Raw genomic sequence first — 57,671 nt, forward strand, 5'->3', positions numbered from 1 at the left:
GACTTGATCCACATCGACGGCCTCCACGACGCCGCCGCGCGTCCAGACGACCGCCTTGAGCCGCAGCATGCCTTTCCAGGGCAGGGGGTTGTCCAGCCGCGGCCTGACCACGCGTGGGCATCCGGGCACCTCGGCGGCGAACTGCGGCACCAGGCCGACGGTGTCGCGGCGTTGTCCGTCCGGCACGAAACGCATGCCGGCGGGCGGGCGCAGCGGCACCTTGCGTGGCGCGTCCCGCGTGGCACGCACGTACTCGGCCAAGCGCGTAGTGGCGGTGTTGACCAGCGTGGGCATCAGCTCGCCCTCGGCCAGCGCACGGCGCAGGTCGGGCGCGGCATTCGGGCAGCGCGCCAGCCAGGCGCGCTTGGCGTCGTCGGGCCGGGGCTGGATGCCCGCGGCTTCCAGCGCGTCGATGGTGGCCGTGATGGAGGCCGCCTTCGTCTTGGCCAGGTGGGCCAGACGGCGCAGGTAGGGCAGCATCTGCAGCTGGCGCTCCACCGTCAGGCTGCCCGGCTGGCAGGCCGGCAGCGTCATCGGCAGCGCAAAGCTGGCCAGCATCCACGCGGTCTCGCCGTCGGCGTTGGCGACGTCCATCGACAGCCTGACGCCGGGGTCGCTCAGCAATGCCTCGACGATGAGCGCGTAGCTCTGGCCGGCCGCGAGCATCAGCGGCGTGCGGCCGCGCGGGTCCGCCTCGGTGAGGGACAGGTGGCCGGGCGACGAGCCGATGAGCGCCTTGATCTGCGCTGCGGCGTCGCGCTCGGCGTCTTCCGGAGAGCGCTTGGGGTCGGGTTTTTGCAGCAGCTGCCGTTGTTCCAGCCCCAGGGCGTCGATGATCTGCCGCGGCGTGCCGGCAGGCTGTGCCTGCACGGCGGTGCCCAGCATCAGGGCCAGTGCCAGCAGCAGCCGGGGGCGCGCGGCGCGTCGGGGTGGAGTCATCTCAGACATCGCGGGCGTTGAGGCATCACTGGACGCGGAACACGAACTCTTGCTCGAAGACATGCTCGCCCTCGCACTGGTAGGCCGCCAGCGTGCGGATGAGCAGGCTGCGGAAATGGTCGATGACGATGGCGGGCGTGCCGGCGTCCGTCTGCACGGCGAGATCGACGACTTCCACGATGCCGCCACGGGTGGCGATGCGGGCCAGCAGGCGCAGGCTGCCGGTCCAGTCGAGCGAGCCCGCCAGCGTGGGCGGCGCCATGCGGGGGCAGGTCATGTCCCCCACCGCCAGCACGCGCCCGGGCGCGGCGATGAACCGCATGTCCGGCGGCGGCCGCTGGGGCAGTGTCGCGAGGCCGGCGCGGTAGGCCTTGTTGAACGCCATCTGGCGTTGCAGCGCGTCGTTGACGAGCGGGCTCAGCAGGTCGGCGCCGCCCAGCGCCTGCCGCAGTTCGGGCGACGCGTTGGGGCAGCGGGCGAGCCAGGCCTGTCGGGCCGCGTCGGGTGCGCGCTCGGCCCCGGCGTCTTCCAGCGCCTGCTGGATGCGGGCGATGGGCGACTTCCTGTCCGCGATCAGCTGGGACATGCGCCGCAGGTAGGGCGTCAGCAGCGCGTGGCGCTCCAGCGTCAGCAGGCCGGGCTGGCAGGCCATCAGCGTCATCGATGGGGCGGTGCTGGCGATCATCCAGGCGGTCTCGCCGGCCGCGTTGCGGGCGTCGATGCGCAGCCGCACGACGGGGTCGGTCAGCAGCGCCTCGACGACCGCCGCATAGCCGCCGCTGACGGCCAGCATCAGCGGCGTGCGGCCCAGTGAGTCGGTGGCCACCAGCGCGTCGTCGCCCACCGAGCGGCGCGCCAGCGCCGTGATCTGCGCCGCCACCGCCGCCTCGGCGCCGTCGGGCGTCAGGCCGCTGCGGCGGTCTTCCAGCGCCTGGCGGACCTGCACGCCCAGCCGGTCGATGAGCTGCGCGGGCGTGGCGGGCGCCGTGGCCTGGCCCCAGGCCGGCGCCGCCGTCGCCGCGATCAGCAGGGCGAGAGCGGCAAGCGGGCGGGGCAGGCGGAGCGACATCGGCATCGGCGACGGGCGGCAGTGGAGCTGGCGCGCAGTGTCACCGAAGTCGCGTCGTTACCTGTTGCGGGTTCTCAGCAGGCGCGCGGCGATGCGCAGCTCGGCCCAGCTAGGCGCCGGCGCATCTGCCGCGTAGCGCGAGCGTTCCAGCTTCTCCAGCCATTGCGCCGCGGGTTCGCCGCGCTGGCCGTGCTGGCGGCGCAGCGCACGCGCCCAGGCGGCGGGGCTTTCGTGCGGCGGCAGCGCCACGCCGGCGCGGGCCAGCAGCGCGGTGATGCGCGCGCGCTGGCGGCTCCAGGCGTCGTGCGGGCGGCTGCTCCAGCGCAGCCAGGCCATGGCCGCCAGCGTGAACGCGAGGATGACGCCGGCCAGCGCCTGGCCCAGCCCGGTCCAGTCGGGGCGCTCGAAGCCCAGCTTCTTCAGCAGGTCGAACTGGTTCTGGCGCGAGTAGTTCAGCACCAGCTGCTGCCAGCGGTTGTTCACCGTCTCCCAGCCGTTGCGCAGCGCGCGCCACAGGTCCGGGTTGATCTGGCCCAGCACGTTGTAGGCGCCCGGCTGTGGTTGCAGCGCCAGGCCTTGCGCGACGCGGTTGGGCGCGACGGCGGCGGTGGGGTCGCTGCGCAGCCAGCCGCGGCCCTCCACCCAGAACTCGGCCCAGGCGTGCGCATTGGCGTTGCGCACGACGAGGTAGCCGTCCTGCGGCTCGGCGTCCCAGCCCTGGAAGCCGGTGACGATGCGCGCCGGCACGCCCATCGCGCGCATCAGCACGACGAAGGCCGACGCGAAGTGCTCGCAGAAGCCCAGCCGGCGGTCCAGCCAGAACTCGTCGATGACGTGCGGCGTCTCCTCGCCGTAGCGGCCGGGGGACAGGGTGTAGGTGAAGTCGGCGCTGCGCACATGGTCCAGCAGTGCGGTGGCCAGTGCCTCGGCGCGCGGGCCGGGTTCCAGGCTGGCGAAGCGTGGCTGGCCGGCCAGCTCGCGGGCCCAGGCCAGGCTGCGCGGGTTGCCGGCGGGCAGGTCGGTCAGCGTGGCCTGCTGCAGCCGGTTGAGCTTGAGGCCGGAGCGCCAGTCCAGCCCGGCCGTGGCGTTCAGCCGCAGCCGTTCGGTGATGGGGCGGGGCGCCACCCACTGCAGCTCGGGCCCGCGGGCCAGCGTCAGGTCTGGCAGCGGCAGCTCGGTGCCGGGGCCGCCGGGCGCCATCTCCAGCAGCGGCAGCACGGGGATGCGCAGCGGCTCCATCGTGACCTCGTAGCGCAGCACGGCGCCGTCGACGGCCAGGTCGTCCCGGCCGCGCAGCCAGCTCTGGCTGGTGCGGGTGTCGGGGGCGCGCCAGGTCTTGCCGTCGAAGCGGGTCAGCACCGGGCCGCGGAAGTAGCGCTGGTCCGGCGGCGGCACGGCGCCGTCGAACTTCAGCCGCATCGCGATGCCGTCGTCGTTGGCGATCTCGCTCATCGCGCCGAAATCCAGCTGGTTGGACAGCCCGGTCTTGCCGATGGTCTCGGTGGGCACGCCCCACAGCGGCGCGATGCGTGGGAACAGCACGAACAGCAGCACCATGACCGGCAGGCCCAGCGCCGTCGTGCCGGCCGCGCGGCGCGCCGCGATGGCGATGCTGGGCACGCCCGTGGGCATCTGCGCCAGAACGACCGCCGCCAGCAGCCCCCACAGCGACAGCAGCGCGCCTGCTGCCGTCAGCAGCGACTGCGAGTACAGGAACTGTGTCAGCACGAGGAAGAAGCCGAGGAAGAACACGACGAAGGCGTCGCGGCGCGCGCGCAGCTCCAGGGTCTTCAGCGCCATCAGCACTGCCAGCAGCGTGATGCCGGCCTCGCGGCCCACCAGCGTTCGGAAGGTCAGCCAGGTCAGGGCAGCGTAGACCGCGGCAATGCCCACCAGCCACCAGCGGCTGGGCAGCGGCCGCCCGCGCCACGCGATCTGGGCCCGCCACAGCAGCACCAGGCCGGTCAACCCGGTGGCCCACAGCGGCAGGTGGCTGGCGTGCGGCGCCATGACGGCGGTGATGACGGCCAGCAGGAACAGGCTGTCGCGCGTGTCGCGCGGCAGCCGTGCCCACCAGGCCTGGAAGGCGCTCATGCGCCGAACCCCGCCAGCAGTTGCAGGCAGGCCACGCGGTGCGTCGCGCCGAGCGACGGCGCCAGCTCGCGGCCGGCCAGCCGCAGGCCGTAGGGCTGGCCCAGCCGCTCGGCGGCGAGCACCCAGGCGGCCAGGCGGGACAACCGGGCTTCGATGTCGCGGCCGGTGGTGTCGCGCCAGTCCAGCCACAGGTCGCGCGCCAGCGGCGCCTCGGTCTCGCGCACCCACAGCGGCAGGCCCTGGTCCAGCGCCAGCGCGGACTTGCGCCACAGGATCTGCTTCATCGAGTCGCCGCGGCGGTAGGTACGCACGCCGGAGAAGTCCGTGCCGCTGGCGCAGGCATGCGCCGCCGTGGTCTCGGCAGCACCGGCCTCGGCCTGCGCGGGGAAGGGCGCCGGCACGGCCTCGGCGCGCGGGTACACCCAGACCTGGCTGGCGGGCCGCCAGTAGCTCCAGGCGCGGAAGAACCCCAGCGGGAAGCGCGTGGCGATGACGAGCCGCGGCAGCGCGCGCAGGCCGCGCTGCGGCGCCGGCAGGCGCAGCGTCAGCACCGCGTGGCCCAGCGCCGGCACGTCCACCCACGCGGGTTCGGTCAGGCCCGTGTCCAGCTGCGCGCTGACGGCGATGCCGAAGCGGTCCTTGCCCGGGTTGTGCAGGCGCAGCTCCAGCGCGTACTCGTCGCCGGCGTGCACGCCGTCGGGCGCGCGCAGGTCCATCTGCAGGCCGCGCAGGTTGGCGTGCGTCGTGTGCATGGACGCCAGGCCCGCGCCGGTCAGCGCGAACGTCAGCGCATAGCCCAGGCTCAGCTGCTCGTTGATGGACGCCAGCAGCAGCACGGCCAGCGTGCCGCAGAAGGCCAGGCCGGCCAGCGTTGGCACGATGTAGACATTGCGCTGGGTGGTGATGTGCGTGTCGGCCTGGGGCTGGCGGGCCTGCCACCAGGCCTGCCAGCGGGCGCGCATCGTGCGGGCGAGCATCGCGGGCGGGTCAGGGCAGGGGGATGGCTTCGATCATCGCCCGCACCTGCTCCCGCGCGCCGCGCCCGGCGCCGGCGCGCGGCTGCAGCCGGTGCGCGATGGTCTGCGGCAGGATGGCCTGCAGGTCGTCGGGCGACACGTAGTCGCGCCCCTGCAGCAGTGCCCGCGCGCGGCCGGCGCGCAGCACGGCCAGGCCGGCGCGGGGGGACAGGCCCTCGACGAACCACTGCCCCGAGCGCGTTGCGGCGAGCAGTGCCTGCAGGTAGTCCAGCAGCGGCGGCGCGGCGTGCACCGCCTTCACAGCGGCCTGTACCTGCAAGAGGTCGGCCGGGGTCATCACCGGCTGCAGCTCGCGCAGCTGCTCGCGGCTGTCGCCGCCCATCAGCAGCTCGCGCTCGGCGGCGGCGTCCGGGTAGCCCAGCGAGATGCACATCAGGAAGCGGTCCAGCTGCGATTCCGGCAGCGGGAAGGTGCCCAGCTGCTCGCTGGGGTTCTGCGTCGCGATGACGAAGAAGGGCTGCGGCAGCGGGTGGCTGACGCCCTCGATGCTGACTTGGTGCTCCTCCATCGCCTCCAGCAGCGCGCTCTGCGTCTTGGGGCCGGCGCGGTTGATTTCGTCGGCCAGCAGCACCTGCGCGAACACCGGGCCGGGGTGGAAGACGAAGCCGTTCTTCTCGCGCTCGTAGACGCTGACGCCCAGCAGGTCGCTGGGCAGCAGGTCGGCCGTGAACTGCAGCCGCGAGAACTTCAGCCCCAGCGAAATGGCCAGCGCATGCGCCAGCGTCGTCTTGCCGACGCCGGGCAGGTCCTCGATGAGCAGGTGGCCGCCGGCCATCAGGCAGGCCAGTGAATCGGCGATCTGCGCGGGTTTGCCCTTGATGACCGTGCTAATCTGGTTTTGCAGAGCCTGCAGTTGGCCTGCCAGCGTTCGTGATGGCGTCATGGCGCAGACCATAGCAAGAGACAACGGCAAATGCCCACCGCGTATTTCAATCCCCCCGAATGCCGCCGCCACGACATGGGCGACGGCCACCCCGAGTGCCCGGCGCGGCTGGCCGCCATCGACGACTGGCTGATCGCCTCGGGCGTGGACCAGGCGCTGGAGCACTTCGATGCCAGCCCCGTCGACCTGAAGGCCGTGGAGCGCGCCCACACGCATGGCTACGTGGCCGAGATCGGCGAGCTGCTGCGCGGCTGCGCCGAACGCGGCGAGCGCTGCGCGGTGGACCCCGACACCTCCGCCAACGCCCACACCTGGGCCGCCGTGCAGATGGCCGCGGGCGCGGCGGTGCAGGCCACCGACCTCGTCATCGACGGCCGGGCCGACAACGCCTTCTGCGCCGTGCGCCCGCCGGGCCACCACGCGACGCGCGACCAGAGCATGGGCTTTTGCTTCTTCAACAACGTGGCCATCGCGGCGCGGCATGCGCTGGACGAGCGCGGCCTGCAGCGCGTGGCCATCGTGGACTTCGACGTCCACCACGGCAACGGCACCGAGGACATCATCGCGGGCGATGACCGCGTGCTGATGGTCAGCCTGTTCCAGCACCCGCTGTACCCGTACAGCGGCGCCGTGCCCAAGGGCACCAACATGGTCAACGTGCCGCTGCCGGCCTACACGCGCGGCGGCGAGGTGCGCGAGATCATCGAGGCCATGTGGCTGCCGGCGCTGGAGCGCTTCAAGCCGCAGATGATCTTCATCTCCGCCGGCTTCGACGCCCACCGCGAGGACGACCTGGGTCAGCTGGGCCTGGTGGAAGCGGACTACGAGTGGATCACGCTGCGGCTGAAGGACGTGGCCGCGCGCCATGCCAAGGGCCGCATCGTGTCGGTGCTGGAGGGCGGCTACCACCTCGGCGCGCTGGCGCGCAGTGTGGGTGTGCATCTGCGGGCGCTGGCCGACCTGTAATCTTTTTTCCAGATGATCGGCGCCGCACCGGGTGGGCGGCCGCCCCTGACATGAATTCAATGCATCAACCTCTGAGCCTGAACGAGCTGCAGGCCTTGCTGGGCCGTGTGTTCAGCACCGACGCACTGGCCGAGTGGGCGTTGCTGCTGGGCTGCCTGGCGTTGTCGGGGCTGCTCAGCTGGGCCGCCTCGCGTGCGGCCACTCGGCGCGAGCACAGCGTGCTGTTCGGCGAGCGCGTCATCGACGGCGCGCTGTTCCCGTTGTTGGCGCTGGCGCTGGCCTTCGGCGCCCGTCGCCTGCTGCCGCTGTGGGGCCTGGCGCCGGCGCTGTTCAAGCTGGCGCTGCCGGTGCTGGTGTCGCTGGCGGTCATCCGCGTCATCGCCCGCGTGTTGCGCGCGGCCTGGCCGGACTCGGCGCCCATCCGCCTCGTGGAGCGCATCGGCTCGTGGATCATGTGGCTGGGCGCCGTGCTGTGGATCACGGGCCTGCTGCCCGTCATCCTGGACGAGCTGGACGACATTGGCTGGAAGTTCGGCACCGTCAAGCTGACGCTGCGCAACATGATCGAGGGCGGCCTGACGGCAGCGCTGGTGCTGGTGGTGGCGCTGTGGATCTCGGCGGCCATCGAGTCGCGGCTGCTGCAGCGCGAGTCCATGGATCTGTCCATGCGCAAGATCGCCGCCAGCGCCATCCGCGCGCTGCTGCTGTTCGTGGGCCTGCTGTTCGCGCTGTCGGCCGCGGGCATCGACCTGACGGCGCTGGGCGTGCTGGGCGGCGCGTTGGGCGTGGGCCTGGGCTTCGGCCTGCAGAAGCTGGCGGCCAACTATGTGTCGGGTTTCGTCATCCTGGCCGAGCGGAGCCTGCGCATTGGCGACATGGTGAAGGTGGACGGCTTCGAGGGCCGCGTGACCGACATCAAGACGCGCTACACGGTGATCCGGTCGCTGGGCGGCAAGGAAGCCATCGTGCCCAACGAGATGCTGATCACGCAGCGCGTGGAGAACTCCTCGCTGGCCGACCCGCGGGTGCTGCTGTCCACGACGGTGCAGGTGGACTACGACTGCAAGGTCGACGACGTCATGAACACGCTGGCGGCCGCCATCGCCGGTGTGCCGCGCGTGCTGAGCGACCCGGGGCCGTCGGTCCAGCTGAGCCGGTTTGCCGATAGCGGGCTGGAGCTGAGCGTCTTCTTCTGGATCATGGATCCCGAGAACGGCAGCGGCGGCGTGCGGTCGGACGTGAACCTCACGATCTGGCGCACGCTCAAGGACCTGGGCGTGGACATTCCTTACCCGCAGCAGGTGCAGAGGCAGCCCAAGGGGGCGTCCGCGGCAGCGGCGCCGTGAGCGGTCAGAAGTCCGCGTCCAGCACGACGCGGTAACGCGCCTTGCCGCTGCGCAGGTGATCCAGCGCGTCGTTGACGCGGCTCATCGGGAAGCGCTCCACCTGCGGCAGGATCTGGTGCCGCGCCGAGAACTCCAGCATCGTCGCCAGCACCGACGGCGGTGGCGTGGGCGAGGCCGACAGGCCCTTCTGCCAGCTCAGCAGGCCGCCGCTCCTGACGCTCAGCGCGTCGGTCACGACGCCCACCAGGTGCATGCGGCCCTTGGGCGCCAGCGTGCCGATCAGTGCATCCCAGTTCAATGCGGCGCCCACGGTGATGAGCAGGAAGTCCAGGCTGCCGGCCGCGGCCTTCAGCTCTGCCTTGTCGACGCTGGACACGGTCTTGTGCGCGCCGAGCGCGAGTGCCTCGTCGCGCTTGCTCGCCGACGATGTGAAGGCCGTCACCTCGCAGCCCCAGGCGCGTGCGAACTTGACGGCCAGGTGGCCCAGCCCGCCGATGCCGACGACGCCGACGCGGTCGGTCGGCTTGATGGCGTGCAGCACGAACGGCAGGAAAACCGTGCCGCCGCCGCACATCAGCGGGCCGGCGGCGGCCGGGTCCAGCGCGTCGGGCAGCGGGATGGCCCAGGCCCAGTGCGCGCGCAGCCGGTCGGCAAAGCCGCCGTGCCGGCCGATCAGCGTGGGCTGGCGCTGGCCGCACAGGTGCTGCTCGCCGCCGATGCAGAAGCCGCAGTGCATGCAGCTGCCGGTGTGCCAGCCCACGCCGACGCGCTGGCCCAGCTGCCGCCCCTTGGCACGCGGGCCCAGCGCGGTGATGCGGCCGACCACCTCGTGGCCCGGCACGACGGGATAGCTGGCCGGGAACCACTCGCTGTCGATCATCGCGAGGTCGGAGTGGCAGATGCCGCAGTGCTCGACGGTGATCTCGACGTCCTCGTCGCCCAGCGGGCCGGGGTCGAAGTCGAAGCGTTGCAGCGGGCCGCCGGCGGTGTGGGCGGCGTAGGCGCGAAAAGAGGACATGGGCGGGCTCCTGGCACGGACCGACGTCGGCCGTCTCGCCCCCATTGTGGGGCGTCGCCAGGGGCCACGCGGGTCAGCGCGCGTCGCTGCCGGTCAGGCCCAGCAGGCCTTCGCGCGTGGTGTCGCGCACCTTGGGGCCGATCCAGACCTTCATCATCATCGGGAAGAAGGCCTCGCCCTGGATGGTCTCGCCGATCTTCTGGCCGTTCAGCGTGAACTCGGTGCCGGCGGTGCCGGGCAGGTAGTCGATGACGACCTTGTCACCCTTGTTGATGCGCGGGATGGTGCTGAACACCGTGCCGAGCTGCGCCGTCGAGATGATGTTGGCGCGGAACTCCTCGGTGCTGACGTTCTGGCGGATGCGGTCCAGCAGCGCGTTGGACAGGTCGCGCGCGCTGACGGTGCGGACCATGTAGAACTGGATGCGCTTGGGGCCCTTGACGGTGGTCGCCGCCTCGGTCGTCTTCTGCTTGCTGGGCAGGTAGAAGGCCACGATGGACGAGCGCGTGGACAGGATGCTGGACGACGCCACGCCGTTGAGCACCAGGTTCTGGCCGCCGACCGTGGTGGTGTCCGGGAAGCTGTAGCCGTCCACCTGTACGTCGGACGCGGCCGCGATGCCGGCATGCAGCGCCAGCGCGGACAGGGCTGAGCCGGCCAGCAGCAGGCGGCGGGAGAGGCGGGGGAGCGAGTGCGGCATGGTCATCCTTCTTGCTTGGGTGATGCGCGGCGGGCTTGTGGAATGACGAGCGATCGCCGGGTCGTCTCGGGGCGGCAGTGTCACCCGTCGCGCCACTTCAGGTGTGCATCGGCGGCCGCGAAATCGGAAGTAGTTCAGGGTTTACCCGATTTTGTGAACGGTCGTGCGGAAATGGCAGGCATGCCCGCTGGCAACATGCCGGCCACTGTCGCCCGGGGCCCGCTCCACCGGCGCCGACGCCTGCATTCACTACGAAAGACTCCATGAACAAGCGCATTTCCGCGATGCTGGCCGCCGTGGCCTGCCTGTCTGCCGGCGGGGCCTCGGCCACCGAGAACGGCCAGCTCCGTGCCCTGCTGGGCGCGCCGAGCTACGAGCTGACGACGCCCCAGTTCCCGGGCGCCTACGGTCAGATCTGGCTGCAGCACTACAGCGCCAACAAGCTGCGCGGCAATGACGGCAAGGCGCCGGTGACCGACACGACGACGCCGCTGGGTACGCTGCCGGTGCGCGCCGACGGCGAGATCGAGGCCACGGTGCTGGTGCCGCGTTTCACCTACATCACCGAGACGCTGGTGCAGGAAGGCCGGCTGGGCTTCTCGGCCACGCTGCCGCTGGTGCATCAGCGCAACGATGTGACGCTGAGCACCACGCTGCCGGCCGGCCTGCCCGCCGGCACGGTGGCTGCGGTCAACGGCCTGCTGGCCCAGGGCTCGGCCCAGCGCAGCGGCAGCAAGAGCGGCCAGGGCGACCTGGACGTCACCGCCTTCGTCGACTGGCAGGGTGACGACGGCCGCACGGCGCTGGGCGTCAGCGTCGTGGCGCCGACGGGCAGCTATGTCGCCGGCCGCGCGGTCAACCCCGGTGCCGGCAAGTTCTGGACGGTGCGCCCGCTGCTGATCGCGTCGCGCGTGTGGGACAACGGCCTGGAGCTGGGCCTGCGCGCGACCTACTCGGTCAACACCCGCAACTCCGACACCCAGGTCCGTTCGGGCCAGTACCTGCATGCCGACTGGGCCGGCATGTACCGCATCGACGACAGCTGGCGCGCCGGCCTGCAGGGCTATGTGGTGCGCCAGTTCACCGGCGACAGCGGCCCGGGCGTGGCCAGCCATGGCAACAAGGCGCGCGTCTATTCCATCGGCCCCATGGTGGCCTACCAGTCGGAAAGCGGTGTCTGGGCGCTGGATCTCAAGGTCATGCAGGAGTTCGGCGTGCGCAACCGCCCGCAGGGCCAGCTCGCCTGGGTGCGCCTGAACCTGCGGCTGGACTGAGCGTTGCCGCGGCAGCCGCCCAGGCGCTGGCGTGCGCCGGGCGGCGGCTGATCAGCCCGCCGTGACCGGAATGGCGATGCCCTTGCCACTGGCGATGCGCTCTTTCCACTCGGCGGGGCCGGTGATGTGGGCGCTGGTGCCGGTGGCGTCCACGGCCACCGTGACGGGCATGTCCACCACGTCGAACTCGTAGATGGCCTCCATGCCCAGGTCGGCGAAGCCCACCACCTTGGCGCCCTTGATCGCCTTGCTGACGAGGTAGGCGGAGCCGCCCACCGCCATCAGGTAGGCGCTCTTGTGGTTCTTGATCGACTCGATGGCGACCGGGCCGCGCTCGGCCTTGCCCACCATGGCGATGAGGCCGGTCTTGGCCAACATCATGTCGGTGAACTTGTCCATGCGCGTGGCGGTGGTCGGGCCGGCCGGGCCCACCACCTCGTCTCGCACGGGGTCGACCGGGCCGACGTAGTAAATGACGCGGTTGGTGAAGTCCACGGGCAGTTGCTCACCCTTGGCCAGCATGTCCTGGATGCGCTTGTGGGCGGCGTCGCGGCCGGTCAGCATCTTGCCGTTCAGCAGCAGCGTCTGGCCGGGCGTCCAACTGGCCACCTCGGCCGGTGTCAGCGCGTTCAGGTCGACGCGCTTGCTCTTGTTGTAGTCGGGGGCCCAGTTGACGTCGGGCCACAGGTCCAGGCTGGGCGGCTCGATGTAGCTGGGGCCGCTGCCGTCCAGCACGAAGTGCGCATGCCGCGTGGCCGCGCAGTTGGGGATCATCGCGATGGGCTTGCTGGCCGCGTGCGTCGGGAAGGTCTTGATCTTCACGTCGAGAACCGTCGTCAGGCCGCCCAGGCCCTGGGCGCCGATGCCCAGGGCATTGACCTTCTGGTACAGCTCGATGCGCAGTTCCTCGAGCTTGTTCTGCGGGCCGCGCTGCAGCAGCTCGTACATGTCGATGTCTTCCATCAGCGCCTGCTTGGCCAGCAGCGCGGCCTTCTCGGCCGTGCCGCCGACGCCGATGCCCAGCATGCCCGGCGGGCACCAGCCGGCACCCATGGTGGGCACGGTCTTGAGCACCCAGTCGACGATGTCGTCGCTGGGGTTGAGCATGTAGACCTTGCTCTTGTTCTCGGAGCCGCCGCCCTTGGCCGCGACGATGACGTCCACCGTATTGCCGGGGACGACTTCCATCTGCACGACGGCGGGCGTGTTGTCCTTGGTGTTCTTGCGCGCAAAGATGGGGTCGTCCAGCACGGACGCGCGCAGCTTGTTGTCGGGGTTGTTGTAGCCCTGGCGCACGCCTTCGTTGATGGCGTCCTCGATGCTGCCGGCGAAGCCTTCCCAGCGCACGTCCATGCCGATCTTCAGGAAGACGTTGACGATGCCGGTGTCCTGGCAGATGGGGCGGCGGCCTTCCGCGCACATGCGGCTGTTGGTCAGGATCTGCGCGATGGCGTCCTTGGCGGCCGGGCTCTGCTCGCTCTCGTAGGCGCGGGCCAGGTGGGCGATGTAGTCGGCGGGGTGGTAGTAGCTGATGTACTGCAGCGCCGCGGCGATGCTGTCGATGAGGTCTTGCTGGCGGATCGTGGTCATGGCGGGCCTGGGGCGGCGGGAGGGATGGGCGGAATTATCGACGGCCCTGACGGCCGCCGGGGTTCACGGGGTGACTATGCTGACCGCATCGTCCAACGAGAAGCTGACATGAACACTCGCATCGAACGCGACACCTTCGGCCCCATCGAGGTGCCGGCCGACAGGCTGTGGGGCGCGCAGACGCAGCGCTCGCTGCAGAACTTCGACATCTCCGGCGAGCGCCAGGCGCCGGAGCTGATCCGCGCGCTGGCTCGCGTCAAGCGCGCGTCGGCCGTCGTCAACCAGGCGCTGGGCCTGCAGGACGCGAAGAAGACCGAGGCCATCGTGCAGGCGGCCGACGAGGTCATCGCCGGTCTGCATGCCGACGAGTTTCCGCTGGTGGTCTGGCAGACCGGCTCGGGCACGCAGACCAACATGAACGTCAACGAGGTGCTGGCCAACCGCGCCAGCGAGCTGCTGGGCGGCGAGCGCGGCGAGGGGCGGCTGGTGCACCCCAACGATGACGTGAACCGCAGCCAGAGCAGCAACGACGTGTTCCCGACCGCCATGCACGTGGCCGCCGTGCAGGCGCTGACGGAGCGGCTGCTGCCGCCGCTGCGCGCGCTGCGCACGACGCTGCAGCAGAAGGCCGAGGCCTATGACGACATCGTCAAGATCGGCCGCACGCACCTGCAGGACGCGACACCGCTGACGCTGGGGCAGGAGATCTCGGGCTGGGTGGCGCAACTGGCGCATGGGGAGCGCCACGTGCTGGCCGCGCTGCCGCATCTGTACGAGCTGGCGCTGGGTGGCACGGCGGTGGGCACCGGGCTGAACGCGCCCAAGGGCTATGCGGAAGCCGTGGCGGCCGAGCTGGCACGGCTGACGGGTCAACCCTTTGTGACGGCACCGAACAAGTTCGAGGCCATGGCGTCGTGCGACGCGCTGGTTCACGCGCACGGCGCGCTGAAGACGCTCGCGGCCAGCATGACCAAGATCGCCAACGACGTGCGCTGGCTGGCCAGCGGCCCGCGCAGCGGCATCGGCGAGATCAGCATCCCGGAGAACGAGCCGGGCTCGTCCATCATGCCCGGCAAGGTCAACCCGACGCAGAGCGAGGCGGTGACGATGCTGGCCGCGCAGGTGATGGGCAACGACGTGGCCATCAACATCGGCGGCGCGTCGGGCAACTTCGAGCTGAACGTGTTCCGCCCGATGGTCATCCACAACGTCCTGCAGAGCGCGCGCCTGCTGGCGGACGGCATGGCGAGCTTCAACACCCACTGCGCCGTGGGCATCACGCCCAACGAGGCGCGCATTGCCGAACTGGTGGAGCGCTCCCTGATGCTGGTGACGGCGCTGAACACCCACATCGGCTACGACCGCGCCGCGCAGATTGCCAAGAAGGCGCACAAGGACGGCAGCAGCCTGCGCGAGGCCGCGCTGGCGCTGGGCCACGTGACGGCCGAGCAGTTCGACGCCTGGGTGGTGCCGGGGCAGATGGTGGGGCGCTGAGCCCCCCCGCGCCCCGTCAGGCGGTCTTCATGAAGTAGACGTCACCTCGGTAGCTGTTGGCGATGACGACCCCCTTGAGCTCCGGCACGTACTGCAGCGAATTCTGGATGCCGTTGGTGCGCGCGGCGGGCAAGCTGCCCTTGACGGTCGGCGCCGCCACCTGGAAGTCGGACGCCCGGACGGTCAGCAGCTTGATGCTGGCGCCCTCGTTGTAGGCGATGACGAAGGTGTCGTTGATCTCGTCGTAGACGACGCCGGGGTAGCCCGTGACGAGCAGCGCGTCGGCGCCCAGGCCGCCGAACGTGACCTGCTGCGTGTTGCCGTTCAGGTCCATCACCACGGGCTTGATCGGCGAGTAGCCGCCCACCACCAGCATGCGGTTGCGCTGCGTGTCGATGGCGGCACCGGCGTACCACGGGGCGCGGGTCGTGCCCGACAGCTTGTCCCAGCGATTGGTGGTGGCCGTCCAGCGGTACCAGCCGTCGCCGTAGTTGCGCGAGTAATAGACGTCGCCGGTCAGCGGGTGTCGCACGCACAGGCAGGCGAGGAAGTCCCCGTTGCCGGGGAACTTGGCGATGTAGTCGGGTGCATCCCAGTCACCCTTGCTCACATCGAAGCTGTAGGAGCGGCTGGAGCCGCCGTAAGCATGGGTCGCCGGCGCAGCCGGGAAGCTGCCCTCCGAGCCGCCGCTGGCAAACACCACCATGCGGTTGAGCCGGTCGATGAACTGCGTGGCGTAGTAGGTGTGGGTGGGTGAGGGGCGGTTGTCCAGGAAGAACTGGACGCTGTTGACGATGTCGGCGTTGGAGGACGGCGCGCGCAACTGTTCCCAGGCGGGCTGGTCGGCCAGCAGGTTCAGCGCGTCCACCTCGTTGCCCGCGTAGTCGTTGTGGCCGCCGGCGGCGCCCAGCATGTAGACGCTGCCCTTGCGCTTCAGCGAGGCCCCGCACCAGGCATCGATCTTGGCGCTGGGGCCGGTCGCGCCCAGCGGGCGCGGGCTGGGTTCGACGCTGGACAGCGCCGTGCCGGCAATGGGCGTCCATTGCCAGGTGGGCAGCCCGCGCGCCCAGGCGGGCAGCGTCGCGACCGGCGGTGTCGGCGCCTGCGCGGGCGACCCGCCTGCAGCTGAGGCCGGCGGTGTGGGGGCCGGCGGCGGGGGCGGTGGTGCTGCCGGCGGCGGCGGGGGAGGTGGTGGGGGCGGTGGCGGAGCGGGCGACGCCGGCGGGGACGGTGTCGGCGTGGGCACGACGACCTGGCCTGAAGTCGACAACGCCTTGACGCCCCACACGGGAGAACCATTGAACGTCGTGATCAGCGAGCTCCAGTTGCTGGCACCTGTGAGGCGTGCATACGCCTCGGCGGCGCCGGGTACGGCATGCCGCACCGCATAGGAGATGGCCGGCAGCAGATTGCCCCAGTAGCTGGTGCCGTCGGGGAAGTAGGAGCCGCGCAGGTCGCCGGCGGTGCCGGGGTTGGCGGTGCCCAGTGAGGCCTTGTAGAGCGCGCCCCAGTTCTCCGGCCACGGGCCCGTGCCGCCGGACCAGTCGGGGAAGTCCACCAGCGCGACGGCCATCGTGTAGACGGCCGCATCGCGGTACAGCCATTCGGTGCTGCTGGTGCCACCGAGCCGGCCGATGACGCTGCGCGCCTTCCAGGCGAAGAAGGCCGACAGCTTGCCGAGGGCGTCGGCACTCACGCCGGGCTGCAACGCCAGCGCGTAGCCGAACGCGGCCGTGTAGAAGTCCTGCTGCCACGGGGCCTCGGTGACGCGCCCGTCGCTGTTGCTGCCGTAGGCGTCGCCATACGGCGCGACGATGCCGAACGGGTTGTTGGGCTTGGCCACATAGGTGGCGTGGTTGAACTCGATGTTGCTGGTCAGCGAGGCGATGAACTCCGCGCGCAGCATGTCGTCGTCCGGCGTCGCCACGCTGGCCTGCGCGAGCGTGCGCACGGCCCAGGCCGCGCCGCGCACGGTGGCTGCACCCGACGACGACAGGAACACGCCCTGGCTGAAGCGCCGCTGGTCGTCCACCTGGCCCAGGAAGTTGTACGTGGCGGCGAACTGCACTTCCTCCATGCAGTACCACAGGCCCGTCGCGAGGTAGGCCATGTAGCCCACGGACGGGTGGTGCGGAATGTCCCAGCCCGGGGCGCCGGTGCCGCTGGCGCCAGGCGGGAACTGCAGCTTGGTCGACGCGTTGACGCTGAGGTTGGGGTAGTCGCTGAAGCGCAGCGGCCGGTTGGTTTTCTCGTCGCGGAAGTGCAGCGCATAGCGGCCGGCACTGAAGGCATTGCGCACGACGCCCTTGTAGGGCGCCATCGCGTCGTCGCAGGTCAGGAAGCAGACGTCCCATTCCGGCAGCAGCCCGATGGCCGCCTGGTAGCCCGTCTGTCCCATGCTGCCGGAGTAGCCGCCCTGCTGCAGCGGCGTGAACGAGGCCGGCAGTGCCCGGTAGGCGCCGGACGTCGTGCCGGTCTTGCCGTGATAGCTGGGCACCAGTTCGCTGGCCTGCAGCATCTGGGTGTCCTGACGCGCAACAACGTCGACATCGTTGGCGAGCCAGTAGGACAGCGCCGTACCCTCCAGCAGCGGCGTGCGGCAGCGGCTGGGCAGGTCGATGGCGCGGGAGAAGCGCTGCTTGCCGCCCAGTGTGAAGCTGTAGGTGGCGTTGCGGCTGGCCGGGGCGGCCACGGCCAGGTAGCCGTTCTCCACCCACGGCAGCACCTCGAGGGCGCCACTGGCGTACAGCCGCACCTCCAGCCAGGCCACCAGGTGCGGGTCGGTGCCGACAGGCTTGCGGTAGATCCAGCTCGACATCTGCGGGCCGGCCACCCACGCCAGGAACGGTGCGTCCCAGTCGTTGCCCGACCAACTGGCCTTGCCCCAGCTGCCGGCGTCGACGGCGGCGGTCACGCCGGTGGCCTTGAGATGACTCACGGCCAGGGCGGCGGGCGACGGCGCGGCCGCGGTGCTGGCGCTCAGCCCCAGCTTGGTCGGTGTGCCAGCGGTCACGGCAACGGCGCCGGACACGATCGCGAACTTCACGGAGCCGTCGGACCAGCGGTTCTTGACGACGACCTGGACGCCGGCCGTCGACGCGACTGCTGTCGAACCGGACGGGATGCTGCCCTTGGGCAGCGACAGCCCCAGCGTGAAAGGCGCCTGCGTCAGTGTCGTGGCCGAGTGCACCCAGAACTGGATAGGCCCGGCGCTGGCTGATGCCGCGGCACCAGACGAAGCACCCGCGGCACCGGCGCCCGCGTTGGCCGGGGCCGACGCAGCCGGTGACGGGGCGGATGCGGCCGGCGCAGCGGCGGATGCGGCACCGTCGGCTGCAGTTGCCGACGCCGTGGCCGCGGCGCCGGGAGCGCCGCCGCCACAGCCGGGCAGCGCGACCACACCCACGGTGGCGGCCCAGCGGCGTAGGAACTCTCGGCGATCTTGGTCTGACATGATGATGGATGGCCCTTTGGGAGGACGGGGCTGTGAGCGCGGCCGGATTGTGGCCGTCGGCTCGCCCCGTCGGCGGGCGGCATCATCGCCGGGCGTGCGGCGGATCACGCTTCACAGCGTGCTTACCCACGGTAACCGCGTGCAACGGATGTGAGCGGCGGGCGGCTTGCCGGATCGGCCGGCAAGCGTGGCACGTCAGTGCGCCTTGTCCTCGTGGTGCGCCAGCAGCCGGTCCGTGTAGGCAATGGCCATGGCCGACAGCAGGAAGGCGACGTGGATCAGCGTCTGCCACATCAGCGTCTTCTCGGTGTAGTTGTCGGCGTTGATGAACGTCTTCAGCAGGTGGATGGAGCTGATGCCGATGATGGCCGTGGCCAGCTTCACCTTCAGCACCGACGCGTTCACGTGGCTGAGCCACTCCGGCTGGTCAGGGTGGCCGCCCAGGTCCATGCGCGACACGAAGGTCTCGTACCCGCCCACGATGACCATGATCAGTAGATTGGAGATCATGACGACGTCGATCAGCCCCAGCACCACCAGCATCAGGATGGTCTCGTTGAGCTTGGCGATGGGCTCGTAGCCGATGATCGTGCCGGCGGCGTCCTTGATGGCGGTGCTCTTATAACCAATGCTCTTGACCAGCATCTCCAGCGCGCCCTGGTTGCCGAAGGCGGCCTCGATGAGGTGCACCAGCTCGGTCCAGAACTGGAACACGTAGACGGCCTGGGCCAGGATGAGGCCCAGGTACAGCGGCAGCTGCAGCCAGCGGCTGGCGAAGATCAGGCGGGGCAGGGGGCGGAGCTGGGGATCGTTGGGCATGGGGTAGGACCGAGCAGAATTGCCGGAAATTCTAGGTGGCGTGAATGACGTCACGCCGTCAGGGCATCGTCAGACGCCCGAAGCACAGTCCGCGCCAAGCAACTCCAGGAGACAGACGATGAGCACGCTGAACACCTACGCCCCCAGCCCCGAGTGGGTGGCCAACGCGCATGTGAAGGGCGAGGCCGGCTACGCGGCGCTGGTGGCGGAGGCCGACAAGGACTACGCCGGCTACTGGGCCCGCCTGGCCCGCGAGCTGCTGAGCTGGCAGACGCCGTTCACGAAGACGCTGAACGACAGCGAGGCGCCGTTTTTCAAGTGGTTCGAGGACGGCAAGCTCAACGTTTCCTACAACTGCCTGGACCGCCATGTCGAGGCCGGCAAGGGCGACAAGACGGCGCTGATCTTTGAAGCCGACGACGGCGCCGTGACCCGCGTCACCTATGCCGAGCTGCTCGCCAGGGTCGGCCAGCTCGCCAACGCGCTGAAGGCCCGCGGCATCCAGAAGGGCGACCGGGTCGTCATCTACATGCCCATGTCGGTCGAGGGCGTCGTGGCCATGCAGGCCTGCGCCCGCATCGGCGCGACGCACTCGGTCGTGTTCGGCGGCTTCTCCGCGCAGAGCCTGCGCGACCGCGTGCAGGATGCCGGCGCCGTCGCGCTGATCTGCGCCGACGAGCAGCAGCGCGGCGGCAAGGCACTGCCGCTGAAATCGATCGTCGACGAGGCGCTGGCCGACAACAGCTGCCCGACTTTGCGCGACGTCATCGTCTACAAGCGCACCGGCGGCAACATCGGCTGGGTGGAGGGGCGTGACCTGTGGCTGCACGAGCTGACCGCCGCGCAGCCGACGACCTGCGCGCCCGAGTGGGTCGAGTCCGAACATCCGCTGTTCCTGCTCTACACGTCCGGCTCCACCGGCAAGCCCAAGGGCGTGCAGCACAGCACTGGCGGCTACCTGCTGCATGCGGCGCTGACGACCAAGTGGACCTTCGACCTGAAGGACGACGACATCTTCTGGTGCACCGCCGACATCGGCTGGGTCACCGGCCACACCTACATCACCTACGGCCCGCTCGCGCTGGGTGGCACCGAGATCGTCTTCGAGGGCGTGCCCACGTATCCGGACGCCGGCCGCTTCTGGCAGATGATCCAGAAGCACAAGGTCACGATCTTCTACACGGCGCCGACGGCCATCCGCTCGCTGATCAAGGCGGCCGAGAGCAACGAGGCAGTGCACCCGAAGAAGTACGACCTGAGCAGCCTGCGTCTGCTGGGCTCGGTGGGCGAGCCCATCAACCCGGCCGCCTGGGAGTGGTACCACCAGCACGTGGGCGGCGGCCGCTGCCCCATCGTCGACACCTTCTGGCAGACCGAGACCGGCGGCCACATGATCACGCCGCTGCCCGGCGTGACCACACTCGTGCCCGGCTCCTGCACGCTGCCCTTCCCGGGCATCACGACAGCCATCGTCGACGAGACCGGCAACGACGTGCCCAACGGCCAGGGCGGCATCCTGGTGGTCAAGAAGCCGTGGCCGTCCATGATCCGCACGATCTGGGGTGACCCGGAGCGCTTCAAGAAGAGCTACTACCCGGCCGAGCTCAAGGGCTACTACCTGGCCGGCGACGGCGCGATCCGGGACGCGGAGACGGGCTACTTCACGATCACCGGCCGCATCGACGACGTGCTGAACGTGTCGGGCCACCGCATGGGCACGATGGAGATCGAGTCGGCGCTGGTCAGCTGCACGGAGCTGGTGGCCGAGGCCGCAGTGGTGGGCCGCCCGGACGACACCACCGGCGAGGCCATCTGCGCCTTCGTCGTGCTGAAGCGGCCGCGCCCCACGGGCGACGAGGCCAAGGCCATCGCCAAGCAGCTGCGCGACCACGTGGCCAAGGAGATCGGCCCCATCGCCAAGCCCAAGGACATCCGCTTCGGCGACAACCTGCCCAAGACGCGCTCCGGCAAGATCATGCGCCGGCTGCTGCGCTCGGTGGCCAAGGGCGAGAGCGTCACGCAGGACACCAGCACCTTGGAGAACCCCGCCATCCTGGAGCAGCTGGGCCAGGCTTACTGATCCGCATCGCCCAGAAAAAAGGCCGCCCGAGGGCGGCCTTCTTTGTTGCCTGCGCGAATCAGCCGCGTTGGCGGCGGCGGGCGATGAAGCCCACCAGGCCCATGCCGCCCAGCATCAGCGCATACGTGCTCGGCTCAGGCACGGGCGCCACATTGAGCGCCTGGTTCAGATGGATCTTCAGGAACTCGGTGTTGTCCGAGCCCAGATTGCGGCCGCCGACACCGGGGTAGTTGTTGTCGTTGGCCACCAGCAGCGTGTTCGCGTCCAGGATCAGCACGCTCTCGATGGTCGTGAACGGGAAGGTGAACGCGTTGCTGCCGTCGCCGTTGAGGTCGTGCGGGTCGGCGATGTTCATCAGGTCGACCACTTCGGTCTTGATGACGTTGCCGCTGGCGTCGACCTTGTTCAGGTCGATCTGGAAGATCTTCTTGAACGGCGTGCCGCTGGTGGCCGTGGCGCCGTTGCGCTCGATGATGAGGAACTCGTGGTCGTTGATGGCCGTCATGTCGCCGATGTTGGTGCCGGCGGTGTCGAGCTTGTAGTTCCACTGCTGGCCCGTGTAGGCCTCGGTGGTCACGTCGAAGGCGTTGATGCGCAGCGTCTTGGCCGGGTCGCCGGTGACGGTGCCTTCCAGCAGCGTGTAGAGGCGGTCGCCGTTCGGGTTGATGGCCATGCCCTCGAAGCCGCTGGAGCGGCCCAGCGTGGCCAGCGCGCTGCCGTTGGCAACGGCCTCATTCTGCGGCGACAGCACGCCCGTCATGCCGATCTCGCGGCGCAGCACCTCGCCCTTGGCGTTGGTCTTGACCAGGTAGGGGCCGAACTCGTCGCCGAACCACAGGTTGCCGTTCTTGTCCTTGCGCACGGACTCGATGTCCAGGTCGGCGCCGGTCAGCAGGCGGTCGTTGCGGATGCTGCTGTCCACCAGCGGGTTGGCGGCGTTGTTGTAGTAGCGCTTGTAGTCGGCCTGGATCTTCAGCGACAGCAGGTTGTTCGGGTCCGACAGCGTGATGTAGCTGCCCGCGTTGAAGCCGCCCATGGCCGAGCCGCTGTTGTAGTTGGCGGCCGACACGGTGCCGGTGCCGCCGGTGGCGGTCTTGAAGTTGGGCGTCACGGCGTACAGGCGCAGCAGCGCGTCGGCCGAGTTCTCCTTGGTGCCGAAGCCGTTGTCGGGCATGAAGTAGTACGTGCCGGCAGTCGGGCCGGCCAGCACGGCCGAGAAGCCCTGCACCGGCTGCTTGTTCAGCAGCGGCAGCGTGTTGCCGCCGGCGCTGTTGGCGAACTGGCCGGCCGTGGGGCCTTCGGCAAACGTGTTGGCGGGCATCAGCGCCCAGCCTTCCAGCGTGGCGGATGCGGCGTGGGCCGTGTGGGCGGCGGACAGGGCGGCCAGCGTGGCCGCCAGCGAGGCGCGAAGGGCGAATCGGGTCATGAACTTGAAGAGTGGGGCGCAGAACGGCCTGCGCCGCCATTCTTCAAAGCGGCCATGAATCGCCCATGAAGCGCTCGCGCGCGGCTTGAGCCCTTCGGCTCATGCCGCGCCAACGAAGACAGGCCCCGCAGGGCCTGTCGTCGAGCAGGGCGGGGGGCCTTACTTGATCGTCAGCACCCACTTGGCCAGCGTCTCGGCTTCGGCCGGCGTGACGGCGTTGGCCGGCATGGGCATGGGGCCCCAGACGCCCGAGCCGCCCTTCTGGATCTTCTCGGCGAGCTTCTTGTAGGCGTCTTTTTCCTTGGCGTACTTGGCGGCCACGTCCTTGTACGACGGGCCCACCAGCTTCTTGTCCAGCGCATGGCAGGCCATGCAGTTCTTCTTCTGCGCCAGTTCCTGGTTGGCAAAGGCGGCGGCGGGGGCGATCAGGGCGAGGCCGAGAAGCAGGGCTTTCATGAGAACCTTTCGGTGACGTGGACTACAGTGACTGCGAAAGATACCTGAAGGAGATGCCGCATGGCGTTCGTGTTGATCGGTGTGCTCTTGATCGTGCTCAAGCTGGGTGGATTTGCACAGTTCCACAAGGACGAGTTCTGGGCCTGGGCCATCGTGCTGTCGCCGTTCCCGCTGGCGGTGCTGTGGTGGTGGTTCTCGGACTCGACGGGCCTCACGCAGAAGAAGGCGATGGACGCACTGGACGCCAAGAAGGCGGCAAGGCGCGAGCAGCAGATGGAGGCGCTGGCGCAATTCCGGCCGGGTGCCAAGAAGAAGCGCTAGTCAGCGTGCCATGCCTGAAGTCACGGCGGGCAAACCCCAGCATCCGCTCCGGGCGCCACGACGTTGAGGCCGCGTCCCTTCCGGAGAAACCGATGATCCCCCGAATGCTTCCCCTCGCGCTGGCCCTGCTGGCGGGCGCCGCGCAGGCCGACCTGCTGCAGGACCCGCAGTGGCAGGCCTGGCTGGATGCCGGCCGCACCGCCGAGCTGTCCCGCGCGGCCCAGGCGCAGATGAAGGCCCGCCCGGACGACGACCAGGCCGCCGTCGCGTTGGCCCTGGTGGCCGTGGACGACAACGACGCCGCGCGGCTGGAGGCCGCCATCGCGCCGCTGCAGGCCTGCGCCGACAAGCGCCCGCAGGCCGCCTGCAGCTATGCGCTGGGCCGCATCTACGGCCAGCAGGCCATGAGCGCCAGCGTCTTCAAGATGCCGGGCCTGGCCAGCAAGACCAAGGACCAGTTCGTCAAGGCCGTGCAGCTGGACCCGCAGCTCTACGAGGCGCGCAGCGCGCTGGCGCAGTTCTATCTGATCGCGCCCGGCTTTGCCGGCGGCAGCGAGGCCAAGGCGCGCGAGCTGGCCAGCGAGGTGCAGTCCCGCCAGCCCGAGCAGGCCCGGCTGCTGCGCTTCCTCGTTGCGGCGCAGGCCAAGGACTGGGCCGGCGCCGAGCGCGAGCTGCAGGCCGTGAAGCCGGGCGACGACCGCACGCTGCAGCGCGAGCTGCGCAATGGCTGGATGCGGCTGGGCGCCGAGTTCATCGAGCAGAAGTCGCTGCCCCAGGCGCGCGGCGTTTTCGAGCGGGTGCAGCGCGAGCACCCGCAGCACGCTGCCGGCCCTTACGGCCTGGCCCGCGTGGCGCTGGACGGCCACCAGCCCGACGAGGCGCTGCGCCTGCTGGAGCGCTGCCGTTCTCTGGAAGGCGCCGACCGTTATCCGCTGGACTACCGCGCCGGCCAGGCACTGCAGGCCAAGGGCGACAAGGCCGCGGCCCGGGCGGCGCTGGAGCGGGTGCTGCAGAACAAGCGCTCCAGCCCGCGCGTCGTTGAGGACGCGAAGAAGCGCCTGGCCGAGCTGGCCTGAGCGGGCGGCCCGAAGCGGCTGGCTATGATGCCGGCCGCTTTCTCTTCGTGCCGAGCTCATGCTGGTTCATCCCCAGTTCGACCCCATCGCCCTCCGTCTCGGCCCGCTGGCCGTGCACTGGTACGGCATCACCTACCTGATCGCCTTCGGGCTGTTCCTGTGGCTGGCCGGCCGGCGCGTGCGCCTGCCGCAGCATGCCGCCGTCGGCTGGACGCGCCAGGACGTCGACGACGTGCTGTTCTACGGCGTGCTGGGCGTCGTGCTGGGCGGGCGGCTGGGCTACTGCTTCTTCTACAAGCCCGACTACTACATCCACCACCTCGCCGAGGTGCTGGAGGTCTGGAAGGGCGGCATGTCCTTCCACGGCGGGCTGCTGGGCGTGCTGTTTGCGCTGTGGATCTTCGGCCGCCGCCGCGGCCGCAGCTTCTTCGAGGTGTCGGACCTGATCGCGCCCTGCGTGCCCACCGGCATCATGGCCGTGCGGCTGGGCAACTTCATCAACGGCGAGCTGTGGGGCCGCCAGGCACCGGCCGACCTGCCGTGGGCCATGATCTTCCCGCAGGCCAATGACGGCGGCCTCGCCCGCCATCCGTCGCAGCTGTACCAGGCCGCCGGCGAGGGCCTGCTGCTGTTCGTCATCCTGTGGCTGTATGCGCGCAAGCCGCGGGCGACGGGGCAGATCTCGGGCGTCTTCATGATGGGCTATGGCGCGCTGCGCTTTGCGGCCGAATACTTCCGCGAGCCCGACGACTTCCTCGGCTACCGCGCGCTGGGCTGGAGCCAGGGCCAGTGGCTGAGCCTGCCGATGATCCTCGTGGGCATCGCCATCTTCGCGTGGGCGACGAAGCGCAACCAGAGGCCCGCATGAGGCAGATCTTCTTCGACACGGAAACCACCGGCCTGGAGGCCGAACGGGGCGACCGCATCATCGAGATCGGCTGCGTGGAGATGGTCAACCGGCAGCTGACCGGCAACAACCTGCACCTCTACATCAACCCCGAGCGAGCCAGCCACGAGGACGCGCTGCGCGTGCACGGGCTGACCGAGCAGTTCCTGGCCGACAAACCCAAGTTCGCCGAGATCGTCGACCATCTGCTGGCCTTCCTGGCCGGCGCGGAGCTGGTCATCCACAACGCGCCGTTCGACATCGGCTTCGTCAACGCGGAGCTGAAGCGCCTGAAGCGCGGCGTGCTGACCGACCATGTGGCCAGCGTGCGCGACACGCTGCTGATGGCGCGTGACCTGTTCCCCGGCAAGGCCAACTCGCTGGACGCGCTGTGCCGCCGCCTGGAGGTGGACAACACCAAGCGCGTGCTGCACGGCGCGCTGCTGGACGCCGAGCTGCTGGCCGACGTCTACATCCGCCTGACGCGCGGGCAGGACGCGCTGCTGATGGACGACCACGGCGATTCGTCCGGCGGCGGCGACGTGGATGCCCTGGTCGAGGCGGCGGACCTGAGCCGCTTCGAGCTGCCCGTGCTGCTGGCCGACGCCGCCGAGGCGGAGGCCCACGCCAAGATGCTGGTGGACCTGGACAAGGCCGCCGGCGGCGCATGCAAATGGCGAGTTCTCGAACCCGCACAAACCGTGGCATAATCGTGGGCTTCCCGAAAGCCGATGCGTTTTCAAGGGCGGTTAGCTCAGCGGTAGAGCACTGCCTTCACACGGCAGGGGTCGCAGGTTCGAACCCTGCACCGCCCACCAGGATCTCCTGGTTCCTTGAAAGCGCCGCGCCAGATTTCGGGCGGTTAGCTCAGCGGTAGAGCACTGCCTTCACACGGCAGGGGTCGCAGGTTCGAACCCTGCACCGCCCACCAGAACCAACCCCCTCGGCCTCGCGGCGAGGGGGTTTTTCTTTGCCTGTTGCGCGGCGGCTCAGTAGTGCAGCCAGGCCGCGCCGCCCAGCGCCACGCCTACGGCGCCGACGGCCAGCGTCGCCACCTCCATCCAGCGCCGCTTGGTCAGCAGCGTGATGGCGGCCAGTGCGATGGAGATCTGCAGCGCCGTCGTGGCCTGGGCCCAGCGGTGATGCATGTGCATCTGTTCGCCGCTCTTCTCGTCGAACTCGCGCGACTCGTGTTCGAGCTTCTCGGCCTCGACCTTGATGTCGTTCTTTTCCTTCTCGTAGCGCGCGATCTTGTCGCGGTACTTGGCGCGCTGCTCCTCGCTGGGCGTCATGTCCAGCGCCAGCTCGGCCAGGCTCTGCTTGCTGCTCTTGGCCTGGTAGTAGTTCCACTTGTTGGCCGCCTCGGTCTTGCGGATGGCGGCGTCGTTCTTGTAGAGCGCGGCGTTGGCCTGCGTGGCCCCGCCCATGTACGAGAAGAACGCGCCGACGGTGGCGAGGATGGCCGTGATGACGGCCAGCTGGCCGGCGAGGCCCTTGGGCTCATGCTGGGCCGCGTGCTCCAGCTCGTGGTCGTGCGGGCCGTGGACGTGAAAACCGCCTGAAGACATCTCAGTTCTCTCTGCGAAAGTAATCGACGAAATCGAAGCGCACACCCGCGGCGCTGGTGCGCGTCTCGCGGGCTGCTTCGGTGAATTGATCGCGCGGCCAGGCGGGGAAATGCCGGTCCGCGTCGGGGAAGGCGGCGTCCACCTCGGTCAGCGCGAGCTTGGCGGCGAGTGGCAGCGCCAGCGCGTAGATCTCGCCGCCGCCGATGACACAGACCTCGGGCTCGGCGCAGGCGGCCAGCGCCGCGTCCAGGCTGGCGAAGACCTCGGCACCGGGCAGGGCGGTCGCGCTGCGGCTGACGACGAGGTTGCGCCGGCCGGGCAGCGGGCGGAACTTCGCCGGGATCGAGTCCCAGGTCTTGCGGCCCATGACGACCGGCTTGCCGACGGTCAGCGCCTTGAAGCGCGCCATGTCTTCGGGCAGGTGCCACAGCAGCGCGTTGTCGCGGCCGATGGCGCCGTCCCTGGCCACGGCGGCCACCAACGTGATCGTGCTCATACGGCGACCGGCGCCTTGATGGCGGGGTGCGGGTCGTAGCCGCTGAGCTCGAAGTCCTCGAACTCGTAGTCGAAGATCGACGCCGGCCGACGCTTGAGCGTCATGGTCGGGTAGGGCCGGGGCTCACGGGCCAGCTGGGTTTGCACCTGCTCCACGTGGTTGTCGTAGATGTGTTTACGGAACCAAAAGAGAACGTTCAATTTTTTCTCCTTCTCCCTGGAATGATTGAGCGTTTTCGTGTGCTTGACAGCTTGCTCTTTCGAACCATAAATTCAATCAACTTAAGGAGCTGCGGTCGATGAGCATGGACGTGTATCTCGGTGCGCGACCCAAGGGTCTCCAGGAGTACGCCAAGGCGTTGCTCACCATCATCCCCTTTGACGAAACGAGGCGGAAGCTCGACGTGCTGTCCATGCCAGGCACGTCCCTCACGCTGGAACTTGCCGGGGCGCCGCAACCCATCCTCTGCGTGAGCGACAGCAAGGGATTCATTGTACGAACCGCTTCTTCGTGGCTGAGCCACGTTGGGCGCCAAGTGGGCCTGACCTACTCCGCTGGCACCTCGCTTCAGTACGGCCGGACTATGACCTACCTCGTCCGCTGGATTGAGGCCCATCCGCCTCTGCCTGGTCTTAGCGTCGATCAGAACATCATTGCGCTGAATAGGGACGCCGTTATCGACTGGCTCAAGTACATGAAAAAACTCGGCGCCAAGAGCAATAGGACGCTCAAGGCGCGCGAGGCCTGCTTGTATGAGTTCCTGGACTGGCTTTGCACCGACGATGCGCGCCAACTGCGAGATATGGAGAAGTCGCCTCGTGGTAGGGACGGGAAGATGGGATACGTCACGAAAGGTGGCAGTCCGAAAAGCCCCAAGGCCATTGATGCCAGCGTCGTTATCGCAGTGCTCAAAGGGTTTCACAACGAATGCGAGCGGTGCATGTTTCATGCGCAGTACGACATGGGGCTTCGAATCACTGAGTTGATTGAACTTACGGTAAAAGATTTGCCGAGTTCCTCAATGTACGACTCCTCGCTTGAATTCATTCCCATTTGCATCAGTGGGCTGAAAGGGCGGGCTGGCACGACCAAGGAACGCATTACTCTTATCTCCAGGGCTACGTTGCGCCGTATTTGTGCGTACCACAATACTGCGGAATATGAACTCGCTGAAGGTTGGGACTTCAATGATCCTGACAAGCCGGTGTTTTTGACCGCGAATCAATTCAAGTGGCAGGCCCGCAACGCCACGAAGCAGTTTAATGCTGCAGCCGACCGCGCGGGACTGCCGAAAAATATCCGTCCTCATTGGCTGCGGCATGGTACTGCCTTTTCTGTCCTTTCTTCTGATGCTGGCAAGGACTATATGGACCGGATGCTAATTGTCCAGCAGATGCTTGGGCATAGTGATTTGAAAACCACTGAGATTTATACCCAAATCTCACCTGCCATGCTGGACAAGTTGACCAAGGCTGGCCATCGACTTAACCGTCTGGAGGAGGCTGAAACGATTCGGAGTGAATCGTGGTTAGCACCCTTAAGACACAAGGAAAGTCGAGGCCACATTGGAAAACATCGTTCGAATCACGCGCCCCCCTGAGCCTACGCTCCGAAATCCGTATGCCCAGTTAATATGGATATTCTTCCGTGTTGAAAGAGAGCAAGACGAGCCGTACGCGGCGAATTTTCGATACGCAAAGAATAAGTATCTTGAGTACGTAGTCCAGACTGGCTCCGGGTACACAGAGCTTTCAGTAGACCCGCGCTTTTACTTGCACCTGCACTGGGAGGCCGATGCCCTGATTCGATTCAATCAGTGGCTCGATAAACAAAAGCTCGCTAGCAAGACGAGATACAGCCTCTACAAGAGCGTTAGGCGCGTCATGGACGTCGCCTACTCAATGAGTTTGATTGATGCGAACGTGTACCACTCGCCGATGCATAAGGGAGTGCGCGAGACCGATAGCCGCGCCTCGTACACCGAGGATCAGCAGGAAGCAATCACGGCGGCGCTGTCAAAGTGGACCAACGTCGCGCGCAGCGTGGTCAATGGCTACACACGCACCGGTGAAGGAATTCCTTACCGGAAGAAGAACACTCTTGCGTCAGTAGAGCTCGATGGTGTCGAGTACGAACCGTCGGAACTGGCTCGTCGGTACGGTGTGCCGCGTGGCAAGCTTCAGAGCCGTCTGAAGGCTGGCTGGAGCACATCCGAGGCACTGGGTCTTACGCCGCGCAAGCGGGCGTCCAGTGGGGTTGCCACGCAGCTGGTCATTGAGGGAGCTAGCTACCCAAGCGTGAACGAGGCCGCGCGAGCCTACGGCGTTGACGCCGGGGTGGTGGCCCTTCGGCTACGCAAGGGGCTCACCCCGGAGCAGGCAGTCGGCATCGCGCCGATGTATGTGCATCAGTCCGACGAGCGCGCCTTGCTGTGGTCTTTCGAGAACGAGTACGGGTGCGATGCGCGCGCAATGCTGGAGGACTTCCGACGTAGAGACCTGAACACGGTAGCAACCGACACTCGCCTACGAAGGCTGTTCTGCCGGTGGGGTGTATGGCCCTATGTCGATGACCGTCTGGTGATGCCCCTTGCGGCTGAGTTCTGCTTGCTTACCGGTCTTAACGTCGAGTCGCTGAAGAAGCTGGACGTTGACTGCTACCAAGCCGAGCACGCATTGACGGGTAAGGCGGTAATAACTTTTCAGAAGAAGCGCGCCTCCAGCCACACTAGGTCGGAAGAACAGTCGCTTCACCTTGATCTGCTGGATGTTGAACTGGCCAAAGACGACAACCTCGAGGTGGAGGAGAAATTCATCGAAGAGGGCTCTGTTGTTCGTGTGGAACGGCTGTTTCGGCTTATCTTGGCGATCACTGCTCCTATCAGAGAGTACGCGCCTAGCGAACTGCAGCAACGGCTTTTCATTTTCGAAGATGTGGAGGCGTCAAGGACTGTTGGAAAAACCGTCATTGTTGGGATCGACCCTAAAGGGAAGGCTGCTACTTGGTATGGCCGATTTGCGAACGAAGAAGGCCTCAAGAAGAGCTTTGGGGACAACTTTAAGTTCAATTTGGCGCGGTGTCGCCCGACGCTGGTCACAAACATGGTTCTGGCCGGGGCTGACATTTTTCAGGTTCAAGCCGCAATCTCACATGCGAATATTGGCACGACCGCGATTTACCTGGACGAACATCGCCTTCAACCGGTGTTCAATTCAATAGTTTCCGGCGCTCTTGAGGGCATAACCCGGCGTTCGATTGAATATCAAGCAGGTAAAAAGGGGGCGGCTGGAGCCGGAGCAATCCGCAACGTGGCTGATCCAGACGCCTTCCACGAGACGCTTTCGGGTTGCGGTTGTTACGACCCATATTCACCAAGCGAGATGGTTCGCAAGGTAACACGCCATAAAGAAGGAGGGGTCTGTCGGCACTGGAATATGTGTCTATTCTGCGATCAGGCGGTTGTGACTGAGAACTCGTTGCCAAAAATTATTGTCTATCGGCGAAGAGTGTCGGCGGTGCTTGAGCAGGGTTCACCTTCCATTGAGCCTCGTCGAAAGCTCCTTGAGGATGTCGTGAAACTCATCGACCGCGTGCTGGAGGAGAACGCCGTGTTCCCTGCGGACGTGTTGGCCGAAGCCAAGATCAAGGCTGTGCAGCTCGATGATATTTTGGTCGATCAACTCATTTATCAAGGGATTTGAGTCATGACAACCGCGAATGCACTGCCTTCTCTTAAAGCTGTTATGGCTGGGGTGGCCATTTTTCCCGCCGATGCGCCGATTTGGCTGGGGAAAATCGGAGACCCAGTTTGGCCATTCTACAAGGAAGGGGATGAGCTATATCAAGGGCCCTCGACAAGCTCCATCGCTTGGTTGGACTACATCTATGGCAAGGGATATACTTTCGAGCATGTAAATTCGATGCATCGCGGACGGTATACGTATTGCCTGACGAGTGAAATCGTCTCTGATTTGAAAGTTGCCGCTGCGATCTACGCTAAATTCCCTCGGCTAGTCAAGCATGCAAAATCGGCGAAAGAGGGGGTCGATCCGCGAACCGTCAAAGCTCGTACTGACGAGCTTGCCAAGGTTTTTTCTTCCGCAATCGCCATTTCTCAAGCGCGCTACGGGCGAACGATTACAAAGTTGTCCGAAATTTCGCTCGGCTTGCTCAAGGAAGCCATCGCCCAATATCCGGGGCGCGGAGCCGCACTGAAGCGTGCCTTGAAGCTGATTTCGGACCCCGTTGTTCAGTCCAATCTTTCAGAGCCGCTGCGGTGGCAGCTAGTTGACATTGAGAAGGGCAGCATCCCGTGGCCGAAGACGATTGACGGTCCCGGTATTGCGACGCTCACTGATGTTCATTTCCTGTTCATTCAGGATCAGTGTATTCAATACATTCTTCGGTTCAAGGCGATGTTGGGCCTGACCATTCATTGCACAGATGTGCCTCGAAAGCCTGAATGGATCGAAGAAATTGATCTTGACGCTTACGCGGAGGCTGTTGACGCTTATTTGAATAATAAGGTTGGCGCATCTGGTCTCCAAGCGCGTTTCGGCATTGGTCAGCGCGATCTCGAGGCATTCATTTGCGATGCGCAAAATGCCGCAATCTTATTGATTCTGCTCTTGACGGGGATGAGGAGCTCCGAAACGAAGTTTTTGTATAGTGATGCCCTTGACTTCAATAATGGGTATTGGTTCTTGAAGTCGAAGGTGGTGAAGGGGCGTTCGAAGTCAGCTCCGGTTGCCGAAGGTTGGCTCGCCATTGACATCACAAGGGACGCATTCGATGTCCTCGAATACTTTTGCGCGTGCACGGGCAACAAGTACCTGTTCTCCAGCCCGTTCGAGCGCTTTGCGAAGGACGGCCGCGGCTACGCATTGGGCTCCTTGAACATCAAGCTGTGCCGGTGGCTGGAGCGCATTGATGTTGGAGGCGTCTACGCTGACTGGACGTTCTCGGTTCATCAGTGCCGCGAAACACTCGTCTTCCAACTTGCCAAGCAGCAAGTCGGGCTGCAATTCATCAGCATGCAGCTGAAGCACTTTCATAGCCGTTTCTACGGCATGCCAAACGAGGTCACTGCGAGCTACGGGAACTACCGGAAAGAGCTCATGGCCAGCGTCACCAGCCGCATGGCAGAAGCTCGGGAGACCGCATTGCAAGACCTCTTCGGTGAGGACTCGCGGTTCGCAGGCGGCGGTGGCGAAGCTCACAAGGCTCGCACAGATGCCTTCTTCGCAGGCAAGGCCTACTTCGGCGCCGCCCGCGAACGGTACATCCGGAACCTAGCCAACAGCGGCGTCAAGATTCAGCCGACCAGCATTGGCAGCTGCACAAAGAACTTTGCGCTCCCAGTCCTCGACAAGGAGCCGCCTTGCTACGGCGACTTCGAGTGCGACCCGGACTGCGAGAGCCATGTCATCACCGAGCGCGCTGGGCAGGCCCTCGTTGCGCGGCACGACCGCCTCTTGGCGAAAGCCGATGCAGAGACCAACAAGGCGTACAAGGTCATCTGGATTGGTCAGGCTGAAAAGATCGGTCGTCACATCAACAAGCTTGGACTCGGTGGTCACCATGTCGACTAAAACGCCTATACAGAGCGACGATGTACCCAGTGATCCGACTGGGAACGACCGGCTTATCCGAGACGCGCTCACCACGCTGGCGGACCCTGCCAAGAGGAAGAAGATGAAGCTGAAGCCCACAGTAGCATCACTTCAAAAGCTCACGAAGTTGTCGCTCAACACGATCCGCGACAGAGCCTGGGCTCTTAAGGGCGTGCGTGACTTGAAGGCGGAAGCCAAGAAGCCACCACAGGCGGAGGTGCTTACAGTAGAACAAGGCGAAGAGCCCATAATCGACCCCGAAGTAGCGGTATCCAGGCAACTGGAGGGTCTTCTGAAGCAGAACAGCCTGTTTTATGAAGAGATTCTCTATCTGCGACGAGAAGTTAAAAGGCGCGATGAGATTATTGAGAATTTGCAGGGCGGCCGCTTAAGTGCAATCTGAACCATCGGCCTAGTCGATAAAGATGAAACAATACCTCGAACTGCTTTCTGACATCCTCGAAAACGGAACTGCCAAGGGCGACCGTACTGGCACCGGCACGACGTCAGTCTTCGGTCGTCAGATTCGGCACAACCTCGCGCACGGATTTCCGCTGCTCACCACGAAGAAGCTCCACTTCAAGAGCATTGCCAATGAGCTAATTTGGTTCCTAAATGGCGATACCAACGTTGCTTGGCTCAAGGAGCATGGCGTTAGCATTTGGAATGAATGGGCTACTGAAACAGGTGAGCTTGGCCCGATATATGGGAAGCAATGGACGGCTTGGCCAACAAAAGACGGCGGGACAATCAATCAGATTGACTACGTCGTCAATGCGCTGAAGAACAATCCGAACAGTCGGAGAATTCTGTTCCATGGTTGGAATCCAGAATATCTGCCCGATGACAAGCTGAGCCCGAAAGAAAACGCGCAGCAAGGAAAAATGGCCCTGCCGCCTTGTCATTTGTTGTATCAGTTCTACGTTGCAAATGGCAAGCTTTCTTCTCAGCTATATATCCGCAGCTCGGATAGCTTCCTAGGTCTTCCATACAACATCGCTTCTGTCGCATTGCTTACCCACATGCTTGCGCAGCAATGCGACCTCGTAGCTCACGAAATCATCGTCAGCATCGGGGACCTCCATGCATATTCAAACCACATGGAGCAAATCAAGACCCAGCTTTCGAGGGACCCGCGTCCGCTGCCAACGTTGAAAATCAATCGGCGGCCCGACTCCATCTACGGTTACAAATTTGAGGACTTTGTAATTGAGGGGTATGACCCATACCCATCAATCGCCGCGCCCATCGCGGTCTAAACGCTTCGAGGCTGCCTCAGCTGACGGCTGAGGGCGTCTCGCACAGGGAGGGAAGAACAATGAATGCAGCCAGCAGGTTGCTGAGAATCTACGACCGCCTTATGCAGCAGACTGCGGAGCAGTCGACGCTCAATGCATGGGCTGGAGCATTCGACGTCGCGCTCGATAGGCCGCACCTCGAAGACGAGGTCACAACACTCCTCATGGGGCTGCGTTCAGAAGTCAACTTCGCGCGCGCTCGGCTCGACGCTCACGGTGTTCCAACGGGGCTCACAAGTCCCTCCTTCGAGAGGATGAGTCAATACGCCTCCCCAGGCCACATCCACTCCCCTTGGAAGAACCACGTTGGAAACCTGCACACGCCCGATGTCCGAAAAATCCTCGAGTGGGCTGCGTGGGCGCTGCGCGAAGAGGACGAGGCGGACATGTCCGCTGAAGAACTGACCGTCCTAGAAGGGGAACTCGCGGCACTTGAAGCTGCACTCGGCGAGACCGACATGGCGCCCTATCTGCGGGACTTCGTCCGCAAGCAGGTCGAGACCATCCGCGGCGCGCTACGCATGTACGGCGTTCAAGGCGTGAAGCCGGTACAGGACGCGCTGCAGAAAGTCGCCGGCGCCTACAAAACCCAGGAGAAGGTGATCGAGAAGACCGTGGCCGCTGCACCCGAAGAGGCCAAGGGCCTGTTCGCCAAAGCCGCTGGCGTCATCGAAAAGGTCGCGAAGGTGTCCGACAACCTCAGCAAGATTAAGAAGGGCGGCGAGGAGGCCTATGCCATCGGCACGGCCGTATCCGCTGTGCTGTTGCCGTACCTGCCCAAGCTGCTTGGCGCCTAGAGTCCGTGGCTGCTGACGCTCCAACTGTGGTAATTCCGCCAGGCATCGACACAGGCGGCATGTTGACCATGCTGGGGCTTATTGCCGCAGTGTGGGCGCTTCTACCCAACAACGCGCGGCTCGGCTTCAGGTTGCGCCTGACCTGGGTCGACTGGTGCGTCATCTCGGGCGTGCTACTGACCATCCACGCCTTCTACTTCGAGCCGGTCTTGAGGGACGTGGGCGTGTTTCCCGTCCTCGGGCCGTGGAAGTGGGGCTTCGACAAGAGCACCACCCAGTACCTCTTGTTCCTGCTGCTCGCCGTCTTCGTGCCGATACGGGCTCTGACGACTCGGCGCCTAACCCGTCGCAGGCTGAGCATCTTCAACAGGCTCAGCACATCGCTGCTCCATGAGTGTCGCTTCGACGAACTGGCTGTGCTCCTCGACCGGCACCTCGTGCCGGCAATCGACGTCGCGATGTCTGAGGGCGTGCGCAATCGCGTTGCCCAGTTCATCCAGCCACCGCGTCCCGCCTTCCAAGTGCTCATGCGCGACGACGGAACACTCACCCTCGGCAACGTTGGTGAGCTGGGTTGGATTGCAAGGGCATGGTTCTGGGCGCGCGAGACCCTTGCGGACCTGATAGGCCCGTCGGAGAGCCTGCGCAATCGCGCCAGGATCATCGTCAAGCGTCTACTGACTTCGCGGCAACTCGTGGCTTACCTTGCAACGGCCAGGCCGTACCTGTGCCTCCAAGTGATGGAACGAGCGACCTTGTTGGTGGAGGAATTTCAGGATGAGTTCTTCGACGCGCTTCTGGGCAACGAAGGCAGCATCTTCTATATCGAGCTGAAGGACAACCAGAACTTCGTCGGCGGCCAAGGACACCGGCTTTACATTCCCGACGAGAACCGGCTGCTGAACTTCTACCTCAAGGACGTGGAGCTCGCCGGAAAGCTGGGCGTCTATCGGTCTGTCGGCGAGGCCGTCTTGGCACACATCGACGGTGACGAAGCGCTCTTGAAGAAGCTCAACGGACCGCAGCTGCAATACCGTGAGACCACCAAGCACAGGTGCCCGGTTTACGCGGGCATCTGGTTCTTCCGCGTCATGGTGCTGGAGGGGCTGCATCAGAGGTCCAACGACCATCTGTGGCTTCACTACATGCCCCACTTCGCGACCAGATTGGTTGAGCGTGCGCGGGAGGTCGACGAACTCGATGGCGACGACGAATTCCCCACGCCGCTGAGCTACCTTCTCTACCAATTGGTGGCAACGACGGCGGAGTGGATCGACGACGCCGAGCACCTCACCGGTGAAGAGAAGAACGTGGTCACGCCTGACCAGACCGACGGCAACCACGTCTACATCTCATTCCAGGCGGCTGAAGCCCTTGGTCGGGTGATGCAGCCCATCCTCCTCTCCGACCGAGTCACCAGCAGAGTTCAGGAACAGCTGCTGACCTCAGCGTTGCACATGCTCCGGCGCCTTGAGCAGCAGGACCACCTCAGTGCGCTGGCGGCTTCCGTGCGGACGCATCTGATCTACCCATACGGGCCAGGCCATTGCGAGGAATACCTGCCGCTATTGAAGGCATGCTTCCAGGCGCAGGACCATGTGCTGCGGGCTGACCTGCCGACGTTCAGGCTGGAACTGGATGAGGCCCTAGAAGGCGCGCAATGAGCGCCGGGCTGCCGAGCTCAGCTGCCGCCAAGCGTGACCACAGCGTTGTTGCCTCCGAGTCAAATCTGCATGACCAGCTTTGCGAAGTACGGATGAACCTGCCATCCCTGTGCCTCAACGAAGGCCCGGACCGCAGCTCCCACTCGGGCAGCGACTTGGTCGTTGGCCTTTGACATGAGGTCTGGCATTGGCAAGCCAGGGCAGGTATCCGCCGGAAATGAGTGCAGCGACAAGGCGCCAAGCATCCGGTCATCGAGCATGTCGAAAGCGGGCACAGCAGCTCTCCACCACGATGGCATGAGCGCGAAGCCATCCTGCCGCATCCAGCGACTCGTCAGTCCGCCGTCGTTGATGGGCTGCGTCAGGAAAAAGTGGTCTTCCACGGTCACCACGAACGGCTCCTCGTCTTGCTTGCCGCCTCCGTTTGGCAGCTTCGCGCAGTCGATGACGAACACGAAGCGCTCGTTGGATACGCCATCGCTGGTGGAGCCCAGGGCAAAGCTCAGCGCCACCTCGGGTGTTCCTGTGACGTCAATCGAAGGGGTGGGCAGCTCGTAGTGCCGGAGCACAGCAATGGCATCCTCGTGGCTGACCGAGTACCCGGCCGAGGCTCCAACAATCTGCTGCGCGCGTCTGTAGATCGTGAACGCTTGACCAACCAGAGTCGCATCCGACTGGAGCCTGTGAAACGTCGAGCGAACCGTGGCACGACCCTCCGCATTCGGGTGCAATCTGGCCTCGCCTCTGAACAAAAACTGTTGGTCGCCGTTTGGTAGGCGGGCAGCCTTGAGATTGTTCAAATGGGATAGCAAATTGCCGTAGCTCTGATGCTTTTCGATGGGCAGTGGAGAGACGACGGACATTGGGCATCCTCGCGCGTAGCTGGGTGGATCGTGACCACTGCAAACGCGACAGTCACCCTGAAAAGTGATGATGCCGCGCGAGCGGTGTTCGCTCAGGCGCGGCCTCTCTGCCGTTCCGAGGGGCCGCACCGAGCGCGGCACACGACGTCTGGCTCCTCGGCACAATGACGCTCAAAGGGAGGAGACGAGAATGACAGACCAGCAAGCCAGCGACAGTACCTCGCCTAGCACGCCCGAGGCGCCCAGAACGCCCGGCGGTGTTGCCGTGGAGACCAGCATCGGGCCGTTGTCTGCACATGCTCTGAAGATGCGAGACATGGACGTTCTCGGGCCGTACGCCGATGGCGCCCAGGACCCAGAGAAGATGCGTGGCCTTGGCGAAGCCCTTGTGAAGCGGCTCGTGCGAACTCAGCCTGACGACGGCTCATCGGTGCTAACTGCAGAGATGTACGAGCGCCTGTCCTCGGAAGACGTTGACGCGCTGGCGCGTGGGGTCGCCGAGGCATGTCGTGTCGGTCCACTGGTCGGCGAGGCATCGCCGCTCGAGGAACTCGGGGCGGCAGTGCTGAAGAAAATCAACGACGGCATGGCCTCCATTCAGGGGACCATACAGAAGAGCTTCAGTACCCTCTCTGAGTCCGTGCGAAGCGCGTTGGGGGACAGTCTGAGCGGGCTGTCGGTCATGCGAAACGCCCTCAAGGAGTCGTCAGCGATGGGTGCCGTTCGCAAAGCCCTCGATGACCAAGAGCGCATTCAGCGCCTGATGCGCGGAAGCTCAATCCACACGGGCTACGGGTCCTCTATTGCGGAGTCGCTCGCTGAGCGCGTCAACGTCCCTGCGTTCGAGGCTCGACCCCCCTTTGAACTGGCGGAAATCAAGCTGCCGCCGTTTGAAGAGACGCCCATGGGACGGGCCGCAATAGCCAGTGAAGAATCGGCTCGGCAACTGCGCGAAGTGGCCGGCTTCATGGGCGGGATGGCCGACGAGTTGGCCAAGCTCCACATGCTGTTCCTCACGGAGGTGATCCCTCAGTGGAAGAGCGATTTGGAAGAAAGCGCAGCAGCCACGAATACGACTCTTCGGCAGGCCGAGCGAGGCATCTTCTGGGCCAAGTGGGCTCTTGGCGCTTCAGTCTTCTTCACCATCCTCATGACGTGCTGGCAGCTATGGGTTGCGAGGGCATACAAGCTTGAGAACGACGCCCAGCAGGACCGGATGGAGCTCCTCATGACGGAGCAGCTTGCGGAGTCCAAGAAGGCAAACCAGCGCCTTGCAGAGGACGCAAAGCAGATGCGTGAATCGCTTGACCGCATGGCTGCAACGACCGCCGCAGCTGTGGCGGCTGCCGTATCCGCCCAGAAGAGCTCAGCACAGGCGCGCCTAGCGGAGAGCGTTACTCGGCGATAAACCTGTGGGTCGCTGAGGTCAGTTGCCGCCAGGTGCGACCACTGGCAGCACGTCGACGAATCGCTCGTACACCTTGTCTACCGCGGTGACCAGAGCCACTGATGTCGTCGTCCTGGCCAGCAGCCGTGCCGACATGGGCAGCATCCCGTTCGAGAGCTTCACCAAGTTGGTCCCCAGCTCCGCAGGAAATCCATCTTGGGTCCGTGCGAGGGCATGCAGGCCGGCATGGACGAACCCGTTCATCGGCGCCCAGGCACTGTCGCGAAGCTCTCGAAGCTGCAGGACCAGGCCGCGCAGGTTGGGTGCCTTCTCAGCGGTGCTCTCGAGCGCCAGCAGCATCTTCTCGGCGCTGATGACGTTCTTGGCCGTCGCGGCAGTCTCTTCGGTCAGAAAGGCCGAGAGCTTCTCGACCGGACTCTCCGGTGCCGAGTAGAGCAACCAGGCGGCGCGCAACAGGGCCTCGTATTGCAAGCGCAGCATCGCCGCGCCGGAATTCGGGGTGCCCGCACTGAAGAGCACCCGAAGCGCGTGAGCGTGCTCGAACGCCAGCTCGGCGGCCGCCGCTGCGGCTTCGGGCCGGTCACCGCCAAACCACTCGATGTCTTCCCCGAACATGCCCAGCAGGTGTTCAGCGAAGTCGTGTGACTTGGCCAGCATCTCGTCGAGTTCGCCCATGGCGTCACGCCCTCCCTGCGTGAGCCTCCGTTCTAGCACGCCCGCTACTGCGTGCCCATTCGACCCGGCAGCCTGAGCAGCGCGAACATGCGCGGCTAGATGCCGGGCCGCCAGCTCTGGCGCTGAGAAGCGCTCCCCGGCGAGTTTAGGGATAGCCCTATGGAGCTGATTCGGGCAGGCCATAGCTGCTAACCTAACAACAAAGTATGAGTGCAATGCCGTCATTGGCAGAGTCGCACACGGGAGCGTCATGAAGTCCACGATCTATTGGGCCGTTTTGTCGCGGCCGTCGATGCCGAGGCCGCTCGCATGAGCGGGGCGGCGCCGCTTGTCGTCAAGCATGCCGCCGCCGGCCCGTACCTCGGGTTCGCGTTGCAGCCGGTCCGGCTGTGCTACTACCTGCTGAGCAGTCCGCGCGACTCGAGCGTGTCGCTCGAGTACCTGGACGATGTCGCCGTCCACTACGCCGATGGCACGCTGCTGCTCGAGCAATGCAAAAGCGCACTGGCGCACAACCCGATTTCCGATTGGTCCGATGACCTTTGGAAGACGGTCGCCAATTGGCTGGACGCGGTCGAGACGAAGAAGGTTGACGGGGCGAAGACCTCCTTCCAGCTCTACGTGACGCCACCGAAGCCCGGCAAGCTGAGTGCGGCGATGCATGCCGCGGCGGATGCGAAAGCTGTCGAAGCACTTGTCACACAGGTCAGAGACAAGCTGAAGAAGAAGGCTGACGCGCCCAAGTGCATCGCGCACGTTCAGAAGTTCCTCGATGCGACTGACGAGCTGCGCGTGGCGGTCGTCGGCAAGACCGCCGTCTTCGCCACCGATGCCGACCCACTGGAGCCTCTTCGTGAGCTGTTGCGGCCCACGGTCCCAGAGGCGTCGCTCGACGTGATCTGCGCTTCGGCGATTGGCCAGGCCAAGGAGGCAGCCGACAAGTGCATTCGCCGGAAGGTCCCGGCGCTGGTGGGTGTCGCAGAGTTCCGAAGGAACTTTCATGCCTTCGTCCAGCAGAACAACATGGCGGGCTATCTGCCAACCTTCACGGCCGCTCCATCCAAAGATGTCACGAAGGCCTTGCTGACGACCCGTCCTGTCTTCGTGAGGCAGCTGCAACTGATAGATGCGTCCGAAGAGCAGCAGCTAAGGGCGGCCAGTGACCTCATGCGTACGTCTGGCGACAAGGTGAAGTGGGCGGATCAGGGCCTCGTTCACGACCGCACCTTTGAGGACTGGGAAGAGACCTTGCTGCGCAAGCACGACGCGGCGCTGAGCGAGGTCAAGGAGACCTACTCCGAGAAACCTCAGGAGGCTCAAGGGCGGATCGTCTACAGCCGCTGTGCCGCCATGGAGGTGCCACTGGACAGCCGTGAAGTGCCTGGACATTTCACGCACGGGGGCTTCAACGACTTGGCCGACAGACGAAAGCTGGGGTGGCACCCGGAGCACCAGGCTCTTCTGAACGAGGAGGACGCGAAGTGACGGACGGCGCTCGTGTAGCGCGCCTCACCGAGGCCGCAATCGTCCAGAACGAAGCGCTGGGTGCGTACGCCATCTGGCGATTCGGTCTTGGATTCCAGGAACGGGACGGGCAGGCTGTGACCCTGCCTCTTGCGTTCTTGCTTTTGCCGCTGGTCCTTCACGCGCCGACGCTGGCCATGGTGCTGGGCACGCAGAAGGCTTCTGGCTTGCATCTCTTCGCCGGCAAGCTCGGCGAGCAGCGCGAGGACCTGTTGGCGGTTCATGGTCGTGCTTTGGCGCTGCGACAGCTGACGCTCGGCTCTCTCATTGCCGCCGAGCAGGCGCGGCTGGTCCGCATCGAGCCGAATACCGCAACCGTCCGGGCATTCAGTCCGCACGATGAGCTGCGGGCCCCGTCGCTCCCTGAGCGAATCCGACGAATCGCACCGGCCTGCGAAAAGATCGGGTACTGGTTCGCCGGCCTGTCGGACCAGCAGGTTGCCCACACATTGAAGGTAGGGTTCTGATGCACTTCAAACTGTTGAAAGTCATCTTGTGGCCGCGGAAAGGCGGTGAGCCGAGAGTGGTCGAGTTCGAGCCGAGCATGGTGAACGTCATCAGCGGCGCTTCGAAGACTGGGAAGTCGTCGGTCATTCCGATCATTGACTACTGCCTGGGGTCGGAAAAGTGTGCGATTCCCGTGGGCGTTATTCGAGAGACGTGCTCGTGGTTTGGCGTGCTGGTCGATACGCTTGAAGGACAGAAGCTGCTCGCACGACGGGAGCCTGGTGGCCTGAAAGCGTCCGGCGACATGCTGCTCCTGGAGGGGCCGGTCGTTGAGGTCCCAGCGGTCATCACGGGCAAGAACCAGAACGTCGACTATGTGAAGGCCGTCTTGAACAGGCTCTCGGGTCTGTCGAACCTGCAGTTCGAGCCCGGGACGGATGAGAGGTTCAAGTCGCGCGTGAGCTTCCGCGACCTGATGGCCTTCCTGTTCCAGCCGCAGAACATCGTTGCCAACCCCGACGTCCTGTTCTTCAAGGCCGACACGACGGATCACCGGGAGAAGCTGAAGACCATCTTCCCTTACGTGCTCGGCGCGATAAGCCCGGAACTGCTTCAGGCGCGGCATGACCTCGACCGGCTGTCGCGGCTTCTCCGTCGCAAGGAAGGGGAGTTGAAGGCCCGCCAGGACACAGGCGCCGCGTGGCAGCGTGAGGGGTTTGCTTGGGCCCGTCTGGCGATTGAATATGGGCTTCTGCCGGCGCACACCGCGGTGCCGGATGATTGGCCTTCGACAGTCGACCTGCTGCGAGAGGCGCTTCGCAGCGACACGCGGTCTGCAACGCCCACGTTGGCGGCGATGGACGTCATCATGAGCCGGCTCACCGAACTGCGCGCCGTCGAGTCGAAGCTGACGATGACCCTCAATCAGTCCCGTCAACGCCTTCATGAACTGCGCCGGCTCGACGAAAGCAGCGACGAGTACCGCGATGGTCTGCGCATCCAGCGCGACCGCTTGGGCTTGTCGGCCTGGATTCGAGACCTTGCGACAGAGCATCCCGCGGCGGTCCTTGAGCCCAGCGAGGCGGGCCGTGCGCGAGTCGACCAGCTGTGTCAAGCGCTGGAAGGCATTGAGTTGCGGCTGCGGTCTTATCCGAGCGTTGCGGAATCACTTGGAAAGGAGACGCTGCGACAGCGGGAGGCGGTCGACACCGTGCTCAACGACTTGGCCGCAGTGCGTGCTGAGATTCGCACCCTGGAGGGGCAGTCCGATGAGGCACGGAAGGTCACGACGCGAGGCGAAGAAATCTCGCGATTCCTGGGGCGGCTGCAAGAGGCACTCAGGCTGTACGACGCTGCAGACACGTCCTCGGAGCTGAACCAGGAGATTTCGACGCTGCGGGCCGAAGTCGAACGGCTGGCCAAGCTGGTGTCGGAGCATGAGATTGGACGGAAGCTGGAGAACGCGCTCAACACGATCCAGGACATCTCGGGCAGGCTTATTCCGCAGCTTGATGGTGAGTGGCCTGACGCGCCAATCCGACTCGTGATTCAAGACCTCACCGTGCGAGTTATCCGCGAGACTCGCGATGACTTCCTCTGGGAGATTGGCAGCGGCGCGAACTGGTTGGCCTATCACGTTGCGTTAAGCCTTGCGTTGCAGGGCTATTTCCTTCGCTTGCCGCAACACCCCGTTCCGGCGCTCCTCATCTATGACCAGCCGAGTCAGGTCTATTTCCCTGCCCGTCGCGCTGGTAAATCCAGTGACGAAGAGCTCGATCCTACTTGGGATAACGAGGACGTGGTCGCAGTGAGGAAGGTCTTCGCACTTTTCAACGACATCATCCAGAAGACCGATGGACGACTGCAGATCATCGTTCTAGACCACGCGGGCGAGGAGGTTTGGGGCGGACTTGAGAACGTCCATCTCGTCGAGGAGTGGCGTGGAAGAGGTTTGGTGCCGGAAGCGTGGGCCTAGGCGCGCCTAGCGGTTGCCTCGCCTCTCCGACACCCCTGAATCAACCTTGGAACTTGATGGCTACATCGCAACTGCAAGATGTCACCGGATCGCGTGGCGAGAGCGTTGTCTACCTCTGCCTAACGGACTACAGCGGCTTTGCCGCACCGTTGTTCAGGGCGGCATTCTTGGGCGACAAGTGGCCGGCGCTGGACTTCTACGTCGAGTTGCGAACGACGCGCGGGGCCGGGCTGTATTTCTTCGGGCAAGCCAAGTCCACTGCGCTCCCTCTGAAGAAGAGGTCGCGTGTCCTACCGGTAACGGCCGACCGCGATGATGTTGACAGGTTACTGCGCATTCCAGCGCCAACATACGTCCTCGGTGTGCATGAACCATCGAAGAGGGTCTTCATTCGCGCCGTCCATAGCGGAACGCCAAGCAAGTCGATTTCCAGCATTCCGTTGACCCACGAGTTGACCCCGGCGGCGCTACAGGTGCTGCACGATGAGGTTGTCGCGTACTGGGGAGCCGTGAGTCCTTCCAAACCTTCCACCTCTGCATTCACATGAAAACCGATGCTGAACTTGTGTCACGGCGTGCGGAGCTTCTGGCACAACTCTTTCTCGAAGACCTGGGGCCAAAGTTCCTTTCAAAAGCGCCTGCGGACTTCGGCTTCGACTTTGTGGTCGGCTTCAGCAACAGTCGCGGTGGAGTCAACCTGATCGCTGTAGAGGTCAAGGCAGGGGAGCGGATTCAGAAGCGCATACAGATGAAGCGCAGCGCATATCAACTACTTGGTCACTCCAACGTGCCTGGCCTAGTGCTCGTGATCGACGTGAAGAGCAACACGGTGCTCTACAACCTGGTTCACCCTGTTCGGCCCAGTACGGCTGGGCTGATGGTAAGCCTCCAACTTGTTGAGGCGAACGATGAGCGCCGCGATTACCTGAGACGACTGTTCTCCTCCGACGAGGGCGCACCCCCGTTGTCGGAGGGATGACGACTAATGATGCGAGCCTCCACGCGCCATCGCTCTATTGGCAGTTGACGCATTTGGCGACGCACACGGAACCCCTCAATTCAAAAGCTGAATCCAAGTATTGCGCCAAGTTCGCCGATGCTTCGAAGTACATCTCCTAGACGGGAGCTCCACGGTTCGGTACATGTTGAACCAACCTATGAGCTCATCCAACTGAGCGTTGCAAAGCCAGGCGCAGTTGGAAAAGATCGCTGCGGCGACACTGTCCTACGCACACTCGGTGGTTGAGCTGATTCCCCCTCATCCATCTCGCCCGGGCTTATCGTCATCGGTCAGCGCTTGCCGGCCAAAGCGATTACGAATTCTTGGGGGCGTGAGGTGAGCACGCAGCGAATACAACGAGCGTCATACGGCCCTCCCGTCAGACAAACCTTGCACGCTGCGCTGCAGTGTCTCCAGTCGGCCCTCAAGCGCTTCCGCCGTTGCTGCCGTAGCTCGTAACGCTGCAACCTCTTGCGTGCGCTCGTTGAGTACCTGTTGGACCTGCCGCAGCTGGTCGTCGAGGCGCTCGATGACGAGGGTCTTCTCCTGCGTCATCGCCTGTTGCGCGGCCATGCCAATCTCCAACTCTCGAATGCGCTCTGCGTGGCGTGCCAGCTCGTCGAGGTGGCCCTGTTCCACCTTTTCCAGCCGAGCAATTTGGGCATCCGCATCAGCGAGTTGTGCGTTCGCCGATTTGAGAGCTGCTTTTGTGTGACGGTGGGGCTCGTCGACAGCTTCGTGCGCTAGCCGTTGCGCAGTGGCGAAGAGTTCACGGATGAAGGCTCCCCCGCGCGCAGCCACTTCATCCGGCACCACCACTGCAGCAAGCTCGTCTCGGCGAGCAAACCAAGTTCGCAAGTGAGGTGCCGCGGTCGATCTGGACCCGCCGCCTAGGCGAGCGAGCACGCCATCCAGAGTCGGCTCAGTACCCTCAGCCGCGAGGGCATCCGCGGCGGCCCACACGCTCGCCTCGGTCGCAATCGACCTGGTCATCGGGCTGCCCGCGGCTGCGTGACCGTGATGCATTGACTGTACTCACTGTACTGAGCGCCAGTACGGTCAGTACGGTGACGTGGTCGGCAGCTGAACTTCCTCATCAGGGGGCCTCCGAATCATGACGTCGTGCTCCGATTCGCGGAGCCGTCGATGCCGCGAACAGGTCGCGGATCAGGTCAACTCAAAAGCGCCTTAGGATCGCGACGAAGCGGCAGGCTAGGGGCACTTCGTCGGGGACGTCAACGCCTTTTTGGCCTTTATCCATCGGCTATAGCGCGCAATGGCCATCGCGTCGACTTAACTCCATTTGGGCTGTATCTGTGCCGCCACACACAAGCAAGAAGGGCCAGCCGGTTCAGCCCGACAGGCTCAAAAATCGGTGCGTCAAGGAGCCGTTCAGCGACTGGTCGGCGATGTGCGATTGCAGCGCATCGAAGGAATGGGTTGCCATTGTGGAAGCGCGCCTCATCAGCTCAGTAGGAGACGTTGCAGCGCGGCGCACGGACATCTATGCAAGGTGCTCATCTTGTTGAGCTAACGACTTGCCCCGCAGCGCCTGGAGAAGCTCACTGCCAATAGCGCACGCATTCGCAGCTCGTTTGGCCTGCCTGACCGAGGCTGCGAGGCGAGCATCGCTGACGTTTGCGTGGTGCACGCTGGGTAGACGGTCCGCCAAGCGCGGCAGGACCACCAGGGAAATGGTGGCGCTGCTCGGCTAAAGAGAAGGGCTTAGGCCGTGGCTTCGCCAGCGTCCACCGCTTCAGCGGGCGCGGGCTTTGTGGGCTTCTTAACGGCAGCCTTTTTCGCCGGCGCCACCTTGGCGGCTTTCTTGACAGGCGCCTTTGCTACGGGATTTGCGGCCGCCGCCGCCTTGGTTGCCTTGGTCGGCTTGGCCACCTTCTTCGCCGGCGCGGCCTTCTTCTTGGCCGCGACCTTCACCGCCTTCACCGGAGCGGCCTTCGCGGCAGCACGCGTCTTCTTGGCAGCCGGAGCTGCCTTCTTCGCGCCCACCAAGAACTCTTCGAGCGAGCGCCCAGAGGCAAGAGCGTCACGAATCCATTGCGGACGTTTGCCTATACCACCCCAGGCGTTGCCCTGGTCGTCAGCGAACTTCGGCGGCTTCGCAGCGCGAGCAGACTTTGCCTTGACTGCGTTGGCAGGCGCGCCCTTGGTCGGGGCTGCACGGCCGTTTCCGACGAACGTGCTGTCGGACGAGCCGAAGAGGTGTTCGGCGGTCAGGCCGTGCTGCGCAATCTCCCTCCGAATGCGCGCGATGACGGTGGACTGAATTGCTGCTGCTTCTTTCTGCAGCTTCTCAATTTGACCCATGATTTTCGAGAGGGACTTAGCCATGCAACGACTCCAAGTGATATTGCAGGCGAGAGTCTAGGTCGCAATGACGCAAATCACGGGAGCTGTCCTCAAATGCTCTTGCATGTGCAGTTCTGGAACTGGCCCGCCGACCCGGACTCAATGGTGCCGAGACGTCAAATACTCCTTGTGGCCAGCCGCATTGACGATGTACTTGCCCCCGCGTGGACCCGTGTGGACTGTCGCGGTTGCTTGGCTTGATGCTGGGGCGCTAGCGCCTGAAGTTGGCGCACTGGCCGGCGCAGAGGCAGATAGCGCGGCAACCTTGGCAGTCTTGCGGAACTCCCACGGCGGGATCGCGGGCGATGCCCACAAACCCGCGTGAGATGCTTTGGCATCGGACTCGATGTTCAACAGCTCTGGGCGCCTTAAGTACATGCGGTAGGCCCACGCCATCCCGTGTTCGACCATCACGCGCGAGACGTCACGCCCCTCACATGAAACGACACCCACAATGCGCCCGTACAGATCAGTCGTTCGCGTTTGGACCTTCGCCTGTTGTTTGAAGCACAGCGTCGACAACTCGCGCTTGGCCGCCTGACCGAAGGGCTGGCCAAGCTCAGGCGCGTCAATGTCGGCGAGGCGAATCTGCAGTTGCTTCTTCTCTGCCGTCAGGAGCGTTAGCGTGTCGCCATCGTGGACCCCGACGACCAGACCTGTGACCTCCTGGGCCGCCAAGTGTGAGGACACGCACAGGGCGGCGAGCGTGGCAAAGAGCTTGAGCATCTGCAGAGCAATGCCCGCTCTCGATCCGCCGTGGCGGTCGCGCCAGTCCATCATTGGAGCAACCGAACCTGGTCCCCCTCGACCACGACACGACCTCGCTCGGCCAGATGCGCGATGGCCAACATGGCTCGTGCCTCCGCATCAGCAGCAACCCGGTTCATCCCAAGCATCTTGCACGTCGTACGGGCAAGCTCCTGGCGGCTCGTGCCGCCAGCCTGGTCGAGGATGTGCCGCATCACGGCGCCCACCTCTTCAAGCGCGACCTCGTCGATGTGGCGGCGTGAGTTCTCGTCGCCGCTGGACACCCTGAAGTCCGCCCAGTCTGACGGGTTCACGTTGGCGGGCCAGAAGAAGGTCTTGTCGCCATCCACCGTCTTCACGAACCGCGGAAGGGCCAAGCTCTTTAGCCTGTCGACGATGCGTGAACCGGTCCGTTCCAGCCCCCAGGCGCGGGCAACGCGCTTGTAGAGCACACTCTCCAAGATCGGGCCCTCCAGGTCCACGACACGGGTCAGGTGGTCATGGAGAGTGGTGGTCGAGTACGGCTCGTAGAACGCATCCGGTTCACCCAACGGGAGAACCGCCACCGAGTAGTGCTTGAGCGGGCTCTCCGTGGGAACAATCTGCGCGTTCGCCTCGGCGACCTGCTCTTCGGGCTCGGTATCAGGAGGCGCAGCTTCCTCGGCTACCTCTGGCTCGGCGATCACTTCCTCAGGGTCCTGGCTGACCAGCTCCTCAAGCTTTGCCTGTAGCTTCTCAAGTTCGCGCTGCGGATCGAGCCACCAGTCGGTCGACCAGATGCGATGGATACGCCAGCCGAGCCCCTCAAGAACGTGCTGCCGCAAGCGATCCCGGTCGCGCGCGGTAGCCGCTGAGTGGTAGGTCGCTCCATCGCACTCCACGCCGAGCAGGTAGCGGCCAGGTGCCCTGGGGTCCACGACGCCGATGTCGATCCGGTAGCCCGAGCAGCCGACCTGTGGGTGCACATCCCATTGCTTGTCGCGAAGCATGCCGATGACGGCCGTCTCGAATGGGCTGTCCGGCGCCAAGCCGGTGGGCATGGACTGCTCGACGAGCGCACGCGGACCCCGTCGGGCGAATTCGAGATAGTGCTTCAAGTCGCGAACGCCCGCCGCCCGGACCTTGGCAAGGTCGATTTGCTCCGGCTTCAACGTGCTGAAGATGACGACGCCATGCCTAGCCCGCGAAATCGCCACGTTCAAGCGCCTGTGGCCCCCCTCGGAATTGAGCGGGCCAAAGTTCATCGTCAGCTTTCCAGCTGCGTCTGGACCGTAGGTGATGGAGAACAAGATGACGTCGCGCTCATCGCCTTGGACATTCTCGAGGTTCTTGATGAACAGCTCTTCCGACACCTTTTGCGCGAGCACTTTGTCCAGCTTGTCGTTTGACCTGCGCCTCGCTTCGAGAAGCGTGGCGATGAGCGACTGCTGCGTCTGATTGAAGGTGACGACGCCCATAGTCAGTCCGCCGCTGCCCTCCTTGAGGTAGTGCTGCTCGATGGCGTTGACGATTGCATCTGCTTCAGCACGGTTGGTGCGCGACCCCCCGCGGTCGTAGGCACCTGCCACTGGTTGGAAGCGAACGGCCACGTCTGCGGTCACCGGCGACGGGAAGGTGACCAGCTCTGAGTCGTAGTAGTTGACGTTGCTGAAGGCAATCAGGCTCTCGTGTTTGCTGCGGTAGTGCCACTTCAGGGTTAGCCGGTTCATCCCGGCGCCAAGACACTCGTCGAGGATGCTCTCCAGGTCCTCGACCTGCTGACCGTCACCGCCGTCACCGTCATCCGTCGAGGAGCGGTTGAAGAAGTTCGTGGGAGGTAACTGTTTCGGGTCGCCGACGACAACGAGCTGCTTGCCGCGAGCAATCACGCCCACGGCGTCCCACACCGCAATTTGCGAGGCTTCGTCGAAGACCACCACGTCGAACTGCGAGTGGCCCGCCGCCAGGTACTGCGCTACGGAAAGTGGCGACATCAGCAGGCACGGCTTAAGCTTCGGCAGGAGGGTGGGCAGCCCCTGCATCAGCTGGCGCACGGGGAGGTGCTTGCGCTGCTTTTGCAGCTCACGGCGTAGTCTGCCCATCTCGCTGTCCGCCCCGACGACGGCACTGGTCGCTGTCGGCACCTTCCCAGACAGCGTGGCAGCGATGTACGCCTGCGTGAGCTTCTGGAACCTGGTGTCGGCGTCGCGGAACTCGCGAATCTTCCGTTCGTGGTCCGCGCTCGAGAAGGTGCGGAGCACGGGTTCCTTGTCGACCGCACGCTTGAGCCACCAGCTGCGATAGCTGTACTCGAAGTGCCCCGCGACATCGACCAGGGCGATCCGGCCGCTCTCAACAGACTCGACGACGCCCTGCAGGCCCTGGGCGATTGCCTGCGAGCGCACGCCACGCCACAGGCACCACGGTTGGATGGCTCGTCGCCCGTGCTGCCAGCTCGCCAGGAGCGACTGCACTCGCGGGATGGCACCGTCGGCTTGAATGTCACCCGCCAGTGGTGCGGTGGGCTTCGCCACCTCGTTGAGCACGGCCAGCTTGGCCTGGAACTCGCGGTACGCATCGCGGAACTCCAGCAGCTTGCGTCCGGACGCCCCGGCAGGCCCCAGCACCGCACGCTGCTCGCCGACGAGCGGACTCAGTGCCCGCTGGATCGCCTCGGCGCGCGCAGCATCCCCGGCTGCAACTCGAGCTACTGCATCGGCAAACGTTCGAGCCCAGGCGGCGTGCCTCTCGACAGCGTCCCAGTCGGTCTGCACGCCCGAGTAGGCCTCGTCCAGCAATGCCTCGGCGTCAGCGTGCAAGCCTCGGAGGAACTGGTCCTCCTCGTTGACGTCGCCCAAAGGCTTCAGCGCGGTGCTCAGAGCTGCACCAGACGGCGGCCGAGAGTCCTCACGAACTGCAGCCAGCTTCGCAAGGATGCCTCGCTTGGCGAACCAGGACTTCGGCCACCAGGCGTTGTTCGCGGCTGTCCACTGCCCGTTCAGCTCCGCGCCGTTCAATTTCGCAAGGTTGGGAGTCCAACCAGGACCCACCAGTGCCCAGTGCTGCTGCCGTGCTCGGCCGTGCTTCACAAGCGTCTGAACCCGTGTTCTCGTCGCCGTGTCATGCGCCTGCTTCGCGAGGGCGACCGGAACCTTCGGTGCCGCCAGAAGTACGTCGGCCAGATGGTCAAACGCCGCAAGCCCCTCAAGACTCTGGCCGGCCGGCGCGTCGCCCAGCAGCGTGGCGAGAGGCTCCGTCTTGTCCTTGAGCGTGCCTGCGGCTGAGCTTGCCGCGGCGACCGCGCCTTCGAACTCTTCTTGCCAAAGAGGTGACCAATCGCTGTGACCAACCAGCGCGAGCGGGTGGTCGTGCAACGTCGTCAGGGCCTGGCCCAGCGCGGCGATGCGCCGCGTCGTCTCGCGCAGCTTGTCCAGCTCGGCATGGCTGTGCGTGTTGGGGTCCGCCCATGGCATGTGCGACGCCGGCGTGCCAGTGTTCGCAATGCAGGTTCCGATGGCCGAGTAGACGTCCAGGCCGTTGGAGTGCTCACGGTGAAGGGCGTCGACGAGCCCGTTGAGCTCCATCCGCAGAGCGGCCAAACGGTCGGCCTCGCGCTCCCACTCACTGGCTGTCTTGGTGCTGCTGACTTCCAAGGCCTTGCCAAGCTGCGCCAGAACATCCGTCTTCTTGGTCTTTGAGGAATGGAGCTCCAGGCAGAACGGCGCCAGGCCAACGTCGGTGAGCCGCCGGTGCACCACCTCAAGCGCCGCTACCTTCTCGGCGACGAACAGGACGGTCCTCCCCTTGGCCAGCGTGTTGGCAATGATGTTTGTGATGGTCTGGGACTTGCCAGTGCCAGGAGGCCCTTCGAGGACCAAGTCGCGCCCCGAGTCGACGGCGCAGATGGCTTCGAGCTGCGACGAGTCCGATAGCATCGGCGCACGGATGTCCTGCGGACGGTAGGCATCGTCGAGGCGCAGCCTCTCGGTCGACTCCGGCGCGTCCGTCGTGAACGCCTCTCCCGGGTGCTCGATGAGATGTTTGACGACGCGGTTGGCCTTGAGCTGCTCCGTTCTGTCCTGCAGGTCCTTCCACATCAGGTACTTGGTGAAGCTGAAGATGCCGAGGTGGGCTTCCTCACGGACCTCCCATTTCGGCAGCTCCCGCGTGGCCAGGCGGAAGGCCTGCAGGATGCGGGGCACGTCCACGCCGCTGTCGTCGGTGTGCACCGTGTCCAAACCGGTGGTGTTCAACTCAAACGCGCTGCGGAGCAGCTGCAGCAGCGTTGGGTTGATGATGGTCTCGTCGTCATGCCGGGTCAGCCGGTATCCGCTGCGCACCGATTGCCGGCTCAGCGTCACCGGCACCAGGAGGATCGGTGCGAGGTGCGACGCGTCAGCCTTGTCCGCCTCGGTCCACCTCAGGAATCCAAGCGCGAGGTAGAGGGTGTTCGCGCCGCCTTCCTCCAAGCCCGTCTTGGCGGCCGTGAGCAGCGAAAGCAGGTTGCCGTCGAGACCCTCCGTGCCCACGCGGGCGATTAGCTCCTTGTTCGGCAGGGCGTCGCGAGCCATGTCGTCGAGCGGTGAGCGCCCGGTGCGCATGGCGTGCACCTGCGCCGAGCGCGGATCGCCACCCTCCATGAGCGCGGGCAGCGGCTTGATGCGGAACTCCACGCCGTCGGCGAGCCCGTCTTCCAACGCGCCCAGGTCCGGCGCCACCAACTGCAGCGTCGACTTGGTCGTTTTGAAGTTCAGCAGCTTGTTCCGCAGCGTCAGGTCCAGCAGCTTGGCCTTCCACTTCGCTAGGCGGCCTTCAGGCGTGTCCTCAGCGGCAATCTCGATAGGCGTCAAGTACGCCGGATCGAGTGGCGGCAGGTCCGGCGTCTGCTCGATGTCATCCGGTGCGCTGGCCTCGTCCACGGCAGCGCTCTTGGCGAGGGTCACGCGGCTGGGTAGGGGCTTGATTTGGACGCCCCGAGCCATGAAGACGTCCACGCCGAACAGGAACCCGTCTTCGTCTCGCAGATGCTCAAGGCCGCGCTCAAGCGCAATCCGAAGGGAAGGGCGGTGGCTGTGATGGAGCGCAACGCCGGTCGTCTCGAATGCCAGGAACTCGCCGCTGTCCATGCGCTTGCGGATTTCCTGAGCGTCCTCGACCAACGGCTGGCTGAACGACGCCTGATGGAGCCACACCCCCACCCAGGCGTGCCCCTGCTTGACGAGCACCACCGGGCGCAATCCGGCCTGCTCAAGGCACGATGCGAACAGCATCGCGAGGTCCAAGCAGGTGGCGACCTTCGATTCGAGGATGCGGTCGGCTGTCCGAATCTTCTGCCCATCGCTGCCAAATGACGCGGGAGGCTCGGCGTATTGCAGGTTCTCTGCTGCCAGGGTGCTGTACAGCGCCGACACCTGCTTCCACACGACGTCTCTGCTCTTGGATTGGTAGCCGTCCATCGACAGGTCAGGGTGGGACTTCCGCAAGAGCTTGGATGCCTTGCCGACCAAGACGTCGACGGCCGGGTTGTTCGGCATCGAAAAAGCCGCCAGCAGCTCTGGAAGTGCGCGCGTTCCCGCCCATTGGTCGTAGGCGAGGACCTGAACGGGCTGGTTGTGGTGGAACAGCTCCTCGGTGCCGCGCAGCACGGTCGCGGTGATGGAGGCCGACATGCCTTCTTGCAGATCGGACAGGTAGCTGTGGTCGGGGTGGAGGTCGAGCGGCGAAATCAGGCGCGACTCGCCTGGCGCAAGGGACTCAAAGCGAAGCTTCGTGCCGCGGGCGAACGAGGGGTTGCAGGCGACGAGCACCTCCAACCCTTCAAGATGCTCTTCGGTGCCATTGGTCAATCGGAGCGAGCGCACCACCGGGATGGCGTTCTGGATCGACGCATACCCGACCGTTGGGTCAGCTTGCAGCTCGACACGGATGGTGCCGGCAGGTGCACTTGGTGTCTCTGGCGCCTGCGCCTGCAGCGTCTCGTCCATCACGACTCCCCCTAGTTTCTTGTAGTCCAACAAGATGCTGCACCGCAGATGTGTTGGCTAGGGGAAAAGCCCGAGGCAGGGCGCCGCTCACGCAAAAAAGGGCCCGTCCGGTCGTCCCGAGGGCCCAACGCTGTCCGTCAAGGACGCCCAGCAACTGCTCTGTACGCGCGCCCGCGGCGCGCCTTGGTCGGTCACGCTGTCACCAGCTCCCTACGCAACATCTCCACCGACGACATTCGAGACACCCGCTCGGCCTGGCTCGCTTCGTGCACACGCCGCTGCGTAACTGACCTCGCCAGCATGCCCTGCAGTTCCTCACTCCCCGCAATGCGGCGCTGCGCTTCCCGAATTGCCGGCGCGAACTCCGGGCTCAGCCTGAGCTTGTGCTCGAGGAGGCCATCGTGCCGTTCGGGGAACACCCGCCACCAGGCGAGGATGCTTTCAGGGTCATTGAGGTCGAGCAGCACGTTGGCTCCGTAGGTCGGTCGCCCAGCTTTTGAGCGCTCCGAAACACTGTACGGAATAACAGCTATTTTGGCAACCCATCGCGAAGCAGCCGTCCTCCCGGATGCACTTTGAGGGTGAATTCCCTACGGCGCAACAGAAGCCAGGCCGCAGGCACAACCAGCATGCTCAACAGTGGCGCTGTCACCATGCCCCCCACCATCGGCGCAGCGATTCGAATCATGACTTCCGAGCCAGTCCCGTGACCGAACAGGATCGGAAGTAGGCCCGCCATAACAACCGCCACCGTCATTGCCTTTGGCCGCACCCGCAGCACTGCGCCTTCACGGATGGCGGCAAGCAAGGTCTCTTCATTCTTGGCGTCTCCCGCAGCCAGCCGCTGCTTCCATGCGTTCTGGAGGTAGACCAACATCACCACTCCAAACTCCGCGGCCAAGCCGGCCAACGCGATGAAGCCCACAGCCGTGGCCACCGAGATGGCATGCCCGAGTGCCCAGATGAGCCAGAACCCGCCCACCAGCGAGAACGGGACCGCGGCCATGACGAGTGCCGCATCGCCCGCCGAGCGGAACAGCAGGTAAAGCAGCACGAAGATGACAGCCAAGGTGACCGGCACGACCACCTTCAGCCGCTCGGTGGCGCGTTCCAGGTACTCAAACTGTCCCGACCAGGAGACGGCATAGCCTGCAGGCAGCGCCACCTGCTTGCTGACAACCTCCTGCATCTCGTGCACGACCGAGCGCAGGTCTCGGCCACGCACGTCCACGTAGACCCAGCCCGAGAGCCGAGCGTTTTCGCTGCGGATCATGGGCGGCCCCTCCTCGACGGAAATGCGGGCGACATCCTGAAGCAGCACGGTCGCCCCCTTCTCGGTGACGAAGGGCAGCTGGCGCAATCGCTCCAGCGAATCGCGCACCTCCCGTGGGTAGCGCACGTTGACAGGGAAGCGCTCGCGGCCCTGGATGACCTCGCCGACGTTGTCGCCACCGATGGCGGTGGACACCACGGCCTGGACATCGGCCACCGACAACCCGAAGCGCGCGGCAGCGGCGCGGTCGACGTCCACGTCGATGTACCTGCCGCCGGTCAGCCGCTCGGCCAGCGCCGACGACACACCGGGCACGCCCTTCACGGCGGACTCAATCTGCGTAGCGAGTCGGTCGATGGTCGCCAGGTCAGCGCCAGCGACCTTGACGCCCACCGGGCTCTTGATGCCGGTGGCCAGCATGTCGATGCGGTTGCGGATGGGCGGCACCCAGACATTCGACAGGCCAGGCACCTTCACGACCTGGTCCAGTTCCTCGATGAGTTTGTCCGGCGTCATGCCGGCGCGCCACTGGTCGCGCGGCTTGAACTGGATGGTGGTCTCGAACATCTCGAGGGGCGCCGGGTCAGTGGCAGTGTCGGCGCGACCCGCCTTGCCGAAGACCCGCTCGACCTCGGGCACCGTCTTGATGAGCCGGTCCGTCTGCTGGAGCAGCTCCGAAGCTTTCGACACCGAGATGCCGGGCAGGGCCGAAGGCATGTACAGCAGGTCGCCTTCATCTAGCGGAGGCATGAACTCGCCGCCCAGCCTCATGACCGGGAAAGCGGTCACGGCCAGCACAAGCGCAGCGACTACCAACGTGGCTTTGGGGAAGCGCAGGACGGCCTCCAGCGCCGGCCGGTAGATGGCGATGAGGAACCGGTTGAGCGGGTTGGCAGTCTCCTTGGGGATGCGACCACGGATGAGGTAGCCCATCAGCACCGGCACGAGAGTGACCGAGAGCCCCGCTGCGGCAGCCATCGCGTAGGTCTTGGTGAACGCCAGCGGCGAGAACAGTCGGCCTTCCTGCGCTTCAAGCGTGAAAACCGGCAGGAACGACAGCGTGATGACCAGGAGCGAGAAGAACAGCGCAGGGCCTACCTCTACCGAGGCGTGAGCGACAAGCTCCCATCGCTCGGTCACCGTCGGCTGTCGGGCGTGCTTTTCCTCGAAGTGCTCAAGATGCTTGTGCACCGCCTCGACCAGCACAACTGAGGCGTCGACCATGGCGCCAAGGGCGATGGCCACGCCACCCAGCGACAAGATGTTCGCGCTGACGCCTTGCCAGTGCATCACGATGAAGGCCGTGAGCACGCCGACGGGCAGCGTCACGACCGCTACCAAGGCTGAGCGCAGGTGGAACAGGAACACCGCGCAAACCACCGCGACGACGACGAACTCTTCTATGAGCTTCACACGCAGGTTATCCACCGCGCGGTCGATGAGCTTGGAGCGGTCGTAGGTCTCGATGACCTCGACACCCTTCGGCAGGCTGGGCTTGAGCTCTTCCAACTTCGCCTTGACCGCTGCAATGGTCGTGCGTGCGTTCTTGCCCGAGCGCATGACGACCACGCCGCCCGTGACCTCACCTTCGCCATCCAGTTCGGCGATGCCGCGACGCATCTCTGGGCCGACCTGGACCGTCGCGACGTCCCGCAGCAGCACCGGTGTTGCCCCGGCAACGCTCAGTGGGATGGTGCGGAAGTCGTCGAGAGACTTCAGAAAGCCCTGAGAGCGCACCATGTACTCGGTCTCGGCCATCTCCACGACTGAGCCGCCCGACGACTGGTTGGCCTTCTGCAAAGCCTGGATGACCATGGCCTGCGTGATGCCAACCGCGCGCATGCGGTCGGGGTCCAGCACCACCTGGTACTGGCGCACCATGCCGCCGATGCTGGCGACCTCGGACACGTCCTGCACGGTCTTCAGTTCGAACTTCAGGAACCAGTCGTTGAGGGCGCGCAGCTGGCTGAGGTCGGAGTTGCCAGTACGGTCGATGAGCGCGTACTCGTAGACCCAGCCGACGCCAGTCGCGTCCGGTCCCAGCACTGCCGTCGCACCTGCAGGCAGACGTCCTTGCACTTGGCTCAAATACTCCACGACACGCGACCGAGCCCAGTACGGGTCTGTCTTGTCGTCAAAGAGGATGTAGACGAAGGAGTCGCCGAAGAAGCTGTAGCCGCGCACGGTCTTGGCGCCTGGCACGCTGAGCATGGTGGTCGTCAGCGGGTAGGTCACCAGGTCCTCGACCACCTGGGGCGGCTTGCCCGGGTAGGTCGTTCGCACGATGACCTGGGTGTCCGAGAGGTCCGGAAGCGCGTCTACGGGTGTTCGCGCCAACGACCACAGGCCCGCAGCGACCAGGAATGCCGTAGCGATGAGCACAAGAAAGCGGTTCGTGACGGACCATCGAATGAGCGCGGCAATCACTTGGCGCCTCCCATCCGCTGGACGGAGACCAGCTCGTAGCCGTCGCCCTGCTTCTTGAACTCGAAGTGGATGGCGTCGCCGGCCTTCACGTCAGCGAAGGCCTTGAGGTCTGCCCTGCGAAAGTGCATCGTCATGGCGGGCCACTTCAGCTCAGGCACGGGGCTGTGGCTGATAGTGAGGCCGTCCGCTTTGACGCTCTCGACCTTTCCCTCGGCGCTGTAGACGGTAGGCACCGCCATCGCTGGTTCGGATGCGGGTTGCGCAGCGCCCATGGCACCAAGCACGGACTTCAGGCGCGCCTCGGAGTCGATGAGGAACTGTCCGCTGGTGACAACCTCGTCGCCTTCGCGCAGACCTTCGAGCACCTCGAGCTGGTCGCCCAGGTCGGCGCCGAGCTTGACCTCGCGTGGCTCGAACGCGCTGCCGTTCTTGCGCACGATGGCCACGGCCCGCGTGCCCGTCCGGATGACGGCTTCGGAGGGCACGACCAACCGGGATGTCGTAGCCCCTGCGACCTGCAGGCGCAGCAACATCCCCGGCGTCAACTTGCCGGAACGGTTGTCGACCTCGAAGCGAGCCTGCAACGTGCGCGTATTCGCGCTGACCTGGGGAAGGATTTCCTTCAACTCGCCGCTGAAG

At 65.3% G+C, this 57,671-nt stretch carries 45 protein-coding genes, 2 tRNA genes and 1 pseudogene (2 of these 48 only partly in view); 24 read left to right on the forward strand and 24 right to left on the reverse strand.

The window, feature by feature from the left end:
* The 5 genes in view from ACG04Q_RS20615 to ACG04Q_RS20635 are tightly spaced (at most 51 nt apart) and all read right to left on the reverse strand, a layout consistent with a single transcriptional unit that may run on beyond the window.
* On the reverse strand, positions 1-939 hold the 5' portion of the coding sequence (locus ACG04Q_RS20615) for a hypothetical protein (RefSeq protein ID WP_394513239.1). Its footprint begins 129 nt before the window's first position; the window shows 939 of its 1,068 coding nt (coding positions 1-939); the start codon lies at positions 937-939; its stop codon lies off the left edge, out of view.
* Between the two features lie 25 nt (positions 940-964).
* On the reverse strand, positions 965-2,014 hold the full coding sequence (locus ACG04Q_RS20620; RefSeq protein WP_394513240.1) for a hypothetical protein: 1,050 nt from the start codon (positions 2,012-2,014) through the stop codon (positions 965-967).
* A 51-nt stretch (positions 2,015-2,065) separates the two neighbouring features.
* Entirely contained in the window at positions 2,066-4,102 is a 2,037-nt protein-coding gene (locus tag ACG04Q_RS20625; RefSeq protein WP_394513241.1) for a transglutaminase TgpA family protein, read from the reverse strand.
* Complete coding sequence (locus tag ACG04Q_RS20630) at positions 4,099-5,079, reverse strand: DUF58 domain-containing protein (RefSeq protein ID WP_394513242.1); 981 nt, start codon at positions 5,077-5,079, stop codon at positions 4,099-4,101. The genes ACG04Q_RS20625 and ACG04Q_RS20630 overlap by 4 nt, the downstream gene beginning before the upstream one ends.
* Positions 5,080-5,089: 10 nt before the next feature.
* Positions 5,090-6,022, reverse strand: coding sequence for an AAA family ATPase (locus ACG04Q_RS20635; protein ID WP_394513243.1), 933 nt, complete (start codon positions 6,020-6,022; stop codon positions 5,090-5,092).
* Positions 6,023-6,052: 30 nt separating this feature from the next.
* On the opposite strand from ACG04Q_RS20635, the gene ACG04Q_RS20640 reads away from it, so the two are divergent.
* Positions 6,053-6,988, forward strand: coding sequence for a histone deacetylase family protein (locus ACG04Q_RS20640; protein ID WP_394513245.1), 936 nt, complete (start codon positions 6,053-6,055; stop codon positions 6,986-6,988).
* A gap of 59 nt (positions 6,989-7,047) precedes the next feature.
* Positions 7,048-8,334: a mechanosensitive ion channel family protein gene (locus ACG04Q_RS20645; protein WP_394513246.1), complete on the forward strand. Its 1,287-nt coding sequence runs from the start codon at positions 7,048-7,050 to the stop codon at positions 8,332-8,334.
* Positions 8,335-8,338: 4 nt separating this feature from the next.
* Here ACG04Q_RS20645 and ahr read toward each other — a convergent pair whose 3' ends face one another.
* Positions 8,339-9,352, reverse strand: a complete 1,014-nt coding sequence (gene ahr, locus ACG04Q_RS20650; protein ID WP_394513247.1) for an NADPH-dependent aldehyde reductase Ahr — start codon at positions 9,350-9,352, stop codon at positions 8,339-8,341.
* 73 nt (positions 9,353-9,425) lie between these two features.
* Complete coding sequence (locus ACG04Q_RS20655) at positions 9,426-10,052, reverse strand: chalcone isomerase family protein (protein ID WP_394513248.1); 627 nt, start codon at positions 10,050-10,052, stop codon at positions 9,426-9,428.
* A gap of 263 nt (positions 10,053-10,315) precedes the next feature.
* Between ACG04Q_RS20655 and ACG04Q_RS20660 the strand changes: the two genes are divergently transcribed.
* Entirely contained in the window at positions 10,316-11,326 is a 1,011-nt protein-coding gene (locus ACG04Q_RS20660) for a SphA family protein (protein ID WP_394513249.1), read from the forward strand.
* A gap of 51 nt (positions 11,327-11,377) precedes the next feature.
* Here ACG04Q_RS20660 and ACG04Q_RS20665 read toward each other — a convergent pair whose 3' ends face one another.
* Complete coding sequence (locus tag ACG04Q_RS20665) at positions 11,378-12,916, reverse strand: fumarate hydratase (protein WP_394513251.1); 1,539 nt, start codon at positions 12,914-12,916, stop codon at positions 11,378-11,380.
* A gap of 108 nt (positions 12,917-13,024) precedes the next feature.
* On the opposite strand from ACG04Q_RS20665, the gene fumC reads away from it, so the two are divergent.
* The gene (gene fumC, locus ACG04Q_RS20670; RefSeq protein ID WP_394513253.1) at positions 13,025-14,410 is read left to right on the forward strand and encodes a class II fumarate hydratase; all 1,386 of its coding nucleotides are present in this window, start codon (positions 13,025-13,027) and stop codon (positions 14,408-14,410) included.
* 16 nt (positions 14,411-14,426) lie between these two features.
* Here the strand turns inward: fumC and ACG04Q_RS20675 are convergent, their stop codons facing one another.
* A complete protein-coding gene (locus ACG04Q_RS20675) occupies positions 14,427-17,864 on the reverse strand; it encodes a hypothetical protein (protein ID WP_394513255.1) in 3,438 nt (1,145 codons plus the stop codon).
* Positions 17,865-18,059: 195 nt separating this feature from the next.
* Complete coding sequence (locus ACG04Q_RS20680; protein ID WP_394513257.1) at positions 18,060-18,683, reverse strand: TIGR00645 family protein; 624 nt, start codon at positions 18,681-18,683, stop codon at positions 18,060-18,062.
* Positions 18,684-18,801: 118 nt separating this feature from the next.
* On the opposite strand from ACG04Q_RS20680, the gene acs reads away from it, so the two are divergent.
* The gene (gene acs, locus ACG04Q_RS20685; RefSeq protein ID WP_394513258.1) at positions 18,802-20,763 is read left to right on the forward strand and encodes an acetate--CoA ligase; all 1,962 of its coding nucleotides are present in this window, start codon (positions 18,802-18,804) and stop codon (positions 20,761-20,763) included.
* Between the two features lie 58 nt (positions 20,764-20,821).
* Here the strand turns inward: acs and ACG04Q_RS20690 are convergent, their stop codons facing one another.
* Together ACG04Q_RS20690 and ACG04Q_RS20695 are read right to left on the reverse strand one after the other, a co-directional pair.
* Complete coding sequence (locus ACG04Q_RS20690) at positions 20,822-22,189, reverse strand: esterase-like activity of phytase family protein (protein WP_394513260.1); 1,368 nt, start codon at positions 22,187-22,189, stop codon at positions 20,822-20,824.
* A 159-nt stretch (positions 22,190-22,348) separates the two neighbouring features.
* The gene (locus ACG04Q_RS20695) at positions 22,349-22,645 is read right to left on the reverse strand and encodes a c-type cytochrome (protein WP_394513262.1); all 297 of its coding nucleotides are present in this window, start codon (positions 22,643-22,645) and stop codon (positions 22,349-22,351) included.
* Positions 22,646-22,705: 60 nt separating this feature from the next.
* Here ACG04Q_RS20695 and ACG04Q_RS20700 point away from each other — a divergent pair, with 60 nt between their 5' ends.
* The 6 genes from ACG04Q_RS20700 to ACG04Q_RS20725 all read left to right on the forward strand — a co-directional run bounded on the left by ACG04Q_RS20700 (position 22,706) and on the right by ACG04Q_RS20725 (position 25,859).
* On the forward strand, positions 22,706-22,966 hold the full coding sequence (locus ACG04Q_RS20700; RefSeq protein WP_394513263.1) for a TIGR04438 family Trp-rich protein: 261 nt from the start codon (positions 22,706-22,708) through the stop codon (positions 22,964-22,966).
* A gap of 104 nt (positions 22,967-23,070) precedes the next feature.
* A complete protein-coding gene (locus tag ACG04Q_RS20705; protein ID WP_394513265.1) occupies positions 23,071-24,042 on the forward strand; it encodes a tetratricopeptide repeat protein in 972 nt (323 codons plus the stop codon).
* Between the two features lie 58 nt (positions 24,043-24,100).
* Positions 24,101-24,910 (forward strand): prolipoprotein diacylglyceryl transferase, encoded by an 810-nt coding sequence (lgt, locus tag ACG04Q_RS20710; RefSeq protein WP_394513266.1) that lies wholly within the window; start codon positions 24,101-24,103, stop codon positions 24,908-24,910.
* On the forward strand, positions 24,907-25,638 hold the full coding sequence (gene dnaQ / locus ACG04Q_RS20715; protein ID WP_394513268.1) for a DNA polymerase III subunit epsilon: 732 nt from the start codon (positions 24,907-24,909) through the stop codon (positions 25,636-25,638). Before lgt ends, dnaQ begins: the two co-directional genes overlap by 4 nt.
* 33 nt (positions 25,639-25,671) lie before the next feature.
* Positions 25,672-25,746 (forward strand) — tRNA-Val (locus tag ACG04Q_RS20720).
* A gap of 38 nt (positions 25,747-25,784) precedes the next feature.
* A tRNA-Val gene (locus ACG04Q_RS20725) sits at positions 25,785-25,859 on the forward strand.
* A gap of 58 nt (positions 25,860-25,917) precedes the next feature.
* Here the strand turns inward: ACG04Q_RS20725 and ACG04Q_RS20730 are convergent.
* The 3 genes and pseudogenes from ACG04Q_RS20730 to ACG04Q_RS20740 form a co-directional block, all read right to left on the reverse strand.
* Entirely contained in the window at positions 25,918-26,496 is a 579-nt protein-coding gene (locus ACG04Q_RS20730) for a DUF4337 domain-containing protein (protein ID WP_394513269.1), read from the reverse strand.
* Between the two features lies 1 nt (position 26,497).
* Complete coding sequence (locus tag ACG04Q_RS20735) at positions 26,498-26,992, reverse strand: dihydrofolate reductase (protein ID WP_394513270.1); 495 nt, start codon at positions 26,990-26,992, stop codon at positions 26,498-26,500.
* Positions 26,989-27,165, reverse strand: a pseudogene (locus ACG04Q_RS20740) (thymidylate synthase); the annotation flags it as partial. The pseudogene ACG04Q_RS20740 and the gene ACG04Q_RS20735, both read right to left, overlap by 4 nt.
* A gap of 125 nt (positions 27,166-27,290) precedes the next feature.
* Between ACG04Q_RS20740 and ACG04Q_RS20745 the strand changes: the two are divergent.
* The 7 genes from ACG04Q_RS20745 to ACG04Q_RS20775 all read left to right on the forward strand — a co-directional run bounded on the left by ACG04Q_RS20745 (position 27,291) and on the right by ACG04Q_RS20775 (position 36,363).
* Entirely contained in the window at positions 27,291-28,592 is a 1,302-nt protein-coding gene (locus ACG04Q_RS20745) for a tyrosine-type recombinase/integrase (RefSeq protein WP_394513271.1), read from the forward strand.
* A gap of 283 nt (positions 28,593-28,875) precedes the next feature.
* Entirely contained in the window at positions 28,876-30,693 is a 1,818-nt protein-coding gene (locus tag ACG04Q_RS20750; RefSeq protein WP_394513272.1) for a hypothetical protein, read from the forward strand.
* Between the two features lie 3 nt (positions 30,694-30,696).
* Positions 30,697-32,583: a site-specific integrase gene (locus ACG04Q_RS20755; RefSeq protein WP_394513274.1), complete on the forward strand. Its 1,887-nt coding sequence runs from the start codon at positions 30,697-30,699 to the stop codon at positions 32,581-32,583.
* Between the two features lie 103 nt (positions 32,584-32,686).
* A complete protein-coding gene (locus ACG04Q_RS20760) occupies positions 32,687-33,007 on the forward strand; it encodes a hypothetical protein (protein WP_394513276.1) in 321 nt (106 codons plus the stop codon).
* A gap of 22 nt (positions 33,008-33,029) precedes the next feature.
* On the forward strand, positions 33,030-33,863 hold the full coding sequence (locus ACG04Q_RS20765; RefSeq protein WP_394513277.1) for a thymidylate synthase: 834 nt from the start codon (positions 33,030-33,032) through the stop codon (positions 33,861-33,863).
* Between the two features lie 59 nt (positions 33,864-33,922).
* Positions 33,923-34,699 carry a hypothetical protein gene (locus ACG04Q_RS20770; RefSeq protein WP_394513278.1) on the forward strand — a complete coding sequence of 259 codons (777 nt, stop codon included), beginning with the start codon at positions 33,923-33,925 and terminating at the stop codon, positions 34,697-34,699.
* A gap of 59 nt (positions 34,700-34,758) precedes the next feature.
* Positions 34,759-36,363, forward strand: a complete 1,605-nt coding sequence (locus ACG04Q_RS20775; protein ID WP_394513280.1) for a hypothetical protein — start codon at positions 34,759-34,761, stop codon at positions 36,361-36,363.
* A gap of 59 nt (positions 36,364-36,422) precedes the next feature.
* Here ACG04Q_RS20775 and ACG04Q_RS20780 read toward each other — a convergent pair whose 3' ends face one another.
* Positions 36,423-37,226, reverse strand: a complete 804-nt coding sequence (locus ACG04Q_RS20780) for an FRG domain-containing protein (protein ID WP_394513281.1) — start codon at positions 37,224-37,226, stop codon at positions 36,423-36,425.
* 190 nt (positions 37,227-37,416) lie between these two features.
* On the opposite strand from ACG04Q_RS20780, the gene ACG04Q_RS20785 reads away from it, so the two are divergent.
* The gene (locus tag ACG04Q_RS20785; protein WP_394513282.1) at positions 37,417-38,634 is read left to right on the forward strand and encodes a hypothetical protein; all 1,218 of its coding nucleotides are present in this window, start codon (positions 37,417-37,419) and stop codon (positions 38,632-38,634) included.
* An 18-nt stretch (positions 38,635-38,652) separates the two neighbouring features.
* Here the strand turns inward: ACG04Q_RS20785 and ACG04Q_RS20790 are convergent, their stop codons facing one another.
* The gene (locus ACG04Q_RS20790; RefSeq protein WP_394513284.1) at positions 38,653-39,309 is read right to left on the reverse strand and encodes a DUF6988 family protein; all 657 of its coding nucleotides are present in this window, start codon (positions 39,307-39,309) and stop codon (positions 38,653-38,655) included.
* A gap of 267 nt (positions 39,310-39,576) precedes the next feature.
* On the opposite strand from ACG04Q_RS20790, the gene ACG04Q_RS20795 reads away from it, so the two are divergent.
* The 5 genes from ACG04Q_RS20795 to ACG04Q_RS20815 are packed head-to-tail and all read left to right on the forward strand — an operon-like array spanning position 39,577 to position 44,234.
* A complete protein-coding gene (locus ACG04Q_RS20795; protein WP_394513286.1) occupies positions 39,577-40,794 on the forward strand; it encodes an ABC-three component system protein in 1,218 nt (405 codons plus the stop codon).
* Positions 40,791-41,300: a three component ABC system middle component gene (locus ACG04Q_RS20800; RefSeq protein WP_394513287.1), complete on the forward strand. Its 510-nt coding sequence runs from the start codon at positions 40,791-40,793 to the stop codon at positions 41,298-41,300. Before ACG04Q_RS20795 ends, ACG04Q_RS20800 begins: the two co-directional genes overlap by 4 nt.
* A complete protein-coding gene (locus ACG04Q_RS20805; protein WP_394513289.1) occupies positions 41,300-43,255 on the forward strand; it encodes a DUF3732 domain-containing protein in 1,956 nt (651 codons plus the stop codon). Before ACG04Q_RS20800 ends, ACG04Q_RS20805 begins: the two co-directional genes overlap by 1 nt.
* A 56-nt stretch (positions 43,256-43,311) precedes the next feature.
* Positions 43,312-43,803 (forward strand): hypothetical protein, encoded by a 492-nt coding sequence (locus tag ACG04Q_RS20810; protein ID WP_394513290.1) that lies wholly within the window; start codon positions 43,312-43,314, stop codon positions 43,801-43,803.
* Complete coding sequence (locus ACG04Q_RS20815; RefSeq protein ID WP_394513291.1) at positions 43,800-44,234, forward strand: DUF4365 domain-containing protein; 435 nt, start codon at positions 43,800-43,802, stop codon at positions 44,232-44,234. Before ACG04Q_RS20810 ends, ACG04Q_RS20815 begins: the two co-directional genes overlap by 4 nt.
* Before the next feature lie 384 nt (positions 44,235-44,618).
* On the opposite strand, the gene ACG04Q_RS20820 is transcribed toward ACG04Q_RS20815, so the two are convergent.
* From ACG04Q_RS20820 to ACG04Q_RS20850, 7 genes are all read right to left on the reverse strand, one after another.
* Positions 44,619-45,281, reverse strand: a complete 663-nt coding sequence (locus ACG04Q_RS20820) for a DNA-binding protein (protein ID WP_394513293.1) — start codon at positions 45,279-45,281, stop codon at positions 44,619-44,621.
* A gap of 699 nt (positions 45,282-45,980) precedes the next feature.
* On the reverse strand, positions 45,981-46,604 hold the full coding sequence (locus ACG04Q_RS20825) for an H-NS histone family protein (RefSeq protein ID WP_394513295.1): 624 nt from the start codon (positions 46,602-46,604) through the stop codon (positions 45,981-45,983).
* Positions 46,605-46,721: 117 nt separating this feature from the next.
* On the reverse strand, positions 46,722-47,399 hold the full coding sequence (locus ACG04Q_RS20830) for a thermonuclease family protein (protein ID WP_394513297.1): 678 nt from the start codon (positions 47,397-47,399) through the stop codon (positions 46,722-46,724).
* A complete protein-coding gene (locus tag ACG04Q_RS20835) occupies positions 47,399-53,332 on the reverse strand; it encodes a DUF3320 domain-containing protein (RefSeq protein ID WP_394513299.1) in 5,934 nt (1,977 codons plus the stop codon). The genes ACG04Q_RS20830 and ACG04Q_RS20835 overlap by 1 nt, the downstream gene beginning before the upstream one ends.
* Positions 53,333-53,523: 191 nt before the next feature.
* Positions 53,524-53,799, reverse strand: coding sequence for a hypothetical protein (locus ACG04Q_RS20840; protein ID WP_394417827.1), 276 nt, complete (start codon positions 53,797-53,799; stop codon positions 53,524-53,526).
* 62 nt (positions 53,800-53,861) lie between these two features.
* Positions 53,862-57,032 carry an efflux RND transporter permease subunit gene (locus ACG04Q_RS20845; protein WP_394417824.1) on the reverse strand — a complete coding sequence of 1,057 codons (3,171 nt, stop codon included), beginning with the start codon at positions 57,030-57,032 and terminating at the stop codon, positions 53,862-53,864.
* On the reverse strand, positions 57,029-57,671 hold the 3' end of the coding sequence (locus tag ACG04Q_RS20850) for an efflux RND transporter periplasmic adaptor subunit (protein WP_394513300.1). 833 nt of this gene lie beyond the right edge of the window; 643 of the gene's 1,476 nt are visible here — the last part of the coding sequence; its start codon lies beyond the right edge, outside the window; its stop codon occupies positions 57,029-57,031. The genes ACG04Q_RS20845 and ACG04Q_RS20850 overlap by 4 nt, the downstream gene beginning before the upstream one ends.

This window comes from Pelomonas lactea (assembly GCF_043555885.1).
Taxonomy (GTDB): domain Bacteria; phylum Pseudomonadota; class Gammaproteobacteria; order Burkholderiales; family Burkholderiaceae_C; genus Pelomonas; species Pelomonas lactea.

Bases quoted from the DNA above. Each gene is read 5' to 3' on its own strand.
- ACG04Q_RS20750 (WP_394513272.1), top strand. From the start codon at position 28,876: ATGGACGTCGCCTACTCAATGAGTTTGATTGATGCGAACGTGTACCAC.
- dnaQ (WP_394513268.1), top strand. From the start codon at position 24,907: ATGAGGCAGATCTTCTTCGACACGGAAACCACCGGCCTGGAGGCCGAA.
- ACG04Q_RS20820 (WP_394513293.1), bottom strand. From the start codon at position 45,281: ATGCATCACGGTCACGCAGCCGCGGGCAGCCCGATGACCAGGTCGATT.
- ACG04Q_RS20755 (WP_394513274.1), top strand. From the start codon at position 30,697: ATGACAACCGCGAATGCACTGCCTTCTCTTAAAGCTGTTATGGCTGGG.
- ACG04Q_RS20660 (WP_394513249.1), top strand. From the start codon at position 10,316: ATGAACAAGCGCATTTCCGCGATGCTGGCCGCCGTGGCCTGCCTGTCT.
- ACG04Q_RS20825 (WP_394513295.1), bottom strand. From the start codon at position 46,604: ATGGCTAAGTCCCTCTCGAAAATCATGGGTCAAATTGAGAAGCTGCAG.
- ACG04Q_RS20805 (WP_394513289.1), top strand. From the start codon at position 41,300: ATGCACTTCAAACTGTTGAAAGTCATCTTGTGGCCGCGGAAAGGCGGT.
- ACG04Q_RS20705 (WP_394513265.1), top strand. From the start codon at position 23,071: ATGCTTCCCCTCGCGCTGGCCCTGCTGGCGGGCGCCGCGCAGGCCGAC.
- ACG04Q_RS20625 (WP_394513241.1), bottom strand. From the start codon at position 4,102: ATGAGCGCCTTCCAGGCCTGGTGGGCACGGCTGCCGCGCGACACGCGC.
- lgt (WP_394513266.1), top strand. From the start codon at position 24,101: ATGCTGGTTCATCCCCAGTTCGACCCCATCGCCCTCCGTCTCGGCCCG.
- fumC (WP_394513253.1), top strand. From the start codon at position 13,025: ATGAACACTCGCATCGAACGCGACACCTTCGGCCCCATCGAGGTGCCG.
- ACG04Q_RS20770 (WP_394513278.1), top strand. From the start codon at position 33,923: ATGAATGCAGCCAGCAGGTTGCTGAGAATCTACGACCGCCTTATGCAG.
- ACG04Q_RS20735 (WP_394513270.1), bottom strand. From the start codon at position 26,992: ATGAGCACGATCACGTTGGTGGCCGCCGTGGCCAGGGACGGCGCCATC.
- ACG04Q_RS20700 (WP_394513263.1), top strand. From the start codon at position 22,706: ATGGCGTTCGTGTTGATCGGTGTGCTCTTGATCGTGCTCAAGCTGGGT.
- ACG04Q_RS20640 (WP_394513245.1), top strand. From the start codon at position 6,053: ATGCCCACCGCGTATTTCAATCCCCCCGAATGCCGCCGCCACGACATG.
- ACG04Q_RS20785 (WP_394513282.1), top strand. From the start codon at position 37,417: ATGACAGACCAGCAAGCCAGCGACAGTACCTCGCCTAGCACGCCCGAG.
- ACG04Q_RS20730 (WP_394513269.1), bottom strand. From the start codon at position 26,496: ATGTCTTCAGGCGGTTTTCACGTCCACGGCCCGCACGACCACGAGCTG.
- ACG04Q_RS20790 (WP_394513284.1), bottom strand. From the start codon at position 39,309: ATGGGCGAACTCGACGAGATGCTGGCCAAGTCACACGACTTCGCTGAA.
- ACG04Q_RS20675 (WP_394513255.1), bottom strand. From the start codon at position 17,864: ATGTCAGACCAAGATCGCCGAGAGTTCCTACGCCGCTGGGCCGCCACC.
- acs (WP_394513258.1), top strand. From the start codon at position 18,802: ATGAGCACGCTGAACACCTACGCCCCCAGCCCCGAGTGGGTGGCCAAC.
- ACG04Q_RS20680 (WP_394513257.1), bottom strand. From the start codon at position 18,683: ATGCCCAACGATCCCCAGCTCCGCCCCCTGCCCCGCCTGATCTTCGCC.
- ACG04Q_RS20655 (WP_394513248.1), bottom strand. From the start codon at position 10,052: ATGCCGCACTCGCTCCCCCGCCTCTCCCGCCGCCTGCTGCTGGCCGGC.
- ACG04Q_RS20695 (WP_394513262.1), bottom strand. From the start codon at position 22,645: ATGAAAGCCCTGCTTCTCGGCCTCGCCCTGATCGCCCCCGCCGCCGCC.
- ACG04Q_RS20775 (WP_394513280.1), top strand. From the start codon at position 34,759: ATGTTGACCATGCTGGGGCTTATTGCCGCAGTGTGGGCGCTTCTACCC.
- ACG04Q_RS20690 (WP_394513260.1), bottom strand. From the start codon at position 22,189: ATGACCCGATTCGCCCTTCGCGCCTCGCTGGCGGCCACGCTGGCCGCC.
- ACG04Q_RS20665 (WP_394513251.1), bottom strand. From the start codon at position 12,916: ATGACCACGATCCGCCAGCAAGACCTCATCGACAGCATCGCCGCGGCG.
- ACG04Q_RS20645 (WP_394513246.1), top strand. From the start codon at position 7,048: ATGCATCAACCTCTGAGCCTGAACGAGCTGCAGGCCTTGCTGGGCCGT.
- ACG04Q_RS20830 (WP_394513297.1), bottom strand. From the start codon at position 47,399: ATGGACTGGCGCGACCGCCACGGCGGATCGAGAGCGGGCATTGCTCTG.
- ahr (WP_394513247.1), bottom strand. From the start codon at position 9,352: ATGTCCTCTTTTCGCGCCTACGCCGCCCACACCGCCGGCGGCCCGCTG.
- ACG04Q_RS20780 (WP_394513281.1), bottom strand. From the start codon at position 37,226: ATGTCCGTCGTCTCTCCACTGCCCATCGAAAAGCATCAGAGCTACGGC.
- ACG04Q_RS20815 (WP_394513291.1), top strand. From the start codon at position 43,800: ATGAAAACCGATGCTGAACTTGTGTCACGGCGTGCGGAGCTTCTGGCA.
- ACG04Q_RS20835 (WP_394513299.1), bottom strand. From the start codon at position 53,332: ATGGACGAGACGCTGCAGGCGCAGGCGCCAGAGACACCAAGTGCACCT.
- ACG04Q_RS20765 (WP_394513277.1), top strand. From the start codon at position 33,030: ATGAAACAATACCTCGAACTGCTTTCTGACATCCTCGAAAACGGAACT.
- ACG04Q_RS20745 (WP_394513271.1), top strand. From the start codon at position 27,291: ATGAGCATGGACGTGTATCTCGGTGCGCGACCCAAGGGTCTCCAGGAG.
- ACG04Q_RS20630 (WP_394513242.1), bottom strand. From the start codon at position 5,079: ATGCTCGCCCGCACGATGCGCGCCCGCTGGCAGGCCTGGTGGCAGGCC.
- ACG04Q_RS20620 (WP_394513240.1), bottom strand. From the start codon at position 2,014: ATGCCGATGTCGCTCCGCCTGCCCCGCCCGCTTGCCGCTCTCGCCCTG.
- ACG04Q_RS20635 (WP_394513243.1), bottom strand. From the start codon at position 6,022: ATGACGCCATCACGAACGCTGGCAGGCCAACTGCAGGCTCTGCAAAAC.
- ACG04Q_RS20810 (WP_394513290.1), top strand. From the start codon at position 43,312: ATGGCTACATCGCAACTGCAAGATGTCACCGGATCGCGTGGCGAGAGC.
- ACG04Q_RS20760 (WP_394513276.1), top strand. From the start codon at position 32,687: ATGAAGCTGAAGCCCACAGTAGCATCACTTCAAAAGCTCACGAAGTTG.